The sequence below is a fragment of the Cellvibrio sp. BR genome (genome assembly GCF_000263355.1).
GTDB lineage: Bacteria > Pseudomonadota > Gammaproteobacteria > Pseudomonadales > Cellvibrionaceae > Cellvibrio.
This window is the reverse complement of sequence record NZ_JH668204.1, coordinates 173015-230685: the sequence shown is the minus strand read 5'-3', so window position 1 is coordinate 230685 and position 57671 is coordinate 173015. Positions and strand designations below refer to the sequence as shown.

Below are 57671 nucleotides of genomic sequence, written 5' to 3'. Positions count from 1 at the left end.
ATTAGCGGGCCTGACCGCACGCGAAGCCAAAGTACTGCGTATGCGTTTTGGTATCGACATGCACACCGACCACACCTTGGAAGAAGTGGGCAAACAATTTGATGTAACGCGCGAGCGTATCCGTCAAATCGAAGCCAAAGCGCTACGCAAACTGCGCCACCCTTCACGTTCCGACCACCTGCGCAGCTTCCTGGACGATTAATTGTCTAAATGCTGCACAAAATAAAACCCGCCTCGGCGGGTTTTATTTTTTAGGCAATACAATAAGTTACGAACTATAGCCACACGCAAAACTTGTCTCTATAATGCGCTTCCCTGCCGTCTGGCAGTTATGCAATTCCTCTTTGGGGCCTATAGCTCAGTTGGTTAGAGCATCCGACTCATAATCGGCAGGTCGCTGGTTCAAGTCCAGCTGGGCCCACCATTTCTGGTGAGCATCTATATGTTGATGCTCTTGCCACGTTAAATCTGGTAATCAGTTAGATACCTTGCCAGAGGCTCGCTAGCCAAATTGGCAGCGCCTAAATCAACTCAACTCTCCCACACACTCTACTCACCTCAATACCCCCAAACTTAACCCGACTCGGCCTCCATTTAAAAAAACGCTTCCGAAGTGCTGTGCACAGGCTCCCGATTCGCGCACCTATGCACGACTCCTTGCTCTGAGCACGCCACTAAATCGCAACCAGCTTTTCCCGAGGTCACGACTATACTGAGACCAAAGAAAGGAGATATAGCGAATGTCAGTGCCGGGTAGCCTTCCATTAATTCTGGGTGAAGTGATTTTTTTGCTGCTGGTGTGCTGCACTTTTTTAATCTTTATAACAATAAGACTAAAAAAAGAACGCGACACTCTTGAAGAGGAATATAAAGAGTTACGCAAAAGAACACGACATATCCTTAGCGAACTTAATTTTGCTGATAACAACACTATTCCAGAAAAATTGCATGGCGATACTGTAGGTATTTTCCTGCATAGCATCGCGCAATATTCTATTGAGCGATTCAAAAAAATAGTTCCTGGCGGCATACCTACCTTGTCGCCTGACACCCCATTTAGCGCCAAAATTGCAGCACTGCGCTACTTGGTGGCGATGGCCGAGGCGGAAAATCGCACCAAACAAAATAGCCCGGAAAACTGGTTGGTCCTGGAAAAAAAACTGGCAGACATAGTGCGCTGGGTGCGCAACATGCCAAAACAGCAAAACCTCAGTGGCGGCCGCATTAAACAACTGCAGGAAAAAATTGATAGTTTAAAAAAACAAGAGGTAGAAAACTCCCGCCTGAAACGCCAATTGACACTGGCGCGACAAAAAAGTGAATCGCTAACCGAGCAAAATAAAAACCAGCGCGATAGCATTCGCAAGCTACAAACCATGATCAATGCGTTTCAGCGTGCATTCCCTACTAGCAGTATCGCGGCCACATTGGATTCCGATGAGAAAGAAAGCTCTGCCTATCAGCGCCACGAACGGGCAACACACGCCTACGAAGGAAGTATTTTTCAAATAGCAAACATCAACGATATCAGCCAAAGAAAGCAGGGATTACTGAATCAACTAACAGACAATCTGAATAATTCGTTTACTCACATGGAGAGAGGAGAAAAAGAAAAATTTGAGGAAAAAGTTAAAGCCCTCGAAATTGACATACTCAAATCTGATCACCACATCACTAATTTACAAAAAGAACTGAAAAGTGCGCGCGACAACATCCAACAGTTCAAACAAATGGAACAAGATGCAGCCCTTTACCCCACTACCCATAAGGAAATAACCGATCATTCCAGCCCTGATCAACCCGGCGCTGAACTATCCAGCACTGAAACAGGCAGTGAAGATGAGGTGCTCTCTTGGGTAGAGGATGGTGGGCCGCAGCGCTCCCTAGAGGAAATTGAAAAACTGCGCAGCAATAATCAAAATCAACGCAAGTTAATTCTGGAACTCAATTCAGAAATTAGTTTGCTGCGTGAGTCCATGCTGAACACAGAGGATGAAACCTTAAAAGCCGAGAAAGGGCAGGAAATTGTAAAACTGGAACGACTGGTCAAAGAGTGTGAGTACTGCATAGAAACACTTGAGAGTGAAGTGGAATTATTGCGCGACCAGATGACCGATGAGCATGAAAAACTGCAGCACCCGGATATTGAACGACTCAATCGCGATATTGAGCACATGTCGTCCCAACTGCATCAAACCATCGAGCAATATTCACAGGCCAGCATAGTGAATAAATTTGCCACCCAATTGCTGGACTGCAACAACATCGAATCCATCGCGCAATTATTGGCCTCAACATTAAAATCCATGAATATTGCTTATGGTTTCTATTTGGATAGTGAACTGGACAAAATCGAACACTACTCGGATGGAAAAACCTCGCCGCAAGAACAAAAGTCTTTAAAGATCCAGGATAGCAATAGCGCGATTGGCTACACCAATGAAGGCATACTGTTTTTTCGCCCGCATGTCCGCGTGATTATCCGCAACCCACCGGATGAAGATGAAGCACAAGCCTTGATGGAGACAACACTGGATACGCTAGTGCAGTTACTCAACTCAACGATTGGTCATTTGGATTCGCAGATAAAATTATCCAGACACGATTCTGCAATGAGTTCTGCGCTACACAAAATCAGTTCTACCCTTGCGCAGATCAAGGTCAGGCATCACGCTCAATCCAACGATGCCAAAGGCATTATTATTGATTTTACGCGCGAAGTAGAAGCCTCGGTTAAACTCATGAATCCATCGCCTGCGGTCAAATCCGTATTTGATAATGCCATCAGCGAGTGTTATCAACGCATGGATTTAATGCTGAGCGAAAGCAAAACAATTGATAAATACACCCAGGATATTATTGCGTTGCTGGAGAAAAAATAATTGCGCCATTGAGAAAGTTCGATAGCTATGAGGACTTCAAACTCTGCAGCAGGCGATCTACGATTAGTTGATGCTCGCGTTCAAGCATTTTATGTTCGTGAATATCCACCGTGCCGCCGTACCATTTGGTGATAATACCCTGCTCGTTGCGCACAGGCTGGGCGCGGGTTAAATGCCAGCGATATTCGCCATCCTTCCGGCGAATTCTAAATTCAATAACATAATCCATACCGGTATCAACCGACTCACTCCAGTAAGCCTCGGCGCGATCATAATCATCCGGATGCAAAATACTTAACCAGCGACCGGGCTGTACTAACTCCTCTACGGCAAGCCCACTGTAATCACTGAGCGCTCGGTTGACATAATCCACCACCCCATTGGCTTGCGCACTCCACACAGCAATTGGCATAGCATCGGCGAGGTTGGAAAATTTTTCATGGCTGAGCTTAATTAAATTTTCTACTTGTTTGCGCTGGCTAATATCCTGAATAGCGCCTTGTATACGAATAACTTTATCTTGCTGATCGCGCAGTGCCGTTCCCATAATTCGTACCCATAACACCTCGTTGTCACTGGTTAGTAGCTGCACCTCATCATCAAATGCGATGCCTTGCTCCATGCAATCGCGCACCAATTTGCGCACATGTTCGCGATAATCCGGATGATAAAAATTAAGTGCTTCTTCAACGCTGGGATGATAGCCGGGCGGCAGGTGATGCATGTTCGCCACTTCATCTGTCCAGCTCACCTGCTCCTCAGGCACAGTGACTGTCCAGCCACCCAAGTGACCAACTTGGCTCGCGATTCGCAATAAATGGTGCTGCTCTGACAAGCGCTGCTGGGTAGCCATTAATTTTTCTGTCGCGCTATTCAAACGCTGCACATTAATTAGCAACCACAGCGATAACCCGGTGGTAAATACAATTAATAAAATCGATAACACGCGATTGGCAAATACAGTGTTTATTGTCGGGATATCTGGCGCGTCGGGCGACATTAGCATCCCGATCAAGGTGAATAAAATTGCACATAAAGCAACACCCAACACGAGTGCCCTGCTACCGCTAACCAGCGCCAATAAAATAAGCGGGCTGTACAACATGCCGTGGCCAAACCCCAAAGGCGTAAACCAATCGGTAATAAAAACAGCGACCAAACCCACAACACTTGCCCAGCCACACAAGGTGCGCGACACAAATGGGAATGGTGAAAATGGGTCTGTCATAGTGAACCTCGCACACGCGCTTAATCCATCATTGCCGCAGGATAAAACCAACCCGCTGGCACCAGGCTCGCAATTGTCTCGTCAATTATCAAGGCTGAGCTAAACTCCTACTTTATGCTAGCTATTTATTGCGCATCTAACGAAAAAAATTGCAAGGCAAGTAACCTATGGGCGAACTCAAGTACTCCCCTCCCGGATCGACTCACTCCCGCCTGTGGGTGTGGGTATTGTCCTCCAGCTCCTTGTTTTTATGCATGCTACTTGCTGCATTTCACGTCTATCACAGGCAGCAAATTAAACTGTCACACAAGTTTTCAAACACTGCACCTATGCCCGGCGATAGCGATTTATCCTTTTATATGGCGCTGATTGTGGTATTTGCCTTGTTGGTTATCATTTTTGTCATGACATGGCTGTTTGAATTATCGCGTGTGCGCAATGGAAGGTCACTCGCAGAGCGCGAAACATATTTCAGGGAATTAGCTGAAACGATTAGTGAAGTGTTTTGGTTAACCGATGTAGAGAAAAACAAAATGCTCTACATTTCTCCCGGCTATGAACGTATTTGGGGGCGCCCATGCGATTCACTGTACGACAACCCGGCGACATGGCTGGACCCCATTCACCCTGAAGATAGAGCAGGATTATTACAGGCACTGTCCGATCAAGCGCGCGGAAATTATCACCGCGAATATCGCATTATTCGCCCTGATGGCAATATTCGCTGGATAGAAGACCGGGCTTTTCCCATTCGCGATGAACAAGGCAAGGTCTATCGCATCGCCGGCCTCGCCACAGATATTACCCACCGCAAACACATTGAGCAGCGCTTGCGCCAACAAGAAAGCCAACTGCGCCAGGCTGCACGCATTGCCCGCCTTGGCAGCTGGTCTTTGGATGTTCGCACCAATAAAGTTAGTTTGGATGATGAGGTGTGTAAAATTTTGGAGCTGCCACCCCACTCCACCATGCCGCTCCTGAAAGGTCTGGACATGTACCCGCCGCGCTGGCGTAAAGTGATTGTAGAGGCAATCAATCGCTGCCTTGATGCTGGTATTCCTTACGATGAAGAATTGCAAATTATCACTGCTGGTGGGCGCTATTTATGGATACGCACTCAGGGCGAAGCCATGCGCGATCAGCAGGGAAAAATAATTCGTCTTGAAGGATCCTTTCAAGATATCACCGAACAAAAACATGCCGCCACCTTGCTCGCCCAAGGCGGTCAGCGCTTACAACAACTTGCCAATGCACTGCCTATTATTATTTGGTCGGCAACATCCGACGGTACGATTGATTATGTTAACAATCGCTTCAGCGAATACACCGGAGTTGATCAGGCGCGTATAACCAATCAGAGTGACTGGCTGCAAGTCGTTCATCATGACGATCAATTACTCGCGGGCAATGCATGGCAAAACGCCACCCGGCATAATGATCTCTATCTCACGGAGTTCAGGTTGCGCCAGGCAGATGGAATATATCGCTGGCACCTTGCCAGAGCGGTTCCTGTGTTTAATGCACAGCATGAAGTGGTGCGCTGGTACGGCAGCGCCATTGACATTCACGACACCAAAACCAATGAAGAAAGAGCACAGACGCTTGCTGACCGACTGTCGGTCACGCTGGAAAGTATTACCGACGCATTTATCACTATGGATACCGACTGGAATTTTACTTATATCAATCAGGAAGCTGAGCAGCTTTTGCACCGCACTCGCTCAGAGCTGTTGGGCAAAACTATGTGGCGAGAATTTCCACAAACACTCAATAGTGATTTTGAATTTCACTATAAAAAAGCCGTAGCCACGGGCGAGAAAACTACCTTTGAAGCATTTTATGCGCCGCTCGGGCGATGGTTCATTGTAAATGCCTACCCCTCCTCCGAAGGGCTTGCTGTCTATTTTCAGGATATAACCTCGCGGCGCGAAAACGAACAGCAATTGCGCCTGATGGAAGCCTGTATCGCGCACATGAACGACATGGTCATTATTACCAATGCCGCGCAAAATGAAAAAGCAGGGCCAGAAATTTTATTTGTAAACCCGGCATTCGAAAAATTAATGGGCTATAGCCTAAATGAAGTGATGCACAAAAACCCACGCTTTCTGCGCGGCAATAACGCCCAGCAAAGTGAATTGGATAAAGTCCGCCATGCGTTAAAAAATTATCACGCGGTGCGCGCCGAATTAACAAACAGCACCAAGTCCGGCGTGCAAGTAGAAGTTGAAATGGACTTGGTACCCATTGCCGATAGCCAGGGCACCTTCACCCATTGGATTGCGGTTGAGCGCAATATTACCGAGCGCAAACGTATTGCTGAACTGGAACAAGCCCACCAATTGGCGGAACTGGCCAGCAAAGCAAAATCCAATTTCCTGGCCACCATGAGCCATGAGATACGCACGCCCATAAATGGTGTTATCGGCATGGTCGATGTTTTACAACAAACCCAGCTGCGCGCTTATCAAACCGAAATGGTGGATATTATTCGCGACTCCGCTATGTCGCTGCTCAATATCATTGAAGACATTCTGGATTTTTCCAAAATAGAAGCTGGCCGTCTTGAATTGGAATCACTGCCCTTTTCACCCGGCACCACAATCAAAAAAATAGTGCAGCTCATGGAGCCAGCCGCCGCTTATTCCAACGTAAAACTCAGTATTAATACCGACAATAATTTACCCGAGCTACTGCGCGGTGATGAACAGCGTCTCAGGCAAATTCTGCTCAACTTAATTAGCAATGCGATTAAATTTTCCAGCAAACGAAAACCACAAGGTATGGTTAACATCAGCATCCAACTTATTGAAAAAACACTAACTGACGCAGAATTTGAAATAGCAGTAAAAGATAATGGGATTGGATTAAACAAAGAAAGCCAGGCGCGATTATTTAAACCTTTTGTGCAGGCAGATGCCTCTACGAATCGCCATTTTGGGGGTACGGGCCTTGGCCTGAGCATTACTCACGGTTTGATCCAACTAATGCACGGCAGTGTACGCCTGCTAAGCGAGCCGGATCAGGGCGCTGAATTTATTGTACGTTTGCGCTTGCCCATAGAAAATAATGCGCAGGCGGCGCTATCGCTTAAAACACCCGAGACAATACCAGAACAAGGAGTTGCCCCGCGCGATAAAACAAATCCGATACTGGTAGTGGAGGACAACTCTACCAATCAAAAAGTTATTGTCTATCAACTGGAATTACTTGGCTACCACACAGACATAGCGTCCAATGGCGCAGAAGCATTAGAAAAATGGCGCACCAAAGCTTACGCATTAATTTTGACGGATCTGCATATGCCTGAACTGGATGGCTATGAATTAGTAACCAAAATTCGCGCTGAAGAAGCCCTACAAAATAACCGCATTCCAATTATTGCACTAACCGCGAATGCCCTGCGCGGCGAAGCGGAACGTTGCCTTGCACAGGGCATGGATGACTACCTGACCAAACCCATTACCCTCAATGCGCTTTCCAGGAGCTTGGCAAAATGCCTGCATAGCGACACGCAAGTTTTAGATGTGGGCACTAATACAGAAAGCCAACAACCGGCGGATGGGATTATAAACCTGCAAATTCTGGCAAACTTAATTGGTGATGACCCAACAATACTCAACGAATTCCTGCGAGACTTTTTAACCAGCGCAACGCAACTCGCGCAGAAGATCAATGCCGCTTACGCACAACAAAACTGGCTACAGCTCAGCACCCATGCCCACACCTTAAAATCATCCGCGCGCACCGTAGGTGCATTAACCCTGGGCGATATTTGCAACACGATTGAACATCACGCAAAACAACAAACAGGAGATTCACTCGCACAAGCATTTGAATTATTTACCCCTGAGTTTGAGGCGGTGGTTGCGTTTTTAACGCAACACCTGGCTGCGAATAACAACGCTCAAGCTGCTGATTAATTTTTTGTGGATACCTGCGTTCGCAGGTATGACGGAGAGAGTATTTACCGCGGGCGTGACGGAATGAGTATTTACTGCGGACATAACAAGCAGGACATTTTTTGCTGCTATGAAGAACAAGCGCGACTTAAACGCGCTGAGCATCTGCCTCTTTTAATGAGGCAGGACAGACGACACTTTAGCGACCAGCGTTTTGCGATCAAAGGGTTTTGCGATAAAACCCGAGGCGCCGGTTTTCATACTCTGCACAACTATGTCTTTCTGATTGGAACCAGACAACATAATTACCGGGGTATTTTTAAAAACTGCAGTAGAGCGTAAACGCTTGAGAATTTCCAAACCACTCATCCCGGGCAATTCGATATCAATTAAAATTAATGCGGGACGCAAGGTTCTTAATAGCGACAAAGCTTCCGCACTGGTTGCGGCAGTCACGACTGAAAACCCCTCCTCCATTAGTATTTTGCTTTGAATACGCCGCTGAAAATCATGGTCTTCAATAACTAATACCGTGCCCTGTTTGCTGGCTTTTACCGTCAGGGTTGCCGCATTGGCCTCGGGCAATAACTCGCGCCGCACCCGCTCTCCCCACAGTGTTAACCACTTGGGCAGCGCATCACCCGCCATGGGTTTGGAAATAAAATAACCCTGGGCATAATCACATTGCGCCGAGCGCACAAATTCCCAATCTTTTTCTGATTCAATGCCTTCAGCAACTACTTTCATCGACAGCCGTTTGGCGAGGTTCAAACTGGTTTCAAACATCACCCGAATCCTTTGGTCAGCCCAGGCACCGGTGACAAAACTTTTATCAATTTTAAATTCATCAAACGGAATATCGCGCAGCTGCGCCAGTGATGAATGGCCGGTGCCAAAATCATCAATCGATAATACAAACCGTTTCAAACGCAAACGCGCGAGGGTATCCAACGTAATCATCGGGTCTTTCATCGCGCGGCTTTCAGTGATCTCCAGAGTGATATCTTTGGTGAGTAAACCGGCATCGGCCATAATTTTTGAAAAATTATCGGCAAACTCCAGTGACGCCAAATTTTCCATAGACACATTGATCGCCATAGGAATGTGCAGTGACAGCGCCTGCCATTTTTTATGCTGCGCTAACGCCTCGGTCAACACTACGCTGGCCAACTGATCGATAAGGTTATTGTCCTCTGCGACGGGAATAAATTGATCCGGCCCCACCAAACCATCGGTGGGGTGATTCCAGCGCACCAGCACTTCCACGCAGCTCACCTTGCCGGTTTTTAGCGACACTATAGGCTGATAGGTATTAAACAACTGGCCACCATTAATTGCAGCCGCCAGGGATTCCGCCGAGTAGTTTTTTAAGCTTGAGGGTATAAATGTAGTTTGCGCACCTAATTGTTTTAACAGCGGTATTATGGCCTCCTGGGTTACGGGTTTTTGCAGATGCCCAAGAATACCAATGTGTCGGGCGGCAATTAATTTTTCTGCACTGATTAGCATTCGTTCATCCTCACCGCTAATCAGAATAATACTGCCTTTAAACGATTCAGAATCCAACTGGCGAACAAATTGAATACCATCCATCTCCGGCATATTTAAATCGAGTAATATCAAATCGATTGGCATTGGTGTTTGTCTCAGCGCATCAAGCCCGCCTTGGGCAGTATCACAACAGGTGACATTGGCAATACCGTTGACATGCAGGATGCGCTGCATAATTTTCAGCATGAATGCATCATCATCAATCACCAGGGTGTTGATATTGGCGAGATCTACCACACTAGCTTCTTGGTTCATTTTGTTTTGGATGCACTGCACCCACTCCATTCGTCCACAAATATTCTATTGATTAACATCAGCACCTGCTCAAATTCCTGCTCAAAGGCAGCATAGGCAGTGGCCAACTCGATGAACTGTTGTTGATTACATTTGTGCTCAATACATTCGCAAATTTTGCCCAGCTGTAATGCACCCACCGCGCGCGACGAGGATTTAAATTTATGTGCACTACTGGCCAGTGCACTGATATCGGAGATGCGAAAACTGGTGGCCATTTCTCCTCGCAGCTGTATGGCCGTTTTTAAATAATCCGCTAAAAACTCCATCACCACCTGCTCATCTGCACCAATTAATTCACGCAACACATTAATATCCAAATGTATATCCTTAACAGCCGGAGAAGCGGAGCTGAGCTGCGCATCTGCAGCGGTGGAAATAGCAACATTTGGTTCAGCAGAAAAATAGCGGTCGAGCATATTTTTTAAATCGTGCAGCAGCGCCGGTTTCACCAAATATTCATTGGCACCAAGCTGTTTGCATTTATCCACCTCTTCCCGCAGGGCATTGGCACTCAAGGCGATAATGGGAATTTTATTGAAGGCGCGATTTGCTGCGCGCACCTTGGCAATCAAGCGGTAACCGTCCATGACCGGCATATGTATATCGGTTATCAAGAGTGCATAGCGCTCAGCAGTGAGCCGATCAAAAGCCTCTTCGCCATTGCTCACCACATCCACCGCGTAGCCGAGCAAGGCCAATTGCCGGGTAATCACTTTTTGATTGGTTTCATTGTCTTCCGCCAAGAGTAATAAACGGTTCTGCGCAAGTGCATCGCTGCGGGCGGGTGGCATAAAATCCTGTTCGTGATAACCGCGTGTCAGGGGCTTAGCAATTGTGATATGGCCCAAGGCGATATTGATTGCCTCAAAAAAACGGCTGCGCCCAAGACAATTGCCATCGATAAAACAATTGCCTTGTTCGTCGCTGCGCAGTTCGCGTCGCTGTCCGCGCCCAATCACCAAACAATGCACACGCGGATTGGCAGGGTGTTTATTAATCGCCGCCAGTGCCGGTGAATACTCAGGAACTTCACCGCACTCATCAATTAATACCAGCCACTCATACTGCGCGTAGTGATGGCGCAACTCGTGCCATTCAATCAGTTCCACCGCGGCCACCGGTATAACCACCGCACCGGATGCGGATAAATATTGCCCCCATATAGCAGACAAGCCGGATAGATCACCTACCACAATGCACAGCAACAAACTAAAATTCGGATTGTTCGCGGGTGTTACACCGGTTGCTGCATTCATTAAAAAAGGAATGCGCACTCTGAATACAGAACCTATGTTCAAGCGGCTTTCCACCACAATTTCGCCCTGCATTAACTCAACCAGGTGGCGCGTAATTGTCAGCCCTAAACCAGTGCCACCGTAATGGCGGGTAGTGGATGCATCGGCCTGCATAAAGGGGCTAAATAATCGCCCCAGTGTTTGCTCCGACATACCAATACCGTTATCGCTAATTGCAAATTCAATAACCATCTCGCCCGCATTTTTTGCGTGCACACTTACACTTAACCTCACTTTGCCAAAAGGTTCCGCGCCGGAAGAAAACTTGATTGCGTTATTCACCAAATTAATCAGTATTTGGCGCAACCGCAATTCGTCGCCCACCAGCGTTTCTGGTAGGTTGGAATCAATAAAAAGCGATAGCTCGACATTTTTATCCAGCGCCATGCGATCCAGTAGCGAGCACACTTTTTCAATACTGTGCTCCAATGAAAAGGGCACCGCTTCCAGTTCTAAACGGCCGGATTCTATTTTGGAAAAATCCAGAATGTCATCAATAATGCTCAATAGTGAATTCGCAGAATCGCGAATAATATCCACCATTTCAATTTGATAACCTTTCAAACTGGTTTGATGTAAAACATCCACCATGCCGATTACGCCGCTGATGGGCGTGCGAATTTCATGGCTCATGGTCGCTAAAAAACTGGACTTGGCTTGATTGGCTAATTCCGCTACTTGTTGTGCGTGTTTAATAGCATCTAATTGTTTTAACTCTTGCTCTGCTTGTTTTGCCTGGGTAATGTCATCCACCACCCCGACAAAAGCCAGCGGTTGTTCCTGCGCATCGCGCAACATGGACACCTGCGCTCTAATCCAAATAACACCGCGTGATTTGGTGAGGCTGCGACACTCCAAGGTAAAGCGCGACACTTCATTTTTATAGAGCGCTTTCAGCCTGGCCTGCATAGCAGGATAATCCTCAGGCAATACAATATCCGCCAAGGTAGTGCGCGACATTTCCGCTGGGGCATAACCAAACAGATTGCAATAGTAAGGATTGGAAAGTAAATATTTTCCATCCAGCGTTGACACCGCAATACCGGTGGCGGCTGCAGAAATAATATCTTTTACCCGATTATGCGCCGCCTGTTCAGAGGCCAATCGCTCGCGCCGCGCATTTAAATTATGCATTGCCTGATGTGCCAACAGACATAGCGCCTTAACGGTTTCTTCAGCGAGTGTACGCGGCACCTGATCGATAACCGCAAGAGTGCCAATTGCAAAACCTTCGGGTGAAATCAGCGGAATGCCCAGATAAAATCGTATGCGCGGATCATTTATCACCAGCGGGTTGCTGGCAAAGCGCGAATCTTTCGCTGCATCTTCCACCACAAAAGGCGTGACGTATTGAATTGCGTGGTTACAAAATGCAATTTCGCGCGGTGTTTCACGCACATCCAAACCATAAATCGATTTAAACCATTGCCGGGTTTCATCCACCAGCGTGAGCACGGCAATTGGCGTTTTACAGATGTGTGCAGCCAACCAGGTCAGCTGATCAAAATCAGCTTCGGGAACCGTATCGAGAATGTCATAAGAATGCAGGCTTCGGAGGCGATGAAATTCATCCATTAGTGGCAACTCTTAATAAAGCCAAGTGAACTGATACTAGCACAGGCCAGTGAGATAGCTTTGCTTAGGCCGAAATATCAAGAGCTATGCAATTTATATAACCGCTAATTTAAAAAATACGAATCGAATGCAGGAAATTATTAATTGATGCGCCAAATAGTGCGCTCAGTTGCCCAGCTTCATTCCTCACCTATACTGAGAAAAATAAAAGTTGCAGCTAGCTGCCGGGAAAAGTTGATGGATAATATTGCCGATAGAGTCAGTGAAAATATCATCACCGCCATTAAATGTGATCAACTGGTGTTACCTACACTGCCGGAAGTGGCGCTGCGCGTGCGCGAAGTGGCCGATGACCCCACGGCGGATATTGAGAGTTTGGCGAATGTGATTAGCTGCGATCCGGCGCTGAGTGCGCGCTTGATTCGGGTTGCCAACAGCCCCTTACTGCGCGCCGGGCGACCAGTCGATAATTTAAATAATGCACTGATGCGCTTGGGCATTGAATACGCGTGCAATATTGCCACCAGCCTCGCGATGGAACAGATGTTCCAATCCACCTCGGACATTATTGATATGCGCATGCGCGATGTGTGGTTTAGCTCCAGCGAAGTGGCGGCTGTCAGTCACGTACTGTGCAAACACTACACCAAGCTGCGTCCGGATCAAGCGACACTGGCCGGCATTATCCATAAAATTGGTGTGCTGCCCATTCTCAGTTATGCAGAAGAAAATCCAACGCTGTTAAATGACAGCATCACGCTGGATAAGGTGATAGAAAAAATTCACGGGCCGATTGGTAGCCTGATTTTAAAAACCTGGGGCTTTAATAAAAACCTGGCGAGCATTCCAGAAGATCACTTGAAATTTTATGCGCAGAAATCGCAACCCGACTACGCCGATTTAGTGACGGTAGCCGTATTGCAGTGCGATTTTTTTAGAGACAACAGAATTTCTGCGTTGGATTTTTCCAGCATTCCCGCGTTTGATCGTTTGGGGTTGGACCCGAATATTGATATTGGCGAATCCAAAGTCCTCGCCGCTGAATTGGAAGCGGCGGTGGATCTGTTGCGCACTTAATTCAGAAAAGAGTTGAAGCAACGCGCACCACAATCAGTGCGCGCTTTTTCCATCCACCAAACGGGTTAATTGCAGCGGATTATTGTCTTGCAGTTCCGGGGGCAACAACGCCGCTGGCAAATCCTGATAACACACCGGGCGTAAAAAACGCTCCAGTGCCGCAGAACCTACGGAGGTGGCGCGCACATCCGTAGTGGCAGGCCAGGGGCCGCCGTGTACCATCGCATGACAGACTTCCACACCCGTCGGCCAACCATTGGCGAGAATACGCCCGGCTTTGCGCTCAAGCAGCGGCAAGAGTTTACGCGCGAAAGGTAAATCGGCGTCTGCCAACTGCAGGGTCGCGGTTAACTGCCCATCCAAATGACTCAATACACTAATCAGTTCTTGTTCATCGCGACAGCGCACCAACAGCGAGGCCGCGCCAAACATTTCTTCATGCAAATTGGCGTTGGTTAAAAAAATCTCCGCACGGGTTGCATAAAGCGCCGCACGGCAAGTATTGGGGGCAGAAGAGCTTTGGCCCCGTGCCAAGGTTTGCACTTGTTTGCTGCCGGCGATGCAGGCAGTGCTGTGCTCGTAGGCATTGTGAATGCCGGGGCTGAGCATAGTCTGGGCAACAGAGTCTTGCAGTGCCGCACTCGCAGCGGCAATAAAACTGTCCAATGCAGGGCTATCTAGCGCCAACAATAAACCGGGGTTAGTGCAAAATTGCCCCGCGCCCATGGTGAGTGATGCGACAAACTGGCGCCCCAATTCATCGCCCCTTTCACTCAGAGCGCCCGGCAATAACACCACGGGATTGAGTGCACTTAATTCACCGTAAAACGGAATGGGCTGCGGCCGCGACTGGGCGATACGCATCAGCGCAATACCACCCGCGCGCGACCCGGTAAAACCGACGGCCTGAACCAGTGGATGTGCCACCAGCGCAGCGCCCACTTCGGCACCGGCACCAAAAATGAGCGAGAACACACCCTCGGGCAAATCGCATTCAGCGACAGCTTTTTGAATCGCATGCCCTACTAATTCTGAAGTACCCGGGTGCGCCGAATGGCCTTTTACAATCACCGGGCAACCCGCTGCCAAAGCGGAAGCGGTATCGCCACCGGCCACTGAAAACGCCAATGGAAAATTACTTGCACCAAATACCGCAACAGGCCCGAGCGGAATACGACGCTGGCGCAAATCGGCACGCGGTAGCGGTTTACGCTCCGGCTGGCGCGGGTCGATACGCGGCTGATTTTGTTCACCCGCTTGAATGGTCGCGGCAAACAAACGCAATTGATTACAAGTGCGCCCGCGCTCCCCTTCCAAACGCGCTTTGGGCAAACCCGTCTCGGCCATGGCGCGCTCAATTAACTGATCACCAATCGCTTCGATATTGCGCGCAATAGTTTCCAGAAAATTCGCGCGTACCGTTGGCAGGGTAGCGCGATAGCTATCAAACGCCTGCTCGGCCAACTGACAGGCACGCGCCACATCATCCGCACTACCTAAATGATAAGCCGGCTGGAGCTGCTCACCGGTTGTGGGGTTAATGGCGTACAAGGTGCCTTTGCTACCCGCCACTTGTTGCGCGCCGATTAACAAATTTCCTGTTAACAATTGTCCGCTTGATTTCATAACAGTAACCTTTATTGAATACGCGCAATCAGCGTTTTTAATTCCGCCATTTCTGCATCGGTTAAATCCGTGAGCGGTGTGCGCACCGGGCCAGCGTCGCGCCCGACTAATTTCATGCCCGCTTTCACAATCGATACCGCGTAACCCTGTTTGCGATTGCGAATATTAATGTAGGGCAATACAAATTCATTCAGCGCCGCATAGACTTTGGTGTAATCGCGCGCGCGCACTGATTTATAAAAATCCAACGCAAATTCAGGCGCAAAATTAAAAATCGCCGAGGAATAAGTAGTCACACCCATTTCCAGGTAAGGCAACGCAAAGGTTTCGGCCGTGGGCAACCCGCCGATGTAGGTGAGGCGATCACCGAGGCGTGCGTAAATGCGAGTCATTAATTCGATATCGCCGATGCCGTCTTTATAGCCGACTAAATTGGGGCAGCGCTCAGCCAAACGCTCCAGCTCTACTTCATCCAAACGCTGGTTAGCGCGGTTATAAACAATCACACCCAGCTTGGTGGATTTACAAATTGCCTCTACATGCGCCGCTACACCGTCTTTGGCCGCTTCGGTCAAATAGGGTGGCAGCAATAAAATACCATCAGCACCGGCGGCTTCCGCTGCTTGGCAATATTCAATCGAGACGGCGGTGCCGCCACCAGCGGGCGCAATTACCGGAATATGTTTGGTTTCTTCCACCGCGGCGCGCACCACACGGTCCACTTCTTTTTGCGTCAACGAAAAAAATTCACCGGTGCCGCCAGCGGCAAACATCGCCGCTGCATCGTGTTTAAACAGCCAGTTCAAATTGGCGCGATAGGCGTCTTCATCAAAAGACAAATCGCTCGCTTTAAAATGGGTGACGGGAAAAGAAAGCAAACCGCTGCCAACTATTTGGGCAAATTCTTTAGGTGAATAACGAGTCACGATGTATCGCTCCGGTAGTGGATAGTAGAAGCAAATTTTCACACCGCAACCCATACCGGTAAAGATTAATTGCTGACTGGGTTAATACGGTTTTTGTATTGATACAAGGTAGGAAAAATAAAATATCAAGTCACAGGCGCAGGGTTAAATAACACCAGCGAATTGTGCAATTTCCACTGCTCCGCCCAGGTTTTTTTGCCACTGGCCACATCGAGCATTAACTGAAAAACTTCCCAACCCATTTCTTCAATAGTTTTTTCACCGTCGGCAATGCGACCGGCGTTTACATCCATCAAATCGTGCCAGCGCCGTGCCAAATCAGTGCGGGTTGCGACTTTAATCACCGGGCATTCTGCCAAACCGTAAGGTGTACCGCGTCCGGTAGTAAAAATATGCAAATTCATGCCGGCCGCTAATTGCAATGTGCCGCAAATAAAATCACTCGCTGGTGTGGAGTTGTACACCAAACCATGGGGAATTTTTTTATCGCGCAAACGTTCGCCGGGCGAGAGCACACCCACAATTGGCGACGAGCCGGATTTAACAATCGAACCCATGGCTTTTTCCACAATATTGGAGAGGCCACCTTTTTTATTGCCGGGGGTAGTATTCGCACTGCGATCCACCATGCCTGCAGCGAGATAATCGTCGTACCACTGCATTTCATTAATAATGCCTTGCGCAACTTCCGCAGTGGCAGCGCGTGAGGTTAATTGATCGATGCCATCGCGCACTTCGGTATTTTCCGAAAACATTACCGTCGCACCAGCGCGCACTAATAAATCCGCGGCAAAACCTAATGCCGGGTTAGCGGTAATGCCAGAGAAAGCATCGCTGCCACCACACTGCATGCCCACTACCAATTCCGACGCCGGACAAGTTTCGCGCTGGCGTTTGTTCAAGCGCATTAAATGCGTTTCGGCCTGACGCATAATCGATTCGATCATGCTCATAAAACCCACGTGCTGTTCGTCTTGCAGGCAGACCACTTGCGGGCCATCAACCAGCGTGGCGGGGATGGTTTCCGGTGGCATTAAGCGTGCGGGCTGCATTTTTTCGCAGCCGAGGCTGACAATCATTACCTCTCCACCAAAGTTGGGGTTGAGTGCAATATTGCGCAGGGTGCGAATAGGAATCGGCGCGTTGGGTGCGTCAATCGCCACGCCGCAACCATAGCTGTGTGCCAAACCCACCACACCATCCACGTTGGGATATTTTGGCAATAATTCTTCACGAATGCGTTTCACCGCAAACTCAACCACCCCGGCAACACATTGCACAGTTTGACTAATGGCTAAAATATTACGCGTGCCTACGCTGCCATCGGCATTGCGATAACCTTCAAAAGTAAAACCACTGAGCGGTTCCCCCACTTCACCTGCGCGAGTAGCGATGGGTAAATTTTCCAGCCCCAACGCAGCGGGCATTTCCAACAAATTTTCATTGACCCAAGCGCCCGCATTAATCGTTTCTTTGGCGCGACCAATCACTACGTTGTAGCGAATAACCGCATCACCTTTGGCGATGTCGCACAGCGCTACTTTGTGCCCCTGCGGAATATATTCGCTAAGCGATAACCCTGTTGCCACTTCAGTTCCCGCAGGCAAACCACCGGCAGTCACCACTACCGCAACGTTATCGGCCGGATGTATTTTGATAAGCAGTTGGGACATGACAAAACCTCGTAAAAAATCGGCACCGAAAATTAATTAACCGGCTCACTAGCAATAGATTTACTCAGGGTGATGCGTTTTATTTCGCCCACCACAAACAGGTAACTAATAATAACTATCGCCGCATGGGCGCCCACATAAGCCAGCGCACCAGCAAAGGAGCCGGTGCTATGCACTATGTAACCAATCACAATCGGCGTAACAATGCCCGCCGAATTGCCAAAAGTATTAAACAAGCCACCGGAGAGCCCGCCCGCTTCCTTGGGTGAGGTATCTGCCACCACTGCCCAGCCCAAAGCGCCAACGCCTTTGCCAAAAAAGGCGAGCGACATAATCGCAATAATTAGTACATCGGTATCCACATAATTACAGGCAATCATGGAGGTGGACATCAACATGCCGAGCACAATGGGCAGCTTGCGCGCCACCGTTAATGAGTAACCTTTTTTCAGGAGACGATCCGAAAACCAACCGCCGGATATGCCACCCAAAAAACCGGCAATCGCCGGTAGCGATGCTAAAAAACCGGCCTGCAAAATATTCATGCCGCGCTCCTGTACCAAATACAGCGGGAACCAGGTTAAAAAGAAATAGGTGAGCGCGTTAATACAATACTGACCAATGTACACACCGAGCAGCATGCGCGAACTTAATAATTCTTTGATGCAGGCAAAGGTATTAACGCTCGCTGTTTGCTGATTGCTGCGGCCACTGTCCAAGTCAACCAACGCGCCGCCCTGTGATATGTAATCCAACTCACTCGCACTCAGTGCCGGATGCTCTTTGGGGCTATAAATCACCTTGCGCCACACAAGCGCCAGCACAATACCCAGCACACCCATAAAAAAGAAAATACTTTGCCAGCCGAAGGAGTAGACCATCCACCCCATTAAGGGAGCAAAAGCGACAGTGGCAAAATATTGTGCAGAATTAAAAATAGATGCGGCTAAACCGCGCTCGTGAGTGGGAAACCAAGCGGAGGTAATACGGCTATTACCCGGGAAGGCAGGTGCCTCAGCGGCGCCCACCAATAAGCGCAAGACAATTAACAGCAACAGCGCCGCACCACCGCTAACAAAACCGACAAACCCCTGCAGCAGCGTAAACAGCGACCAGAGAAAAATACTGAAAAAATAGGTGGTTTTGGAACCGAATTTATCCAGCAGCCAACCCCCAGGTAATTGCGCCAATACATAGGACCAGGCGAAGGCAGAAAATACATAACCCATTTGCAGCGAGGTGAGACCAAGGTCTTTGGCAACATCCGGCCCCGCAATCGCAATGGTTGCGCGATCGGCGTAATTAATGGTGGTAACAATAAACAGCATCGCCAGAATGCCCCAGCGGGTACGCGATGCCGCCGCAATCTTGCTGGTGGAACTAAGCACTGGTGCGCTGCCCATGACTTCTACCTCTCAACGTCTTGGTTTTTTATTGTTAATGTCTTTTTGGTCAAGCGACAAATTCGCACAGTCAATTCTGCGAGCTTATTATTTCCAAATCAAACCAATAGATAAATAAATTGATCCACTTTGAGTATTGATAAATGCCATTAACGAGTTGCTATATCAAATCACCGTGCGGTCACAGGTAGATTCACTACCTCAATCCATGCCGGATTTTTCCCGGTTTGATGAGTGGATGCGAGCTGCAATTCACCGCTATGCGGGTTAATCGCATACACACTTATGCGCTGCGACAACTGCCCCACCACCAACAGAAAACGGCCATCGGGGGTAATCCGGAATGCCCGCGGTTGCTGCTCAGTCGCCCAACGACTAACTGGACTGAGACGACCCGTGTTGCGATTAACCTTGAATCCGGAAATAGTGCTGCTTGTGCGCTCAGAGGCATACAAAAAATTTCCATTGGGTGTGAGATGAATATCCGCCGCCCAGGGCTTTACCCCTTCCGCCAGCACATGGCTTTCCAACAGTGTGGCAGAACCCTTGCTAGCGTTGCGCTGGTACACCTGCACTGTACCGCCCAACTCATTTACCAGATACAAAAAAAGCCCCTGCGCGGAAAACACAAAATGACGCGGCCCCGCGCCTGAAGCGGTATGTAATGCGGGTGTATTCATTGGTACCAGTGGAGCAGATTTAAGTGTGTGATTCACACGAAAATAATCCATACGATCCTCACCCAAGAGCGACACGTAAACAAATTGGTGCTGTGGGTCGGTAGTGATTTGATGTGGATGATTCCCCGCGGGCAAAACCTGCACTGGGGATGAAGGAATTCCCTGCGTATTCAGCGGATAGCTACTAATCGTATTACCGGCATAAGAGACTGCAAATAAATAGCGCCCTGCTGGATCGACAGAAATATTCGCCATGCTATCCGCGACGGGCAGCTTGGCGCGCAACGATAATCCTCCACTGACACCATCAATTCCCAATACGATTAATTGATAAGGTGTAGAGCGAATGGCGGCATAAAGTAGCTGCCGGTCGGGCGACAGCGCCAAGGGCATCACGGCGCCATCAACCGCAAGCGTCTGCTGCAGGTATAATTGACCGCTAGTTTCATTCAGCGCAAATACGGAAATAGTGTGTGAATCAGTGCTAGCAACATAGACAACTGAGGCGGCATAACAAAAAAATCCTGCCGTACTCAACCAGAGCAACAGCAGGCTTTTGATTAACCCGTGTAAATGCAAAGCGCTATTCACCGCTAAATACCGCGCAAAACAAAAACACTCTTTACATAAAACACACTACTCAAAATGTGCCGACATTTTTTGGCCATTAACTTCCACATCAGAGAAAGTAACATTTTTTAAACCGGTAAACTCCATAAACTCACCCGAGGATTTCACCTTGATGTTTTTAAACAATACATCTTGCAGCGGCTGCACTTCCGGAGCGTGGCTAATAAAAAAGGTATCCACTTTATCGACAGTGATATTTTCAAACACTATGTCTTGATAGCGCGAGGGAAAGTTTCCGCCCAAATAACCAGCCACGTAACTCAGATCGAACCAGAACAAATATTTGGCGCTGCCAATCTTCATATTGCGGATGCGCACATGCTCTACACTGCCGCCGCGATCCAGATTGGCTTTTAAACGAAACGCGGAGGTGCCTTTCAAGTAATCATTATCGGTGAAATACACATTTTTAATGCCGCCCGACATTTCGCTGCCTAAACCAACACCATCTTCACCGTCAAAAAGGTTATTTCTAACCACAATATTTTCACTGGGGCGGCCAATGGTACGTCCGTCCAAATCGCGACCGGATTTAATCGCGATTGAATCATCGCCGGTGCGGAAGTGGTTATTCTCAACCAGAATCCAGCGACCGGAATCTATATCCAAACCATCATTGTTGGCGAACATACTATCTACTTTTACACCGCGCACTTGCGCGTGATCGGTATACACCAAATGATTAACCCAGAACGGTGAGTTAAGCGCCGTGTAATCCTGCAACAGCACACGCTCAGCATTGAGAATTTGAATCAGCGATGGACGCAAAAAATGCCCCTCGCCAAATTGCCTTTTTTCCAACGGCACACCATCAAAACCCATTTGACGCAACTTGGCTATATCCGCCGCCTGGTGTTTTGCCCAGCCGAGAAATTCACTTTGTGCATTACCATCAATAGTGCCTTTACCGGTGATAGCCACATCTGTCACTTTGTTAGCGTAAATCAGCGGCGAATAACCGTAAATTTCAGTGCCCTCCCAGCGTGTAAATACCGCTGGTAAATAATGTTTGGTTTGGGCACTGAACAAGAGTGTTGCGCCCTCTTCCAAATGTAAATTAATGCGGCTCTGCAATTCTACCGGCCCATTGGACAACCACTTTCCTGCCGGGATAACAACACGCCCGCCACCGGCTTTGGCGGCGGCATTAATCGCACGCATAATTGCCGGCCGTGCATCGGCCTGCGCATCCGCACTGGCACCAAACGCGGTGATCACATAATCGGTTTGCGGAATTTTAGGGGATTCTATTTTTTTCAGAATCACATCCATTTGTTTCCAGTCAGACTGTTTATAAAAATCTGTTTTGGCCTGCGCCACTGAAACCAACGTACACTGCAGTAACAGCAGCAAAATGGCGGCCTTAATTAATATCATTTTATTCGTCATCATTACCCTTACCTCTTATCAATCACTTAAATGCGGCAATTTCAACACCAGCCAAAATAAATGGCCCCAGCCCGTGAGGGTCATCGGTGCGAATGGCTTCACTGACATAGTACTCAAAGGTGCCGGTGCGATAAGGTTCATTGCCCAGCCCGGCGCTGCCACAGGTATTTTTTAAGTGCATGCGGCCCAGTTCATCAATCTCGGTGTGCCCCTGCACTATGCCATTAAAAATATCCGTCGCAATTTTTTGGTATTTTTGCGGCAAATATTTTTTGTTATAACCCTTGGCAAAGGCGTAGGCAAACATAGCACTGCCCGAGGTTTCCAAATAATTGCCGTAGCGATCACCTTGGTCGGTTACTTGATACCAAAGGTGACTCGGATGCTGAACTTTTAACAATGCCTCCGCCAATTGATTTAACAAACGAATTAACTCCTTACGTTTGGGGTGGTTTTGCGGAAAATAATCCAGGGTATCCACTAGCGCCATAACATACCAACCCATGGAGCGCGACCAAAAATGCGGCGACAAACCGGTTTCTTTATTAGCCCATTCTTGCAAGTGACTTTCGTCCCACGCGTGATAGAGCAATCCGGTTTTTGCATCGCGGGTTTTACTTTCAATCAATAAAAATTGATGGGCGATATCATCAAAGGATTTAACGGGTTCGTTAAATTGTTGCGCGTATTGGGCGTAATAAGGCGCGCCCATGTACAGACCGTCCAACCACATTTGCCAGGGGTAAATATTTTTGTGCCAGAAGCCACCTGCAGTAGTGCGCGGCTGCCATTGCAACTGGGTGCGCAATGTTTGCATGGCGGTTAAATAACGCTGGTCCTGATATTTTTCATGCAGTAAAAATAAAAGTTTTCCAGGATTAATCGAATCGATATTAAATTCGGTAATCGCATAACCTTTTATGTTTCCCTGCGCGTCGATTAACTGATCCACAAAGGTTTTGGCATACGCCAGGTAAACTTCGTTACCGGTTTTTAAATAAAGTTTTTGAAATCCGTACAGCACTAGCGAATAAGGGTAACCCCATTCCGGCTCTTTGAGCTGTTTGAATTCGCGCATAGTCCAGGCTTCCGGGTGGCGCTGCATAATGGACTTGGCCATCAGTTCCGCAGTAGCCAGCGCGCTGTTGTCGGCAGAGGTTTGTGCGTGAACAGAAAGGCAGAGGCTAAACATAGCACCAGCTATTAATAGCTGCGCAGAGGAGAGAAATTTTTTCATGGCGATTGATCCAGGAAATAAAATTTGCAGGAGAACACCGAACCATCGGCAATTGCCAATGGTTCGGTGGATTAATGCAGGAAAATAACGACTAACAAACCTTAGAAGGTCGCACGAAGGCCCAAGCTAATTTCACGACCGGTATTGTTGATCTCGCGCACCAAATTCAGATCGCCACCAGAACTGAGTGGGCCGGTTGTGTAAAGACGTTCGTCCTCTTCCGTCAGGTTAATGACTTCAAGGCTAACTTTGATATTGTCGGTAATATTGTAAAACGCCGACATATCAACACGGGTTGGACCGGTAGTGTTTTCTGAATAGTTTCTGTCGCTGCCTGGAATAGCAGTTACGTAATCGTCGCGACCATTCACCACCACGCGCGCACCAAACTGCTCACGCTCAAAATAAATACCGTAGTTGTAGCTGTTTTCAGACAACCCGGTTAGTGTGCCTTTGATATCACCTGGATACGTGATTTCGGAATCAACATAGGTGTAGTTAGCAAATACACCGAAACCTTCAAGCGCTGCCGGCAAGAAACTAAAAGGCTGTTGATAGGAAATTTCATAGCCATCCAATTTAGCGCCTTCACCATTGATGGGCGTGGAAATATTCCACTCATCATTCATGCTGACACCATTTGGATCAAACGACGGAGAAGCAGGATTGGTTTGTGGATAGGCCGTGCCAATAATAGCTTTCAAGTCAGCTGGCAATAAACCAGACACGGTACTGTTAAGAATAAAACTGTCGATATCTTTGTGGAAGAAAGTAATCCCTAATACTGACTCTTCGGCAAAATACCATTCAAAGCCCAAATCCACCGCATCAGCAATAATAGGATCGAGACCAGGATTGCCCACAGAAATATTGCCATTGATAGGCGTCGCATTTACGGTCGCCGTCATGCTGGACAAATTAGGACGAGATAAATTGCGGTTGGCGCTAAAGCGAATCAGGAAATCCTCCACCACTTCCAACGTGGCGTTAAGTGATGGCAACCACTCGGCATAATCACTGCTGCGCTTGGAGGCAACTCCACCTGCAACACCCAATGATTCCACTTCAGTTTCCACGTAACGCAAGCCAGTGTTCACCATTAATGGCATGCCTGCCAATTCCATACTGCGAGTGTATTCGGCATAAATACCGGCGGTATTTTCGGTCACATCAAAGGTTGACGGATCATTCGGGTTCAAGGTGAATGAACCTGCACCATAAGCTGCTTTGGTAGCCGCAAAATCGTTAATCACAAAATCAGTAGGAAATCCTGCGGGTGGATCAATTGCATCGCCGTAACCCTTGGTCACTGCCGACAAGGTAGTGACTAAATTAGTGCTTGCTGAGGTAATAGGCATAATCGTGCTGGTACCGGAGCCCGTGCTTACCCGTGCAACCGGATCAGTCAAAGACCCCTCAGTTGGGTCGTGGCGCTCAGAGGTGATATTGCGCTCGTTCCAAATCACACCGGTCTTGATGCTTGATTCATCCAAATCCCAGGTCAGATCTGAACGGAAAGTATCGTTCTCGCGCTCTACAATATCTTTACGAATGGTGGGCGCCGTGAAATGGTAGTTGAGTGGATTATTAATATCGAAACCGTAAGTCATTTCTGCGATATCACTGTTCTCGCGGAAATCATAAGAGAAATAAGTCGGGTTCAGACCATTAATCGCTTGGCGACGCGGTGCGTCCGCATTGGCATAAGTGGGGTTGAGCGCATCAAGGTTAAAACGATACTGCTCTTCGTCATGCACCACTGCCGCATTACCAAACATCACATCCAATTTTAAATTGTCGGTTAAGTCAAATTTACCAGAGAGCACCACCTGCTCAAATTCGGTATCACTGAATTGGCCGCGACTTTCTACGCGCGGTGTCACACCGGTAAATTCGCCCGCAACGGCGACACGGCCCGCCTCATCCAATACAATACTGGTGGGCGTAATCGAACCAAAAGTATTACGGAATTGCGCAAAGAAATTGTAGGAAGAAACTTCAGTTTTCAGATCAGACTTTAAATAGTCCAATGTGAATTCCATGCGATCAGTTGGGCGGAACTGAAATGAACCTGTTACGCCTGTGCGTTTTTGATCGGTATTAAACGAGTCCATACGCGGCAAGCGCGGGAACAACATGTAATCCAATGATTCGCTTGTTACTTTAGTGTCTGCAGGGTTCAACTCTGGATAGTTAGCCAATGGATCGGGGGTACCGGTAATCGCCACCGTCGAATCATCACCCACAAAACTTCTATTGGAGTTATCAAACGCCGAGGTATAACGCACAGTACCAAAACCTTCCTGACGAATGTTGCGCTCGGACTGGGCAAAACTGACCAATACACCAAATTTATCATCAGCAAAAGTATTGCTCGCCATTGCAACAATACGCGGGTCATCTTCACCGGTTAAATTATCCACCGCCATGGAACCGCCAATTACCGCGTGCGGACCAGGGTTATCAAATGGCTTGGCGGAATACAATTCTACGGTTGATGCCAAACCGCCCTCTTCCAATGAACCCTTGGAGGATTTATTCAAAATAATTTTGTTAAATAATTCTGATGCAAACACATTAAAGTCAAATGAACGACCGCGATTTACACCGCCGGAAGAATCCAACCCACCAGTACTGGAAGGCACTTCCATACCATTTAATGTGGTAGCAGAGAAACTTGGGCCAAGGCCGCGCACGGTAATATTTCTACCTTCGCCACCTTCGCGGGTAATAGCTACACCGGGCACACGCTGCAAAGATTCAGCGAGATTCAGGTCGGGCATTTTGCCCATGTCTTCTGCCACAATGGCATCGACATTATTTGCGGATGTTCGCTTGGTATTCAGTGCATTAGCCAAGCTGGCGCGAAAGCTGCCAGTAACTACGACTTCTTCCAGTTGATCGTTAGATGCATCCTGCGCAAAACTGGTTGCAGGCAATACACTGGCAGCCATCGCCAGCACGAGCGGATTTAGGGTAAACTTTCTCATAGAAACTCCTCGCTGTTTTTTTAATTTGGATAATGTATTAATTTTATTCCTATTATCCATTGCCGCTTCTTCGATCTTATTTTTATAACCGCGTAACACTTGAACTTCCGCCACTGACGATAAATTCAAAAATTTGTAGCTGGATATTTTTATGGTGAGCTAAATAGCTCAAAAAAGATTAGTTGATAAAAATACAATTAGAAAAATTATTTTTTACTGCTATCGCACTGAATAAAAAGCCCACGCCTCTTTACAGAAGCGCAGGAAGTTCGCTATGAGCGAAGATAGTCGGATAATACTGGCGCCGGATTGTGGTTGAACATATCCACCTCTCATGGGTTGAGCTGGGCAAGGCCAATTATTGCGGCATGATTTGATAAGAGAGTCGCGTAATTTATTGCTATTAACGTCGCTTCAAACCACCCGCTGATGTGACTGATTCTGAGCGCATGTTATTCACGAATCAAATCAATCACTAGATAAAACGATTTAATTCATGTATCAATCGTGGCGCGCGAGGCAACAGCTGAATCAGCTTTTGAATTCTGGTAACACCTCCTGCAGAAAAGTCTCCAGTGCTGGGTTGTTGTTGTCTTTGCGGTAGCTGTAAACCATCTCCACCGGCTTGGGCGGCGTAGTGATCACCTGGCGCAGCAGTATTCCCTCAAAATGCAAACTGGAAGCCGACTTGGGAATCAGCGCCACACCAATGCCCGACTGCACTAGCGCCAACATGGTATGCATTTGCGCCACATACTCTACGATTTGGGGCAGCACGTCCTCGCGCTGAAAGCAGCTGGACAGCAGGTTGTGAAAATAGCGCGCCTCATAGGGTGAATACATTAGGAAGGGTTTTGACTGAAGGCACGTCAGGTCAGGCTCGGTTGGCCAGAGGTCAGCGTCCTGCTTGGGGATTGCCAGGTAAAGCTCCTCTCCGGCAAGAAACACGGTTTCCAATTCACCATCATGACTGTGCGGGCGCACCAAACCAACATCCAGCACCCCAGCATGCAGCGCCTCCAACTGGGCGCCGGTCACTAACTCCTTGAGCGTGAGGGAGACGTCGGGCGCCAGTTCACGCAAGCGCCGCACCATGGCCGGCAGCAAGTGATAACCAAAGGAGGCGGTAAAACCAATAGAGAGCGAACCTTTCTCGCCTTTTGCATTTCTGCGCGCCGTTGCCGCTGCCTCCTCGGCCAACCGCAGAATACGCGCTGCGTCCGGAAAAAAAGCTTTGCCTGCCGCCGTTAACCGCACCGTGCGACTGGTACGCTCCAGCAACTGCGCACCGACATGATGTTCCAATAGGCGAATCTGCCGGCTCAAGGGAGGCTGGGTCATATTCAGTCGCTCTGCCGCCCGACTAAAGTGCAATTCTTCGGCTACCGCCACAAAACACCGCAACTGACTGATTTCAAACATCGATTCATCTTCCGCATTAATAAATACAAACTAATGCCATGTTTAGATGGGATGAGACCAAAATGCAAGTTACCACCTGACGACAAACAAACACACCTATCCCGAAAGAGTGGCGCCCGTGACCTCACCACTAGCCGCAAGTTTCTATTTTGTTACCCTTTACCCACCGACGAATCTGCACACAAATTTTCACCCGCAAACCATAAATTCATGCTTGAAAAAAATAACTACTGGAAAATTAATTAGCAAAAAGTTTTTAACTTTTTTAGAAAAAAAATTTTTAGTAAATCACCTGATCAAATCTGAAAAACAGCAAAAAATAAAAATTGATTTACGCGCCAAAATAAAATTTTTAGCGACAAAATAATTTTTTCGTGAATTACTGCACCGGAATTACTCACATTTTAGTGGACTAGCGCACAATTTTTTGTATGATTTGCAAGCAACATGCGCTTCGCATACAAGTACCCTTCTCCACTAGTTCAAATAATTTTGGAATGCGGGTACGAACAACAAAAAATCATTAGTAAAAAAATATAATTAAAAAGTTTGACCGAGCTGTGAGAGCCAACGCGTTTATCGCGCGCAATGCCCCGTAAAACGATTTTGTTCTGTCGCTTTACAACCCTCATCGACCAACCACGATCGTTTTTGTGCCTGCACAGAGCGCAGTGGTTTCTATTGCCTTAAAAAAACCGTTTTGCTTTTAGCTGCGAATTTTTATTTTTCGCTTTTTGAACAAATCAAAACGTTAGCGCAATCATTTCACCCGCAGTGATAGTGATTGATTCAAAAACAACAATAGAACAGCGGATTGGCCCATGAAAACCCTAATTATTTATGTTCATTTAATTGCTGCCTGTGTGGCGGTGGGCATTTTATTGATACAGGATTTAGCGTTGGCAAAAACCCGTGGCCGCGCTTTACCAAGCCAAGCGATTGACGAATTGCAACGCGCGGCAAAAATAATTTCGCTCGCCTTGGTTGTGCTGTGGATTTCTGGATTAATGCTGGTGGTAATTGGCTATATAGACAATCCGCAAGAGTATTTATTAAATCAAAAACTCTGGGCCAAGTTCACCGTGATAGGAATTCTTACACTCAATGGTATAGCGTTACATCACTTCAGTTTTCCGCGCGTGGTATCCAGCCGTGGCATTTTGGGGTTGGGCAATATTGAAAAAACATTAGTCATTTTTACTGGGGTTGTCTCCAGCGTTTCCTGGTTGTTCGCTTGTTACTTGGGTATTGCACGCCCATGGAATTACACCGTTGATTACAGCTTTGTGATGTTGGTGTATTTCTTTTTGCTCGCCCCAGCGTGCATTGTCGGGCAGACATTTATTCATTCATTACCACCGTCGAAAGGAGGCGGAAATAATAATCGCCCGGAGCCGCCGCTACTTACCGACTCAATTCAGCTCACTAAACGAATTTCAAAAACCTGATGAGCCTACCGTTTTTTTTAACAGTTCAAACAGCGAGTGCAACAACTGTTTGGGCGCTATTTACCCGTCGATTAATTGGCAGTTGCGTGGGGTTTCAGCAGCTGCCGGTTATTGAAGGCCCCTTGCCGGGTTCGCCCGACATTCACTTAAGAGGAAAACACCATGAGTAGTTTTACCGCCTCTGCGATCACCCCGCGCCCACGGGGCAGGGTTACCCGATCGCTCTGCCTGCTGGGGTTCAGCCTGGCAACTGTTGTACTGTCAGCCAAGGTGTATGCTGGCTGTCAGTATGTAGTCACCAACCAGTGGAATAACGGGTTCACTGCCGCCATTAGAATAACCAACAGTGGCACTAGTACGATCAATGGCTGGAATGTGAGCTGGCAATACAGCGGTGACAATCGCCTGACCAGCAGCTGGAATGCCAACTACAGCGGCACCAACCCCTACTCCGCCTCCAATTTGAGTTGGAATGGCAGTATTCAGCCAAACCAAACAGTAGAGATAGGCTTTCAGGGCAGCAAAGGCAGTGCAGCGCCTGAAGTACCGCAGGTAACTGGTGCCGCATGTGGTGCCGCTGCGTCGTCAGCAAGTAGCTCTTCCGCAGCATCTGTCAGCTCCAGCCCAACGCCGGTTTCTTCCAGTTCTTCGTCGCTGTCGAGCAGTATGACAACCAGCTCGTCTTCATCGGCGGTAAATCAGGCAGCGTGGGATCTCAATAGCAGCGCCTCCTATCTGAATTTTGTCACCACTAAAAATACCCACAACGTGGAAGTTCACACCTTCACAACCTTGACCGGTGTCATTGGCAGCGATGGCTTGGCAACCGTGACGATCGACCTGAACAGCGTCAGCACCGGTGTTGCCCTGCGCGACCAACGAGTGCGCGATTTGCTGTTTGAAACCGCCAGCTTCCCCACCGCCACCATTTCTGTCGCCGTACCGGGCACACTGCTCAGCACATTAGCTTTGGGGCAAACCACCCAGACCGATGTGAGCGCCAATATCAACTTGCATGGCGTGAGCTTTCCGGTGACTACCCGGGTATCGGTACAGCGCCTGTCCAATTCGCGCATTTTGGTGCAGAGCATGGCCCCGGTGTTAACTCGTGCGGGTGATTTCAACCTGACTGCCGGCGTGGAAGCCCTGCGTGCGATTGTCAACTTGACATCGATCAGTGCGGCAGTGCCTGTGGACTTCGCGCTTGTTTTTGACGCGCGCTAATTGGAGGCTAAAGAGAAACCATTATGAAAAACTTACGTAAACTCTCCGCGCTCTCCCCATTCGGTTTAGCCCTTGCACTGGCAGTGCCAGCAACAGCGCAAAACCTATGCGATGTTTCCTACACAACAACCAATAGCTGGGGCAGTGGTGCGCAAATTGCCGTCGCCGTCAAAAATAACGGTGCCGCAGTGACTAGCTGGCAGCTGTGCTGGACATTCAATGGCAGTGAAACTATTGCCAACCTGTGGGATGGAACCTTCACCGCCACCGGCAAAAATGTGTGTGTCAACAACGCCGCCTACAACGGCAACCTGGCAACTAATGCCAGTGCACAGTTTGGTTTTGTGGTGAATAACCCCAGCACCCAAGTGCCCACCGCCTTTACACTCAACGGCGCAAGCTGTAATGGCAGCACTCCGGTAAGCAGCAGTTCAAGCAGCATTGCACCCAGTAGCTCCAGCAGCTCAAGTAGCAGTGTTGCGCCATCGGTAGCGGCGCGCTGGCTGTTGGATGCCACCAAGTCCAGCTTCCACTTTGTTGCGGTTAAAAACACCAACACAGCGGAAACCTTTACCTTTACCCAACTGCAAGGCACGGTGGCGACAAGCGGTAACGCAACGCTGACCATTCCTCTGGCGAGCATTTCAACCGGGTTTGATATTCGCAATACGCGCATGCAAAACCTGTTGTTTGAATCCAGCTACCTGCCCAGCCTGCACTTTACAACGCAGCTGGATATGAGTGCGTTGGATGCCATGGCCGTAGGTGCTATGCAGGTACAAACCTTGACCGGTAATTTGATTCTGCATGCGGTAAATAAACCGATCAGTTTCGATGCCACCATCATCAAACACAGCAGCACCAGCATCAGTGTGTCACCGCGTCGCCCTATAGTGGTCAATAGCGTTGATTTTGAACTGAATGCCGGTGTTGAAGCGCTGCGTGTGGTTGCCAATTTGAGTGCAATCGGCGAGAAAACACCGGTGTACTTCAAGATGTTCCTCACCCGTGACAACCCCACCAACATTGCCGCGATCACGCTGCCAACGGCACCTGCCGCACCGGCCAGCTTGATGGGTAACCTGAGCCAGGTTACCGGCGAAGCGACGCTGACCTGGGCGGATGTGAGCAACAACGAAACCGGCTTCCTGATTCGCCGCAAAGGCACCGATGGCCGCTGGACAACCCAAAGCAATCTGACCGCCAATAGCGCAAGCTTCATGGAGAACCTGCTCTCTGCTTACGGCAGTTACGATTACAAGGTAATTAGCTACCGCGACAGTGTGCCTTCAGTGGCTAGCAACGCCATCAATCTGGTCTACTCCAACGGCCAAAGTTCTTCCAGCAGCTCCAGCGCTACCAGCACTAGCTCACTCAGCTCCGCCAGCAGCTTGTCCAGCAGTTCGAGCTCCAGCAGCTCAAGTGGGAGCGGTGAAATTATTGGCGACGCCAGCCGCGGATCAACCCTGTGGAATACCCAAAGCTGTGTAGCCTGTCACGGGGTAGATGGAGAGAAAAATGCCAACGGTACGCCAGCAGCAGCACCGCTGAACCCGAACCGCTCGGTCTATCGCCACAGTCAGGACAATCAGGATCGCAGCCTGCGCGACTTTATTGCCATGTGGATGCCACAGACCGACCCAGGCAGCTGTACCGGCCAATGCGCAGCGGATTTGGAAGCCTATATCTGGACCTGGCGCAGACCGTCTGACGGCATTCCGGACAATCCGGTATCCAACTTCAGCTGCCCAAACACCGGCCCAACCTACGGCCAACGCACCCTGCGCTTACTGACCAAAAACGAGTATCAACGCTCGGTACGCGACTTGGTGGGTTACACTCAGGATGTCATTTCACGTTTGCCCGACGACTTTATCGCCGGCTCATTCATGAACAACAACACCCTGATCGTGGATAAAAACCGCTACACCAGCTACATCTCTACCGCCGAACGTATTGCTACCGATGTAGCAAGCCGCTGGAACGCAGTATTGGCCTGTAGCCCAAGCACCACTTGCGCCGACAAGCTGGTGAACGAACTGGCACCGCGCATTTTCCGCCGCCCATTAACAGCCGATGAGCAAACCGCATACCGCGGCGTTGCACGCGGCACCACCGGTGGCCGTACAGTAACCGAAGGAATGGAAATCGCACTGGCCGCGATGTTGTCGTCACCACAATTCCTGTACCGCTCTGAGTTGGGCACCGCCAGTGGCGGCGCTTACAAGCTGGACGGCTATGAGATGGCGACCTTCATGAGCTACACCTTTACCGGCACCACCCCCAGTGCAGATTTGCTGGCGGCTGCTGGCCGTGGCGATTTGAATACAGTGGCTGGCGTGCGCCAACAGGCGGCACTGCTGCTGAACTCGGCCAATACCCGTGTATTGCTGGGCGACTTTGTGAACCGCTGGTTGGGTACCGAACAGTTGGAGATCAAAGAGAAGAGCGGTGTAACCGACTTTGCCACTCTGGCCAACGACATGAAGCTGGAATTGGGTAAAAACTTTGCCCAGGCCATGTTGGGCAGCGGCTCCAGTTTCGCCTCGCTGTACAACCCCAGCTACACCCACGTGAACCAGCGCCTGGCCAACCTTTATGGCTTGCCCTACAACGCCAACGGCGCCGATAGCGATGGCTTCGTCAGCACCGCAACCAGCGACCGCGGCGGGATCTTGATCTCTGGCGCCTTCCTGTCACGTTACGCCAGTGCGACCGATGCCAACATGGTCACCCGTGCCGTTGCCCTGCGTCGCCGGATGATGTGTCAGGACATTCCAGAACCACCATCAGGTGTGAGCCTGGACCGAGAAGCATTGGCTGCGCGTGATAAAGAGTTCTTTGAGAACCCGCACACCACCCAGCGCATGATCTTTGACCGCATCACCTCTGGCACCAGCTGCTCCAACTGCCATGGCGAGATCATCAACCCACTCGGCGGCGGCATGGAGAACTACGACAGCCTCGGTCGCGTGCGTTCAGTTGACCTGAAAGGTAATGCGATTAACGCGGCAGGCACCTTCTTCTCGCCCTACCCGCAATTGCAGTTCCTCAACGACCCGGATCGCGTGATTTACTCGCCAGCCATTCAATTTAATGGCGGTAAGGATCTCGCGCGCACAGTGGTAGAAGACCCCATGGTATCGAGCCTTGCGCAAAGCTGTCTGGCAACCCAGTTTGTCAGCTACAGCACCGGTATCCATTCGATCTTCCTGATTGATTCAACAAGGGATGTTGGCTATTCGCGCATCAGTAAAGCGGAAGAAGACGCTTATCGCTGCGACATTGCCGACCTGACCAATGTACTGAGCACCAGTGGCCCAAGGGCAATGCTTGAAGAAATTCCCGCATTGGATTCTGTGATGTACCGGCAGGAGTGGGCGCGCTAATGCGCGCCCCTCACACTCATCGCCTTGTTAACGAATTGGAGTAAATAACATGAGATACAAAGACTGCTTCGACAAAGAACGCAGAGACTTCCTGAAAGTCGTCAAACATGCCGGTATCGCTGCGGGATTAATTCAAGCCTCCAGCATTCTGGCAGGCGTTATGTTGGCGCGCACCGCAGAAGCCCAATCCGGCACTCCCACCAAGCACTGCCTGGTGTTTTCCGGCGGCGGTTGCCACCCGGATAAGTGGTTCCCGTCAGGGAGCACCCTGCCCGTTCAGTCAGCGCCACTGCAAACTCACTACAACCGTATCGCAATGTTTAAAAGCGCCTCGCTCAGCGGCGCAGGTCACGGGGTAATGTTTCACCGCTTCAACAACGGCAGTTGGTCTGAGGACAGTTTTGATGTGAACCTCGGCCGTACCATTGGCGCCAATTACCCGGTGAAATACCTGAATGTGGGTACCACGGCGGAATCGGCACTCAGCCGCGAGGGTTATACCGGTAGACCGCTGATCACCAGCCCGCAAGCTGCGCTTGACGTGCTCTTTTCCGGTGGTGGCAGTGGTGGTGGCAACGGTTCAGGCACAGCGCCACGCCAGTCGGTGGTGGACTTGCACTATGCAGCGATCAGCAGTTTGCAAAACAAACTGGGGCAACACGAGAAAGAGAAGCTGGATAGCCACTTCACCGCGATTCGCGAGATTGAAACCGCCATCGATACCGGCGGCAGCAATCCTGGCGGCTCCTGTCCACAGCTCTCCAACACCACCGCCAGTGGGTTTGATGCAACCGCCAAGTTGCACGCTGACATTGTGGCCTTGGCGCTGAGCTGTAATTTGACCGCTTCTGCGTCCATCGCCTTTGGTACCGATGCGCATACCCATTTCTTTGATGTACTCGGGCGTGAGTCGCACCAATCGCACCACAATCAGGGCAACGTGCCTTTGGCCTACACCGAAGATATTGTCTACATGCAGGGCTTAACCCGCTACCTGCTGGATAAGATCAACGAGCGTGGGCTGTTTAGCTCAACGATTGTGACCCAGGTTTCTGACATGGGTGACGCAGACTCCCACGGCAACAACAACGTACCGATGATAGTAGCGGGCGCCGGTATTACTGGTGGCCGTGTGATCGATATTGGCGGCAAAACCCAATCCGAGATTTATCAAACCCTCGGCTTGAAATTGCGTGCGGATCAAAGCCCTAACGGTGCGCTGTACCGCACCTGGGCTAACTCCACTATCGCCGGGCTTTAAACACCCGCCGATTGGTAAGGATGCGCCGTTTTTGTAATAGGGATTGTTAATCAGCAAGCTCCGGAGCAGATGTATCACACATCCACTCCGGAGCTTTTTTTATGCCTCTGCTTTTCCTGTTTGGGTACAATTTTTGTAGCGCAATAACGCTATTTTTTTTCGCCCATAAAAAACCATTTCAGAAAAATAATTTCCCTCATCAAAACCTATTCACGCATAAAAAAGTGACGCAATTTTTAGCAAATTTATTCAACCTTTAAAAAAATATTTACACGTAAATTCAGCCAAAAAAATCTAAAAAAAACCAATATAGTTTATTTGACAATATGCTTATTGTTTTATTGACAAGAACATTGGTGCAGCGCTATAAATTTCACATCAAAACGTCACGCCGTTTTAACAATAACAGCATGTCGTATGGCGTTTGATAAACATCTGCCCGCAATAGGCAGGTAAACCTTCAACAGTCCCTCCTCCTCTATGGGTGGTATTGGTTGAGCGGCTCACAAGAGAAACTAATAATGAAATTCACAACAGGCAAAATGTTTTTTAGTGGTTTAATCGGTGCTGCTGCACTTTGCGCTTCAATGGTTAGCGCACAAACCCTTAGCTCCAATTCCACCGGCACCAACAACGGTTTTTATTACACCTTTTGGAAAGATTCCGGCAGCGCGACCATGACCCTGCAAGCCGGAGGACGTTACACCTCGCAATGGAATAGCGGCACCAACAACTGGGTGGGCGGTAAAGGTTGGAACCCTGGCAGCAGCTCGCGTGTGATCAGCTACTCCGGCAGCTACAACGTAAACGATTCACAAAACTCCTACCTCGCACTTTATGGCTGGACCCGCAGCCCGCTGATTGAATACTACGTGATTGAAAGCTACGGCTCTTACAACCCTTCCAGTTGCGCCGGTGGTACTGACTACGGCAGCTTCCAAAGTGACGGTGCTACCTACAACGTTCGTCGCTGCCTGCGCACGCAACAGCCGTCTATCGATGGCACCCAAACTTTTTATCAATACTTCAGCGTGCGCACACCGAAAAAAGGTTTTGGCAACATTTCTGGCACCATCACCTTTGCTAACCACGCTAACTTCTGGGCCAGCAAAGGCTTGAATTTGGGTGCGCATAATTATCAAGTTCTGGCGACCGAAGGCTATCAAAGCACCGGCAGTTCAGACATTACAGTCAGCGAAGGTAGCAGCGGTGGCGGCAGCTCCAGCTCTGCGCCATCGGGCAACAAAACCATTGTGGTACGCGCGCGTGGCACTGTCGGTGGTGAACAAATTCGCCTGAAAGTGAATAACACCACCGTGCAAACCTGGACACTCTCTACCACTATGTCCAACTACACTGTGTCTACCAGCTTATCCGGTGGTTCATTGGTGGAATACTTTAACGATTCGGGCAATCGTGATGTGCAGGTGGATTACATCAGCGTCAACGGCAGCACTCGTCAATCTGAAGCACAAACCTACAACACCGGCGTTTATCAAAATGGCGCCTGCGGTGGTGGCAATGGTGGCAGCGAGTGGATGCACTGCAACGGCGCAATTGGTTACGGCAACTTGTAATCCTTAACTCGCCGTTATTGTACGACATAAAAAAGGGGCGGATTTTCTGCCCCTTTTTTATCTATTTTTTACCATCATAAAAAATATTTTAATAATAACGAGGCAACGCCATGAACACTGTCACAGGTTTACACAAACATTTTTTGTTACCCGCACTCGCGGGTGCAGCGATTTGTTATAGCGTCATGATGCTGAGCAATGATGACAGCCAGCAGCTTAATAAAATTACCGAGCTGGAAAATAAAATTCTTGATTTGCAATTTTTACTCGCGCAACAAGAACAGGCATTAACAACCGCGCAACAATATGCCCCAGACACCCGCATACACAACACCACTCAAATATCCACCGCCAATAATGGCGAAAAAACAGCAACTATTTCTGCAAGCAAAAGCCCCGCCGATGCGGAACTCGACGCGGCTGCGGTGACAGCCAACAGCAATCAACAACTAAAAGAACTGGGCACCCTGTCTGATCGCGATGCCCGTAGCTTCTCCGAAAAGTTAACCGATTTTTTAGCGCAGAACCCGGGGCGCGACAATCTAGCCATCGCCAGCAAAAGTATTGTGGATCTGGCGAACAATCACAGCATCCTGCCCGATTACGCGCTGGAGTCGCTCTATCAGCAACAGAGCAACGAGGAAATAAAACGAGTGGCAGCGCAGGTAATGTCGCTGCGTGGCGATAACCGTTTGCTGGAGCAGCACATCGCGAAGCTGCAAACCAAACTGGAGAGCGACACTCCGCAAGAGCGTCAACAAGCATTGGTGGCATTGGCAAAAACCGGTTACGCCAACGCGGCCACCGCCATTGCCCCGCTACTGCAAGACAGCGATACCGGCGTAAAACTGGATGCCCTACTCGCCCTGCGCGCCACCGGCAACCAGAGCCATATTCGCATGGCGGAAAATTTGCGCAATGATCCCGACCCAGCCGTGAGCTGGCTCGCCAACGACGTGATTAGTCAATTGCAAAATTTAAGTGAACAGGCGCGCACCAAAGTCGCGAGCAATGATATAGCAGCCAATTTATTGCCAATTGCACAGTAATAGTGATGCGAAAAAAATCAGTGTAAAACAGACCAATAAATATCAAAAAAACCTCCAAAAAATATCCAAAAAAAATGCCGCTGGCGCAAACCAGCGGCATTTTTTACATCAAAGACCAAATCTTGGTTTTCTTGGTGCGGCGTATTAAACCTTAGTCCCTAAGGGCAAACGCGTGCGCGGTGTACCGGTGGCGGCGAGTAAAGCATTGGCGACTGCACCAGCGACGGGAGGCAAACCAGGTTCACCTACACCTGACGGCATTTCCGCGGAGGGAACAATATGCACTTCTACCTTGGGCATAGCGTCGATGCGCAGCAGCGGGTAGCCGTGATAATTGGTTTGCTCGACCACACCGTTTTTCAGCGTAATCGCTTCACCCAGTGCGGCGCTCAAGCCCATGCCGATACCGCCTTCCATTTGCGCGCGAATCACATCGGGGTTTACCGCCACCCCACAATCCACGGCGCACACCACTCGTTCGACTTTAAAACTGTTATCGCTATTCACTCGCACTTCGGCCACTTGCGCCACCCAGGTGCCGAAGGATTTATGCACCGCAATACCGCGGCTGACACCTTCCGGTAATTTTTTACTCCAATCACTTTTTTGCGCAGCCAAATTTAATACGCCGAGTGCACGCGGTTCGCTGGCGAGCAATTCGCGGCGAAAAATAACCGGGTCTTTTTTCGCTGCTTTGGCGAGTTGGTCAATAAACGTTTCCACCACAAACGCATTGCCCGAATGGCCCACCGAACGCCACCAGAGTGTGGAGACCTTAATAGGAATTTCTGTGGCCTGCACTTGCAGGTTGGGAATCGCGTAGTGCATATCGTCGATGCCTTCCGCAACCGTGCTATCCACCGGGCCTTGAATCATCGCTTCAAACGGCGTGCCGCGCAAAATTGCTTGCGCCACGGCATGATGCTGCCACGCGAGCGCTTTACCATCAGCCGATACCGCTCCGCGCAAGTGATGCACCGCCATAGGCCGGTAGCGACCATTGAGGATTTCATCTTCCCGCGTCCACACCATTTTTACTGCGCGCCCTGGAATTTGTTTGGCGATATTGGCAGCGTCCACCACATAATCACTGGGGCAAGCGCGGCGACCAAAACTACCACCCGCATAGAGCGTATGAATATTTACCTGCTCGGGTTTTACGCCCGTAGCAGCAGCAACCTGTTGCTGATCCACTGTCGGCATCTGGCAGGCATACCAGAGTTCGCAGCTATTTTTTTCGGCTTTTACCACACAGTTCAGCGGCTCAATCGCCGCGTGCGCGAGGTAGGGCAATTCATATTGCGCGCTGATCACACCGTCCGCTTTGGCAAGCGTCGCAGTGGCATCACCTGCGGTTTTTATTACCGCACCGGTTTTATTGGCGGCGTCGTGACAGGCTTTAAATAATTCATCGCTGCTACGAGTTTCACAGGCAGATAAATCCCACTCCACCTGCACTAATTTGCGCGCTTTTTGCGCCGCCCAAAAACTTTCGGCTACCACCGCCACGCCGCGCGGAAATTCCACCACAGCAACAACACCGGGCGCTGCTTTAGCTTTGGCGGCATCCACTTTTTTCACCTTGCCAAACAATTGCGGCGGGTAGACCACCAACGCGGTGAGCATGCCGGGCAATTGAATGTCTTGCGTGTAAATCGCGGTGCCGTTGGTTTTTTCAAAACTGTCTTTACGCGGAATTGTTTTGCCGATTAATTGAAAATCCTTCGGGTCTTTTACCACCGGTTTTTGCGGCACCGGCAACGCAGCCGCTTTTGCCGCGAGCGCACCAAAAGTGCTGGTGCGTTTGCCGTGAGAGATCACACCGTTTTTCACCTGAATTTCACTGGCCGGTACTTTCCATTCTGCGGCAGCGGCAGCGACCAACATTTCACGCGCGGCGGCGCCGGTTTGACGCAACTGCATCCAGGAGTTGGCAATGGATGATGAACCACCCGTGCCCTGCGCGGGGCCCCAGAATAAATTGTTGTAGCGGCTGGCATCCGCCGGTGCAAATTCCCAATCCATTTGCTCCCAACTTGCATCCAATTCTTCTGCCACCAGCGCCGTTAAACCGGTACTTACGCCCTGCCCCATATCCAAATGTTTTACCACTATGGTGACTTTGTTATCGGGCGATATTTTTACAAAGGCATTAAAAAACGGCACATCGCCGCTGGCATCGGCAGACGTTGTATCAGCAGCAAAAACCTGTGCGCTACCGGCGACAAAACCGCTGCCAATTAATAAACCACCACCCAGTCCCACTGCCTGCAAAAAATTACGGCGCGATAAAGCCGAAGGCTCATTATGTTGCTGGGCGTGAATTGTTTGTCGTTTGAGAAAGTTCATTAGGCTTTACCTCCTAACTTATCGGCCGCTTGGTGAATAGCGCCGCGAATCCGCTGATAGGTGGCACAGCGACAGAGGTTGCCACTCATAGCAGCATCGATTTGTGCATCGGTCGGTTTTTTATTACCTTGCAACAGGGCGGTGGCCGACATGATTTGTCCTGACTGGCAATAGCCGCACTGCACCACATCCAATTCGCGCCAGGCTTGTTGCACTGCTTGGAATGCAGGGGAATTAATGCCTTCGATGGTTTCAATTTTTGCACCCGCCGCGGCCGAGATGGGCAAACTGCAGGAGCGTATCGGGCTGCCATTCATATGCACCGTACAGGCGCCGCAAAGCGCCATGCCACAACCCAGCTTGGTGCCGGTCATATTTAATTCATCGCGCAGCGCCCACAACAGCGGCGTATCCGGGTCCACATCCAGCTCGTGGGTTTTACCATTAATCGTAAGCGAAATCATGGGTAACTCCTTGGCAAAATCAATTGACTAACAAAACGGTTAAATTGCTTTTTTAAATAACTTTTTTAAATAGCCTTTCTTAAATAATTAGAAAGATCGGCGGGTGTATCTACATCAAACTCCGCCGATGGCATAGCAACAGGAATCACGTGATTGCTGTAACGCAGCAGTAAACTTTTTGCGCCGCGATCACCGCGACACTCATACAAGCGCGCTTTAAATTGCGCGGGAAATAACGCCGGCACACCCAAGGTATTGGCAAAACTGGCGCTGGCGATTTTTTCCGGGTTCTGACACCAGTGGTGATATAAATTCTGTAAATCCTGCGCGCTAATCAAGGGTTGATCCGCCAACAATACCAATACCGGATTACTGTTTTGCAGGTATTTAACGGCGTGCGCCAATGAATGGCCCAGTCCCAAATTCCAGGCGGGAAATTCCAGTAATTCAACCGGCGTTTCCGTCTTGTTTTTTACCTGTGCATTGAGCGCAGGCAGCGCCTGTAATAATTGCGGATAAAAAGCACCACCCACCACCACAATACGCGCTGGTTTTAATTGGCGCGCAGCAGCAATACTCGCCGCAAGCAAGGGTTGCCCATGCCAATCGGCCAATTGTTTACAGCTGCCAAAACGGCTGGCAGAGCCCGCCGCTAAAATCAGGCAATCCAGATTTATCGTTTTATTATTCATGGGCGCACCTTTTATTGATTAATCAAAAACTGTTCATTAGTCAGAAACTATTTTTTAGTCAGAAACTCTTCGTTAGAAACAGCGCGATTAATAGCAGCGCCCGCGACCAAATTGAGCGCGGGTAGCGTATCGCCCAATGCACTCATTAGCCCCAGAGGTTGGGCGCTGCTGCCAAATATTTTTGCGTGACATTCCGCCAATACCGACAAGGCGATGCTCTCCGGTAAATCACCGCCCAAGGCTAAACCCATAGGCCCGGCAATGAGGCAATTCAATTGCGCCTCATCAAATCCGGCAGCGACCAGCACATCCGCTTTGCGTTTTGCAGGGCCAAGCAAACCGATGTAAGGATTGGCGAGCGTTCGCGCTTGCAAAGCCGCGACGGCAGCTGCATCCAAACGCAAATTGTGGTGGGCGATAATAATGCCATCCACGCTGTGCAATAATTCATCATCCAATTCGGCAACGGTTGTGTTCAACGCGCTAATTTGCGGCGGAAAATTTTCGCGTTTGTGGGGATTTAAGCGTTGATCCACCAGTGTGATGCGCCAACCTAAAATCAGCGCGAGCTGGCACAGGGGAATTAAATCCACGCCACTGCCCAGAACTAATAAATGGGGTAGCGGATTAATTAAGGTCGTGAGGATTTGTTTGCCGTTATCCGTGTCATCGGCGCGCTTCAAACTGCCATGCTGACGCTGGCTAAACGCACGCGAGCATGGTGTGAAGCTGGCAAAAGCATCCTCTATTTGCAACTCAAAACGACAGGCGTGCTGTTGCTGCAAACAGGAAAAAATTTCCGGCAGGCGCAAAAAATCATTGGTGGAATTACAGGGGTGCAACACAATTTCAGCTGCGCCACCGCAGCCTATGCCCAAGCGCCAGGCGATATTACTATCGTCGCTCGCGTCGTACACCACACGGCGGGATTTCCCCAACGCGATAACCTTACGCGCTTGCAACAACAAATCGGATTCAATGCAGCCACCACTCAGCATACCCAATTGATGGCCCGCATCACTCAGCAACATTAGCGCGCCAGTTTTGCGATACACCGAACCGCGCGTTTGAATAACCGCGCCCAGCACCCAGTTGGCGCTATCTTTGAGTGGCAGCCAGGAGGCGAGTAAATGATAAAACTGATTAGACATAGACAGGCATCCGCGTTATTACATTTATCATCGGAATTTCAGGCACTGCACTAACAAACCGTTCGATAATCCCACCTGAATGCCCATAAGGAAAGCAGGATTAACAAAACTAAACTGACTGATTTGCTTTAGCGAGCGTTGCGTTATTAAAACGACACGTTTAATCCCGATTAAAAATTTAGTTCGTCGCACGGCCAATTCGCGATCACCGTGACAACCAAACATGACAATCAACACCACAGATAAATGGAATTTAGTATTTATCAAATAGCCGATGATAAGTTTGCTCGATCCAAGCGGATTATTGCCTGATCCTGCAAACAGAACCTTAAACCACTAGCCCCCACCCTTACTCGGGCGACCAGGCCGCTTGATTTCCCCCTGCAACGAATATACGATGCATATACGTTTCATATATTGAGGTATTTATGGGCATTGTCAAAATTAGCGATGAACTGCATGAGGAGATCCGTAAAGCGAGCTCAGCAATGGTGCGCTCTATCAATTCACAAGCGGAATTTTGGATAAAAATTGGCATGCTGGCTGAAACCAACCCCACTCTTACCTACAGCGAGATTTTGCGCGAACAATTACAACTTGCCGCCGTTGAAATAAATCAACCCATTCCCCTAGGCAAAAGAAATCATGGATAAGGTTTTTTTAAAAAACAGCGCTGAATTAAATGTGATGCGTGAATCAGGGCGGTTACTTGCCTCTGTTTTCGCCTACCTTGATCCGCTGGTAAAAGCTGGTATATCGACCATGGAAATTAATGATGTGGTAGAGCGTTTTATTACCAACGAACTCAATGCCCGTCCGGCAAGTAAGGGGCAATATGATTTTCCTTATTCATTAAACACCTCCGTTAACGATGTTGTCTGTCACGGAATGCCTTCTGCAACTCAATTTTTAAAAAGCGGCGATATTATTAATGTCGACATTACGCTGGAAAAAAATGGATTTATTGCTGATTCCAGCAAAATGTATATGATCGGCGAGGTGTCGCCGCTGGCAAAAAAATTAGTAGATAAAACCTACGAGGCCATGTGGCAAGGAATCCGCGCGGTAAAACCTGGTGCAACCCTCGGCGATATTGGTTTTGCAATTCAACAATTTGCCAGCGCTAATGGTTATTCAGTCGTGCGTGAATATTGCGGTCACGGTATAGGGCGCGCCATGCACGAAGGCCCACAAATACTCCACTATGGAAAACCGAATTCTGGTTTGGTATTGCGCGAGGGAATGACTTTTACTATTGAGCCAATGATCAACCAGGGCGAAGCAAAAGTGAAATTAAAACGCGACGGCTGGACCGTTGTCACACGCGATAAAAAATTGTCTGCGCAATGGGAACATACTATTGCTGTCACAGCAGATGGCTATGAAGTATTAACCTTGCGCACTGAAGAACGCACTTAAAAAACCCAGCATGTCTTTTGCATCACGCCTCCGTCATTAGCAACCTCTCACAATATGACTTACCCAAAAGATAGCCAACCCCACCAAACCTTGTTATAGTTATTTAAACCATAACAAGCCTAAAGTGTAAGTTTCACTGGGCAAACAACAATCAACCCATCGGCATGGTGTGCGGTCAGTGAGATTAACTGGCTTGGAACAATAACCATGAAACACATTACCCGTACCGCCACAGCCCTGTGCTTATCGCTTGGCTCCCTACTCGCTTGCGCGCAAAACCCGCTCAATTTTGGCAGCAATATTAAAACCGCTGATCCCTCTGGCCGCGTATGGGCCGACGGAAAAATGTATTTGTACACCTCGCATGATGAAGAGTGTCAGGAAGATTTTCACATGCAGGACTGGCATGCGTTTTCCTCTACCGATTTAGTCAACTGGACCGCACACGGCGCCATACTCTCACTCAAAGATCTCAGCTGGGCCGACAACTACGCCTGGGCGCCGGATGCGGTGTATAAAAACGGCAAATACTATTTAGTTATTCCGGCGGGCACTGGCTTCAAAGACCGGGTAAACCCGGAAAAAAGCACCAAGTGGATGGGCATAGGTATCGCCGAGAGCGACTCCCCCACCGGCCCTTTTAAAGACATGATTGGCGCGCCGCTGTGGAAAACACCCTATGCCAATGATCCGAGTATGTTTATTGATGACGACGGCAAAGCCTATTTATATTTTCACGGTGTGAATAGCGATTACCAGGTCGTGGAAATGGCCGATGACATGCGCAGTATTAAAGGCGATTTTTACAAAATGGATATGGGCGGTTATGAACCCAAAATGGAAGGCCCTTGGATATTTAAACGCAACGGCATTTATTACTTCACCATGCCGGAAAATAATCGGGTACTGAGTTATTACACCGCCAAATCCCCCAAAGGCCCGTGGAAATATCAAGGGGTGATTATGGATGAGGAAAACAATGCAAATAACCATCACTCGATTGTGGAATATAAAGGTCAATGGATTTTGTTTTATCACCGTTGGTTAAATGACAAAACATCAACCTGCCACAAAAAACAACGTCACACTGCTGCAGAATATTTGCATTTCAATGCAGATGGCACCATTCAAAAAGTGGAGCGCACAGAAAAAGGGCTGAGTGATTTTTCTGTACGCAGTAACACCAAAAAAGCCGGCGAAAAATAATATTCCGTTTCGCAACGGTTAAAGGAACACCAGCGGGTCAGTAATACTCTGTCGTCACTCTCGCGCAAGCGGGAGTTCAATTGTGGTAATAACAACCGCAGTTGTGGATACCCGCGTTCGCGGGTATGACGATAGTGAATATTTCAAAAAAAATCCCTGGAAACAGTAAAAGAGCACCAGCCGGTGCTCTTTTACTACCGCAAAAAACTTTATGCCTTAACCGCTTTTTCTACCATCGCTTTCCATGAAGTCGTCGGGCGACCAATTAATTGGCTGAGCTGATGACTGTCATCAAACAAACCGCCTTTGGATGCACCCACATCAGATTCGGATAATAGTGTTGCGAGCCATTCCGGCAAGCCTGCACCCAACAACGCTGTTTTAAAATCGGCCTCAGGCAAATTCTGATACGTAATATTTTTGCCGGAATGCAACGCAATTTCTGCTGCGAACTCAGCGAGCGAATAACTTTCATCGCCCGCCAATTCATAGACTTTCCCGCTATGATTTTCTTGCGTCAGCACCGCTACGGCGGCCTCGGCATAATCCACACAGGCTGCTGAGGCAATACGCCCGTCACCCGCGCTGCCAAACACTGCACCTAACTGCAACGCAGAACCTACGCTCGCCAGATAATTTTCGGTGTACCAACCATTGCGCAAAATCACAAACGGAATACCGGCCGTACGCAGCACCGCTTCGGTTTGTGCATGCTCAACACACAGTGGCAGGGGCGAGGTATCCGCACGCAACAAACTTGTATACACCAGCAGGCCAACACCCGCTTGTTTTGCCGCTGCAATGGCGGCGCTGTGCTGTTCAAAACGACGGCCAATTTCATTGGCGGAAATCAGCAACAATTTGTCGGCACCTTGAAACGCAGCGACCAGACTCTCGGGCTGATTGTAATCACCCTGCCGCACCTGCACCCCCAAGGCGGCAAGGTCGGCAACCTTTTCAGGCGAACGCACCACCACCGCTATTTCATTGGTAGGGACTTTTTTTAACAACGCACTCACAACCAAACGACCCAATTGGCCAGAGGCTCCGGTAACAACAATCATGATGAACTCCTTTATTTCAGTGGAAGAAGTTGTCACACTAGCAGCCTAACTAACTTTTAGTAAGTACGCACAAAAAGGTAAGTATGAAATGACAACCAAAAGCTTGAAAGAAGCCATGTTGCGCGGCGATGTAATGGCCGACAAATGCCCGTCGCGCGCGATACTCAATCATGTCACCAGCCGCTGGGGCGTATTGCTACTTATCGCCCTGCGCGGCGGCACCCACCGCTTTAGCGAATTGCGCCGCAAGGTAGGCGGCATTAGCGAAAAAATGCTGGCACAAACACTGCAAGCATTAGAGAGCGATGGTTTTGTCGAGCGCATTTCCTACCCGGTTGTGCCGCCCCATGTGGAATATTTGTTAACCCCCATGGGCGAACAAATCAGCGAAAAAGTGGAGACATTGGCAGATTGGATTGAATCAAACCTTGCGCACATTTTGAAAGCACAAGAACAGAAATCAGAAAAACGTTGAACCATTTTTTTCTGTGATACCCATCACCGCGGGTATCCATAAAAATCAACAGCGGCAAAATAACACCCGATTATTAGCCGCACATTTATTTGTATTTTTTACATGCCCGACAGCAAATCATGGAGGTTTTTTAATGTCTGACATCAACCAAATTTATGGCGATATGTGGCGCAATGCGGAAGAAAAAATTCGCGCAGGTGCCTACGAAATGGATCCCCTGATTGGTGCAAGCGATGACACGCGCAAAGGCACCACGGTGTTGTCCTACCTTAACAAGGCGGAGGGCAAGGTGAGCCGCAAGATTATGGAATTTCTCGATGCGCTAGCGGTGCAGGAGCCTGAGCAATATTACTATCCGGAAAATGAATTGCATTTGACGGTGTTATCGGTGGTTAGTTGTGTGCGTGGGTTTATGTTGGAGGATGTTGATCAAGCGACTTACCAGGCCGTATTTAACGACGCCGTAAAATCCATTGGCCCACTGGAAATTCAGTATCGCGGTATCACCGCGTCGCCGGGGTGTGTTTTGGTTCAGGGCTTTCCGCTGAACGAACAACTACACCAACTGCGCGAAAATTTGCGCCGCGTTTTTCGCGATTCACCACTGCATTCCACCATCGATAGCCGCTACAAAATTGCCACCGCACATTCCACCATTGCGCGCTTTCAGGCCCCCCTGCGCAACCATTCCGAATTACTGAAACTACTTGAGCAATATCGCACTTATGATTTTGGTGTAAGCCGCATTCATCACCTGGATTTGGTATTCAACAACTGGTATCAGCAACTGTCGCATACCCACCCCATCGCGCAATATTCATTGGCGGAAGCAGGGTAAATTCACTGTCGCAAAACTGTCGTATTGATTCGCTAAGCTGGCGCCGTTTTATTTCCTTACAACGGTGTTTTTATGTTCCCCCGCTACTTGCTGATAAGCCAGTTGAGTTTACTCTGGCTGCTGTTGTCCGCTGTTACCCAGGCATCCCCACAACTCAGTGGAATTGCGACCCACAGCGAATTAGGGCAGGAGCAATTTCTGGCAGCGCTGTACAGCGAAACGCTCAGCAAAGATGCCGACCTGCTGCTCAATACGCAGGATGCCAAACGCATGGAATTAAAAATTCTGGCCCGCGAGGGCATTGCACCCCGGCGTTTTACCCGTATGTGGATTGAGGGTGCCGCGATTAATATGCCCGCAGGCGCGATGAATTCTCACGCTGAAAACATGTTGGCGTTCGACCAATTATTTCGCGGCCGCCTGGAAATGAATGATCACCTGATCTTTGATTTTTCGCCGCAACAGGGCACGGTTATTCACCTCAATAGCGTGCACCTGGGCACCATTGAAAACCCGTCTTTTTTTGACGTGTTACTGCGCACTTGGATCGGCAATGTACCGCTGTCGTCCGGCTACCGCGAGGCGTTATTAATGGAGGGAAATATTGACGCGGCACTGCTGCAGCGCTTCACACATATGGAGCCGCGCTTGAGCAGAATTGCGGTAGTAAAAAATTGGAATGAGACCATTCTTGCCGCCGCGAGTGCAGCCAGTAGTGCCAACTCCAGTAGTGACAACCGTGGCAATATTTCCGACAACAACAGCAAAAAAATCGCAGCTGTTAGCAGTGTTAAATCGAGCGCGCGGCAATCTGGAATTGCCTTGACCAATCAATCGTCATTACCTGGAGCCACGCAAGTTGCTGGCGCAACCGCATCAATAACTGAATCAACAAACGCATCGACAATTGCACCCGATGCACCAGCAGTGAATAACACGGGCGATAACGCCGATGACGCACTATCGCAACTGACTGCACAGTCACTGGTTGCACAGCAGTATTACATCTCCGATGCGATGCGGCGGATTTACGCCCAGCTGATTTATCCGCGGCGGGCGCGTGAACTGCAGCAAACCGGCTCGATTAAAATTCGCATCGCCGTGGATGCCGCTGGCAACATCACCGCATTGCAGCCGCTGGAAACCTCGGAGCATCGCCTGCTCAATCAAGCCGTTGAATCCGCCATCAAAGCCTCAGCTCCCTTCCCTCCCTTACCGCCAGAAATCACCGCGCAACAGCTGGAATTTGCGGTGCCCATTACCTTTACGCTCGGGCAGTCATAAGCCCCGTTTTATCCCATCACCATTCGCCCAGCGGTTTCAGTCAACAGCACTCAGCCGCTTTTTTTTGGTTTTTTCCCGCCAACAATCCTTCGTTAACCCGAAGGATTAATGACACCCAATTCGGCCGAAAAAGCTATATCCGATACATCATATAATAACAAATAAATCTTGTATACTAGAGCACTAGAATGTTGACACCACCAAATAGTCTATGTGACCATCATTTGGTAGCGGCACTAAACCTGCCGGTATTGCTTCGATAATTTTCTAATAATCAACCGCAAAGGTGTCTTTCCGGTGTGTCGTTCAGACACCAGCGCGAAACATCAACAAGGAGACGCTGCCCGGCGTGGCGGCTTGAGACAATAATGAAAAAAAACACCTGTTACAGCACCAACCAAACCACCACAGGCAGTGCCCGGGTCTTTCGGCGTTCACTGTTAGCGGCGGCAATTATGGTCTGCTCGCCCGCACTCTTGGCGCAGACGACCCAGGCACAAAACACCACTAAAACCAAAGCCAGTGACGATGCACCGATCGAGGAAACTATTGTTACCGGTCAGCGCCAATCACTGGAAAGTGCGATGGAGTTAAAGCGCGCCTCGGATACTGTCGCTGACTCCATTGTGCTGGATGAAGCGGGCAAAGTGCCCAGTACCTCCCTGCTGGAAATTCTGGAGCGCGCGCCCGGCGTTACCATGAACCGTGTCCGCGCGGGCAGCGAAGGTTCACCGGACGGCTTTGCGTTTGAGGGTTCGGGAGTTCAAATCCGTGGTTTAAACAAGACCAAAACACTGATCAATGGGCGGGAAGTTTTCTCTGCCAATGGCGGCTCCGGCCTCAGCTGGGCGGATGTGGGGCCTGAGTTGCTGAAAGCGGTCACCGTCTACAAAGCGAGCCGTGCCGACCTGATTGAAGGCGGCGTTTCCGGTACCGTCGACCTGCAGACCCGCATGCCGTTTGATTTCAATGGCTTTAAGGCCAATGCGGCGATTTCCGGTAGCTATGGCGACTACTCCGAGGAAATCACTCCGGCAGGTTCCGCCATGATATCGAACCGTTTTGATACCGATTTTGGTGAGTTCGGGGTGCTGCTCGATCTGGCTTATTCGAAGATCGAATCCCATGACAGCAACATCATCGTTCCGCCCTACTACGCCACGCAATACGAGGGCGAGCGGGTCTACGTACCGGGCGGCATACGCTACAGTCAGGATCAATTTGAACGCGTCCGCAATGGCTATTACGGCGCACTCCAGTGGGCGCCGAACGACAACCTTGAGCTGTTCCATACCACTTTTATTTCCGAGCGCGACAGCAACCGCGACAGCCAAATCCTGTCGGTGGAACCGGGCACCCCCGTTGGTGTATTTGACGGTGCAGTGTTTGACGATGGCGTATTCGTGAAAGGTGCAATCTCCAGCCCCAACCTAACCTCCGGCCTTAGCGTATCACCCAACTCCAGCTTCACACCGTCGTTCAGCCGCACGGCCGACCACAGCACCGGCTTCAAATACGACGCTGAAGGCTGGGACATGAGCGGTAGCTACCAGTACGTGAAAGCCGAATCGAGTTCCGGTAAATACAGCCTTGGCAGCACCGTGATTCCGACAATCGGGCAAATCAATATGGATATGTCGGGCAAGCGGCCGGTGGTGAGTTTTGAAACCCCGCTCTCAACCGACCCGGCACAAGCCGGGCTTTCCCGCATCAACTGGTTGGACACCGCCAATGAAGGCGAAGCCCATGCCATTCAACTGGACGCCAATATTGAAATCGGCGATGGCTTCTTCAAAAAACTGGCTATCGGCGGTCGTGCAGCAGCGCGTGAGGAGTCTGATAGTTTTGTCGGAACCTGGTGGTCGGCAACTGGCCGCGGCTGGAATGGCGTGACGCGCCCCTTCGTCAGTACCGCCCCGGAAGGCGATTTTGAACTGGAAGAATTCTCGGATTTCTTTAAAGGGGATATCCCGTCACTCGGTGGTGTTTGGGTGGGGACCCGTCAGGTTAACTCCTACGACCAGTTCGAGCGTGTATACGATACCTACCTGGCCTGCGGCCCCACGCTTCAACATCAGTGCAGCAACCCAACGGCCACCACCTACCTCTACAGCACCGACGGCACACTGCGTAACCGCAACTTTGACCAGCGCCCATCCTTTTATGAGACGGAACACGACACCCAGTCCGCCTATGCGATGGTGGGTTTTGCGAATGATAGCGACGCCTGGTTCCTGAATTTCAGCGGTAATTTTGGGGTGCGCTGGGTGAATTACGACATTAGCAGTCAGGGCAATTTCAACTTTAGTGGTGGCGCGCGTTACTACGCGAGCCTGGCCGATGCCCAGGCGTCAGTCGAAGCCATGGGTGGTCTGGAAAACGTAGCTGCCTGGCAAGAGGCTAACGAAGGCGTGCAGCCGCCATTGACGCGTGAGAGTGTGGGCTATGAAAAAGACCGCATGGGCAGCTTCTCCAAGGATTATTTCCTGCCGTCATTCAATATCAAATTAGAACCGGCGGAAGGCTGGGTAATGCGCTACGCCCTGACCCAAACCCTCACGCCACCGCGCTACCCCGATATCCGCGCGCAGGGTATTGCCAGCGTGCAGACCACCGAAAACCCTATCAACGACGAGTTGGCTGCGCTCAATCCGGGTGATGATGTATCCATCCCGGCGATTTTCTCCGGCTATACCAATACCACCGGCAACCCCTTCCTGGAGCCGGAAATCGCCTTGAACCACGACCTCTCCTTCGAGTGGTACCCGAAAAAAGGCACCTCGATGAACCTGGCGCTGTTCCATAAAACCATCGACAACTACATCACCTTCAACAACTTCTCGGCGCCGGCAAGCGGCTTCTTCTCCGAAGGGGATTACCCGCAATCGGCACTGGCGGATGGCAGTGGCAGCAACTTCCTTGATGGCTCAGTCACCAGCCGGACCAACTTCAATGCCGAGGGTGACACCATCATCCGCGGTTTTGAATTGGGCGGGCGCACCTATTTCGATGCACTGCCCGGCTGGATGAGTGGCTTTGGTATCGAAATGAACGTCACCTACATCGACAACAAAGCGCCGGATGCCTTTGCCCAGGACATCAATGGCGATGAACTCAAGGTGCCGGTGATCGGACTGTCGGAGTGGGCCTACTCCACCACCCTGCTGTACGATTGGGATAGATTCAGCGCACGTTTGGCCTGGAACTGGCGTGATCGTTATTTAACGACCACCAACGACTCGGGCACGACCAATGTCTATAACGATCCGTTTAACGGGCAGCAAATCCAGTTCGGTATGCCGGTCTACGCGGCGGCTTCCGGTCGGCTGGATGGCAGCATCTCCTACCGTTTGACCGATAACGTCAATATCAAACTGGATGTGCAAAACATCACCGACGAAGACCAGCGCACCGAGATGGAGATCCTGTCCGGACGCTTTGTTGATCGCGCGGTGTTTGTGACTGACCGTCGCATTGGCTTGCACCTAGGCGTTAACTTTTAACTGAGCATCAATTGTTAACTGAGCATTAGGGTTAACTGAGCACGGCAGGACGCTCTTGAGCAAACTTGACCACATAATAAGAGGCACATAAATGAGCAAGAGCGTTCTGATTGTTGGCGGAGGAACCGCCGGTTGGATCTGCGCCGCCTATATGGCGCGGATGCTGGCGGCGGACACTCCCGGCGGCGTAACGATTACGCTGGTCGAGTCTGACGAAATAGGTATCCTCGGCGTTGGCGAGGGTACCTTCCCGATTATCCGCAAGACCATGAGCCGCATCGGCCTCGATGAAAGCACGCTGATTCGGGAAGCCGATGCCACCTTCAAGCAAGGCATCAGGTTTAATAACTGGAAGAAAAATCCAGCTGATGATCCCCATGACACCTATTTCCATCCCTTCCAGGTCGCATCACAACATACCGACATGGACCTTCTGCCCTATTGGCTGCTCGGTGTGGCCGGGGATGTTCCCTGGGCCGAGGCCTGTACGGTGCAAGAGCGGGTGGTGGATGCCAAACTGGCACCCAAGCTGATTACCCACCCCAATTACAATGCGCCACTGAACTACGCCTATCACTTTGATGCGGGAAAACTGGCGCAAGTGGTATGCCGTCAGGCCATGGCGATGGGCGTGAAGCGGCTGATCGATACCATCGACGATGTGAAGGTTGATGAAAACGGCATCGCCTCAGTACAGGGGCGTGTCCATGGCGAACTCAAGGCCGATTTGTACATCGATTGCACCGGGTTCCGCGCGCGGCTGATCGGCGAGGCGCTGGGCTCGGAATTTACTTCTTATAAAGATCAATTGTTCTGTAACCGCGCGGTGGCCATGCAGGTGCCCTATGATCGGCCCGATGCGCCCATTCCCTCCTGCACCTATACCAGCGCGCAAGACGCGGGCTGGATTTGGGATATCGGCCTGCATAATCGTCGCGGTGTCGGCTATGTCTATGCGTCCGATTACTGCAGTGACGATGAAGCACTGGCCACCTTGAAACGCTATATAGGCCCTGCCGCCAATAATCTTCAGCACCGGAAACTGGCCTTTGAAGCCGGGTTTCGCAAAACCCAGTGGCACAAGAACTGTATCGGCGTAGGGCTATCGGTGGGTTTTATCGAGCCACTGGAAGCCACCGGCATCAGTTTTGCCGAGGTTGCCGCACTTATGCTGTGCAATCTGTTTCCCTGGTCGGGCGATTACGAGCGCTCGGCCCAACAGTTCAACCAAGCCATGACCAAACGGTTTGAACACGTGATCGACTTTATCAAGCTGCATTACTATTTGAGCGAGCGCACGGACACCGCGTTTTGGCGCGACAATCGTGCGCCCGCGTCGGCCTCCGATTATCTGAAGGGCAAGCTGGAGCAATGGCGCCACCGGCCGCCATCCTTTCTCGACATTGATGCCAGCCATGACATTTTTGATGAAAACAGTTGGCAGTACATCCTTTACGGTATGGGGTTCAAGACCGACATCAGCGCCCGCGCTGGCGCGTTGCGGTTTTATGACGACGCCAAGCGGGAGTTCGAGAGCATTCGCCAGCAGAGCAACAAGGCAATGACTGCAGTGCCAAGCCACCGCGACCTAATCAATGAAGTGGTGGCAAGAGGGTTCCGTAACGCATCCGGCGGGCAGCGATGAAGCCGGTGAACAATGTCGTCATTGTGGGCGGCGGCACCTCCGGCTGGATGTGCGCCGCCGCCATTGCGCGTATGGCGCCGCCCAATGCGTCCATTACGCTGGTTGAATCCGAGGCGATAGGGGTGATCGGCGTTGGCGAAGCGACCATCCCGCCATTACTGGAATTCAACCAATTTCTCGGGCTGGACGAGCACGAGGTGCTGCGCGAATGTCAGGGCACCTACAAACTCGGCATCGAATTCGTTGACTGGCTTGACCTTGGCAAACGCTATTTCCACCCCTTCGGCTTTTACGGGCGCGATACCCCGGAGTTTGCTTTTCACCAGTTGTGGCTTCGTTTGCGAGCACTCTCAGAAACAGGTAAAGCACCGGCCGAGCTGGCGGGGGATATCAACGACTACAACCTCTGTGCCATGGCCGCCCGCCTTGGGCGCTTCGCCCAACCGCAGGGCGGCAGCGATGCGATTTTGTCCACCCTGCGTCACGCCTATCATTTTGACTCCATGCGCTACGGTCAGCTGCTGCGCCGCTACGCCGAGCAACGCGGGGTTCGTCGGGTGGAGGGTTTGGTAGATAGCGTCCAACAGCATCCGGATCACGGCATGATCGAGTCGGTGACACTGAGTGACGGCCAGGTGCTGGCCGGTGAATTGTTTATCGACTGCAGTGGTTTTAAGTCCCTGCTGATTGAAGGTGCGATGAACAGCGAGTTTATCGACTGGAGCCGCTACTTGCCCTGCGACCGGGCGCTCGCCCTTTCCACGACCGGAACAGGCGCGCCAGATCCATTCACTCGCGCCACAGCAGACAATGCCGGCTGGCGCTGGCGCATTCCCCTGCAAACCCGCATGGGCAATGGTTATGTCTATTCAAGTGCATTTGCCGATGAAGATGATGTACACCGGGCACTGCTTGCCGGTGCCGAAGGCGAAGCCTTGGGCAACCCGCGACCACTGCGTTTCCGCACCGGCCACCGCCGCCTCTTCTGGGAGAAAAACTGCGTTGCCATAGGTCTCGCCGGCGGTTTTATCGAACCACTGGAGTCCACCAGTATTCATCTGGCACAAATTGGCATTCAACGGCTAATTAATCTGTGGCCGGGGCGAGGCATCAATGCAGCGGAGATTGCGCACTACAACCGGATAATGACCGCCGATTACGAGCGGCTCAGGGATTTTATCGTGCTGCACTACAGCGCCACCCAGCGCCGGGACACCGAATTTTGGCGCTACGTTGGCCATATGAAAATTCCGGATACCCTGGCATCCAAGCTGGAGATTTTTCGTGGCAGCGGCCGGGTTATTGCCGCGCCAGACGATTTATTCACTCCCCACAGCTGGCTGGCAGTCATGCTCGGGCAAGGCATCAACCCCACGCATTACGATGCACTGGTGGATCGCGTGCCCGAGACTGCGCTTATTCAAAACATGCGGCATTTGAAAGATGCCATCGGCAAAACAGCGGCCGCATTGCCGAGTCATGAGGCTTACCTCAAGCGCTATTGCGCCGCATAACACAAACAAAGCGCACACTAAGCGGTGGTTTATACCACTACAGCTCATCCAGTTTTTTAACCGCTTCATTTCACCGGCGCTTTTCAGCGCCGGTTTTTTTAATGTACGGCTTGCTGCTGCAATGCATCTTCCGCAAATAATTGATTCATCCAAATATCGCGCTGCTGGCTGTTGGCATGCACTAAATTAATGATTGGTTTTAACAGCTGTTGTGTCAGGGTGGTAGTTGCATAACACTCCAGCGTTTGCCGTGCTATATCCAGCACCCCCAACAACACTTCGGAGTGGTGGGTTTGACACAAACTGTAGCCATATTCAAATAGTGTGCGCACATAATTTTTAATCGCACAATTTTTACAATCTGCAATATGAATTAATAATTCGGCCTGACAATAGGCCTGTTGATAAGCATCGACAGCGGCATTCCAATCCTGCCGATGAAGTTCACTGCGTGCGTTGTCCAGCAAATAACGCCAGCGGTAAATCGCCTGTGCCAACATATGTTGGTGGTTGGTTTTAACACTAGCCTCTATCGTTTCTGTAGCAGTATGTATGGTTCCCATATACCTCTCCTAGGATGCCAAGGCACAGCATTCATATTCACTGACTATTTGATTTACCCAGGTGGCTACACGCCTATCGGTTAATTCAAATTGTTGGTCTTCATCTATCGCCAAACCACAAAATTCCGTTTTACTTTCATTTAATGCCAGCGATGCCGCCACCTTATATCCCTCTGCTGGCCAATGGCCGATGACCTGTGCGCCCGTTGCTAATACACGCTCGTATAGCCAGCCCATAGCATCGACAAAATAATCACCGTAACCACGCTGATCGCCTAAACCATAAAGCGCTACCACCGCTTGGGATAAATCAGTGAGTTGTAAATCTCCTTCAAAATCTTCCCAGTCTTCTTGAATACCACCAAAATCCCATGTGGGAATTCCCATCACCAAAAAGCGATACTGTTGCAGCACCACCGAGGTAACGTCGCACACGTTCATCATGTCCACGCTGTAACCATAACTGCGCAATGCCTGTGCGATTTTTTCTCCAACCTCTTGTGTGTTACCCGTGTCTGTGCCAAACACCAAGGCTATATTTGCTTGCGGCGCCATAGATAATTTCCTCTTTCTTTGCGTACAACTCCCTGCGCGATGCAACTATCGCGCAGGGAATCTCTACTTCCCTAAAATAAATAGATAAATTAATAGATAAATTAATGCGTTTTATTAAAACGCGTAGGTCAGGCTTGCTTTGAAATTGCGCCCCGGTTCTGCATAGCGATTAATGCCAGCGCCGCTTACCCCACCGCGTGCACCACCAGCGCCTTCGGTGACAAATTGCACGCGCTGCCAGCGCCAATATTGTTCGTCGGTAATGTTGTACAACCCCATGGTGATTTTTAACGCGGGCGTAACCTGATAGCGCCCCTGCAAATCAAACAAGGTAAATGCATCGGTTAAAAATGCCGCGCCTTGACTTTGTGTGCCATTAACAGCAGTGACCACTACATCATCCGCATTTTTACTGCCCGAGCGAGTCATGCTAAAACTCGCCGCCCAACGACGATCATCGGGTTGGTACTCAATACCAACAACACCCGAGTGCGGCACAATACTTAACAGCGGGTCGCCATTTTTCTTTTCGCCTTCGTTGTAGGAGTAGGCAAAACGCAGCGCAATATTGCGATCCAAATTCCACTGCCCATCAATTTCAAAACCTTTCACTACCACTTCACCACTATTAACCGGCATGGTGTAGCTGTCACCCTTGGTTGTGGTGCAGACGCCGCGCGTGCAGCTTTGGAAACTCACATCGTTCAAACGGCTGAGAGTTTGGGTTTCAATAAAATTGCTGTAGTCGTCGTGAAAAATAGCGGCGTTAATTTGCACACGATGATTGGCAAAACCATAACGCAATTCTTTATTCAAACTTTCTTCGGCTTTCAAATTGGGGTTGGCGACTGAATCCCATAACAGCACCTCCTGCCCTGTTGCCGCATCCGTTCCTACACTGGTGACGGTGGTGTAATAAAGGTTTTCAGTAGAGGGCGCACGAAAGCCAGTTCCCAGTTGCACAGCGAGGTGTTGTTGCGCCGTAAATTGATAATCCGCACCTAATTGCCAGGTCGCCTGCGTAAAGTTCACATCGCCAATAGTGGCCGATGCATCCTGATACTGCGCACTCAATTGCGGTGAATAGTCAAAACTGTCAACCCGCGCCCCCAGGTTAAATGTCCACGGGGAATTAACCGGCACCAGTTGATCGCGCACAAATCCATGCCAATGAGTCACTGCAGTTTCCGGTACAAAGTCCGGGTCAACTTCCACCAA

At 49.9% G+C, this 57671-nt stretch carries 40 protein-coding genes and 1 tRNA gene (2 of these 41 running past the window's edge); 21 read left to right on the top strand and 20 right to left on the bottom strand.

The window, feature by feature from the left end:
* The 3 genes from rpoD to O59_RS16835 form a co-directional block, all read left to right on the top strand.
* On the top strand, positions 1 to 202 hold the end of the coding sequence (rpoD, locus tag O59_RS16845) for an RNA polymerase sigma factor RpoD (RefSeq protein ID WP_007644756.1). It extends 1655 nt beyond the left edge of the window; only the last 202 of its 1857 coding nucleotides appear in the window; its start codon lies beyond the left edge, outside the window; its stop codon occupies positions 200 to 202.
* A gap of 145 nt (positions 203 to 347) precedes the next feature.
* Positions 348 to 424 (top strand) — tRNA-Ile (locus tag O59_RS16840).
* Positions 425 to 740: 316 nt separating this feature from the next.
* Complete coding sequence (locus tag O59_RS16835) at positions 741 to 2882, top strand: hypothetical protein (protein ID WP_007644755.1); 2142 nt, start codon at positions 741 to 743, stop codon at positions 2880 to 2882.
* Between the two features lie 25 nt (positions 2883 to 2907).
* Here the strand turns inward: O59_RS16835 and O59_RS16830 are convergent, their stop codons facing one another.
* Positions 2908 to 4110 carry a PAS domain-containing protein gene (locus tag O59_RS16830; protein ID WP_007644754.1) on the bottom strand — a complete coding sequence of 401 codons (1203 nt, stop codon included), beginning with the start codon at positions 4108 to 4110 and terminating at the stop codon, positions 2908 to 2910.
* Between the two features lie 167 nt (positions 4111 to 4277).
* On the opposite strand from O59_RS16830, the gene O59_RS16825 reads away from it, so the two are divergent.
* The gene (locus tag O59_RS16825; protein WP_040393217.1) at positions 4278 to 8033 is read left to right on the top strand and encodes a PAS domain S-box protein; all 3756 of its coding nucleotides are present in this window, start codon (positions 4278 to 4280) and stop codon (positions 8031 to 8033) included.
* A 153-nt stretch (positions 8034 to 8186) separates the two neighbouring features.
* Here O59_RS16825 and O59_RS16820 read toward each other — a convergent pair whose 3' ends face one another.
* Positions 8187 to 9818, bottom strand: coding sequence for an EAL domain-containing protein (locus O59_RS16820; RefSeq protein WP_157152615.1), 1632 nt, complete (start codon positions 9816 to 9818; stop codon positions 8187 to 8189).
* Entirely contained in the window at positions 9815 to 12730 is a 2916-nt protein-coding gene (locus tag O59_RS16815) for an ATP-binding protein (RefSeq protein ID WP_007644747.1), read from the bottom strand. The genes O59_RS16820 and O59_RS16815 overlap by 4 nt, the downstream gene beginning before the upstream one ends.
* A 237-nt stretch (positions 12731 to 12967) precedes the next feature.
* On the opposite strand from O59_RS16815, the gene O59_RS16810 reads away from it, so the two are divergent.
* Positions 12968 to 13807, top strand: a complete 840-nt coding sequence (locus O59_RS16810; RefSeq protein WP_007644745.1) for an HDOD domain-containing protein — start codon at positions 12968 to 12970, stop codon at positions 13805 to 13807.
* Between the two features lie 33 nt (positions 13808 to 13840).
* Here the strand turns inward: O59_RS16810 and O59_RS16805 are convergent, their stop codons facing one another.
* The 9 genes from O59_RS16805 to O59_RS16765 all read right to left on the bottom strand — a co-directional run bounded on the left by O59_RS16805 (position 13841) and on the right by O59_RS16765 (position 27783).
* Positions 13841 to 15433 (bottom strand): aldehyde dehydrogenase (NADP(+)), encoded by a 1593-nt coding sequence (locus O59_RS16805; RefSeq protein WP_007644743.1) that lies wholly within the window; start codon positions 15431 to 15433, stop codon positions 13841 to 13843.
* An 11-nt stretch (positions 15434 to 15444) separates the two neighbouring features.
* Positions 15445 to 16359, bottom strand: a complete 915-nt coding sequence (gene kdgD / locus O59_RS16800; RefSeq protein ID WP_007644741.1) for a 5-dehydro-4-deoxyglucarate dehydratase — start codon at positions 16357 to 16359, stop codon at positions 15445 to 15447.
* Between the two features lie 125 nt (positions 16360 to 16484).
* Positions 16485 to 18032, bottom strand: a complete 1548-nt coding sequence (gene garD / locus O59_RS16795; RefSeq protein WP_007644740.1) for a galactarate dehydratase — start codon at positions 18030 to 18032, stop codon at positions 16485 to 16487.
* A 32-nt stretch (positions 18033 to 18064) separates the two neighbouring features.
* Positions 18065 to 19435 carry an MFS transporter gene (locus tag O59_RS16790; RefSeq protein WP_007644739.1) on the bottom strand — a complete coding sequence of 457 codons (1371 nt, stop codon included), beginning with the start codon at positions 19433 to 19435 and terminating at the stop codon, positions 18065 to 18067.
* Between the two features lie 170 nt (positions 19436 to 19605).
* Complete coding sequence (locus O59_RS16785; RefSeq protein WP_007644737.1) at positions 19606 to 20706, bottom strand: beta-propeller fold lactonase family protein; 1101 nt, start codon at positions 20704 to 20706, stop codon at positions 19606 to 19608.
* A gap of 45 nt (positions 20707 to 20751) precedes the next feature.
* Positions 20752 to 22137, bottom strand: coding sequence for a glycoside hydrolase family 28 protein (locus tag O59_RS16780; protein ID WP_007644736.1), 1386 nt, complete (start codon positions 22135 to 22137; stop codon positions 20752 to 20754).
* A gap of 19 nt (positions 22138 to 22156) precedes the next feature.
* Positions 22157 to 23371 carry a glycoside hydrolase family 105 protein gene (locus tag O59_RS16775; protein ID WP_007644735.1) on the bottom strand — a complete coding sequence of 405 codons (1215 nt, stop codon included), beginning with the start codon at positions 23369 to 23371 and terminating at the stop codon, positions 22157 to 22159.
* Positions 23372 to 23472: 101 nt separating this feature from the next.
* On the bottom strand, positions 23473 to 26361 hold the full coding sequence (locus O59_RS16770) for a TonB-dependent receptor (protein WP_040393265.1): 2889 nt from the start codon (positions 26359 to 26361) through the stop codon (positions 23473 to 23475).
* Between the two features lie 531 nt (positions 26362 to 26892).
* Positions 26893 to 27783, bottom strand: a complete 891-nt coding sequence (locus tag O59_RS16765; RefSeq protein WP_007644733.1) for a LysR substrate-binding domain-containing protein — start codon at positions 27781 to 27783, stop codon at positions 26893 to 26895.
* 118 nt (positions 27784 to 27901) lie between these two features.
* Between O59_RS16765 and O59_RS16760 the strand changes: the two genes are divergently transcribed.
* From O59_RS16760 to O59_RS16730, 7 genes are all read left to right on the top strand, one after another.
* Entirely contained in the window at positions 27902 to 28150 is a 249-nt protein-coding gene (locus O59_RS16760; protein WP_040393215.1) for a hypothetical protein, read from the top strand.
* 454 nt (positions 28151 to 28604) lie between these two features.
* Positions 28605 to 29231 (top strand): DUF2214 family protein, encoded by a 627-nt coding sequence (locus O59_RS16755; RefSeq protein WP_007644731.1) that lies wholly within the window; start codon positions 28605 to 28607, stop codon positions 29229 to 29231.
* 162 nt (positions 29232 to 29393) lie between these two features.
* Complete coding sequence (locus tag O59_RS16750) at positions 29394 to 30455, top strand: cellulose binding domain-containing protein (protein ID WP_007644729.1); 1062 nt, start codon at positions 29394 to 29396, stop codon at positions 30453 to 30455.
* A 23-nt stretch (positions 30456 to 30478) separates the two neighbouring features.
* Positions 30479 to 33844, top strand: coding sequence for a DUF1592 domain-containing protein (locus tag O59_RS16745; RefSeq protein WP_007644728.1), 3366 nt, complete (start codon positions 30479 to 30481; stop codon positions 33842 to 33844).
* 49 nt (positions 33845 to 33893) lie between these two features.
* Positions 33894 to 35105, top strand: a complete 1212-nt coding sequence (locus tag O59_RS16740) for a DUF1552 domain-containing protein (RefSeq protein WP_007644727.1) — start codon at positions 33894 to 33896, stop codon at positions 35103 to 35105.
* A 521-nt stretch (positions 35106 to 35626) separates the two neighbouring features.
* Positions 35627 to 36682: a glycoside hydrolase family 11 protein gene (locus O59_RS16735; RefSeq protein WP_040393213.1), complete on the top strand. Its 1056-nt coding sequence runs from the start codon at positions 35627 to 35629 to the stop codon at positions 36680 to 36682.
* Positions 36683 to 36792: 110 nt separating this feature from the next.
* The gene (locus O59_RS16730) at positions 36793 to 37731 is read left to right on the top strand and encodes a HEAT repeat domain-containing protein (RefSeq protein ID WP_007644722.1); all 939 of its coding nucleotides are present in this window, start codon (positions 36793 to 36795) and stop codon (positions 37729 to 37731) included.
* A 144-nt stretch (positions 37732 to 37875) separates the two neighbouring features.
* Here the strand turns inward: O59_RS16730 and O59_RS16725 are convergent, their stop codons facing one another.
* The 4 genes from O59_RS16725 to O59_RS16710 form a co-directional block, all read right to left on the bottom strand.
* Positions 37876 to 40080 carry a xanthine dehydrogenase family protein molybdopterin-binding subunit gene (locus O59_RS16725; protein WP_007644718.1) on the bottom strand — a complete coding sequence of 735 codons (2205 nt, stop codon included), beginning with the start codon at positions 40078 to 40080 and terminating at the stop codon, positions 37876 to 37878.
* Positions 40080 to 40544 carry a (2Fe-2S)-binding protein gene (locus O59_RS16720; protein WP_007644715.1) on the bottom strand — a complete coding sequence of 155 codons (465 nt, stop codon included), beginning with the start codon at positions 40542 to 40544 and terminating at the stop codon, positions 40080 to 40082. The genes O59_RS16725 and O59_RS16720 overlap by 1 nt, the downstream gene beginning before the upstream one ends.
* Positions 40545 to 40609: 65 nt before the next feature.
* Positions 40610 to 41236, bottom strand: coding sequence for an NTP transferase domain-containing protein (locus O59_RS16715; RefSeq protein WP_007644713.1), 627 nt, complete (start codon positions 41234 to 41236; stop codon positions 40610 to 40612).
* Positions 41237 to 41283: 47 nt separating this feature from the next.
* Positions 41284 to 42387 carry an XdhC family protein gene (locus O59_RS16710; RefSeq protein ID WP_007644711.1) on the bottom strand — a complete coding sequence of 368 codons (1104 nt, stop codon included), beginning with the start codon at positions 42385 to 42387 and terminating at the stop codon, positions 41284 to 41286.
* Between the two features lie 428 nt (positions 42388 to 42815).
* Here O59_RS16710 and O59_RS16705 point away from each other — a divergent pair, with 428 nt between their 5' ends.
* From O59_RS16705 to O59_RS16695, 3 genes are all read left to right on the top strand, one after another.
* The gene (locus tag O59_RS16705; RefSeq protein WP_007644709.1) at positions 42816 to 43040 is read left to right on the top strand and encodes a ParD-like family protein; all 225 of its coding nucleotides are present in this window, start codon (positions 42816 to 42818) and stop codon (positions 43038 to 43040) included.
* Complete coding sequence (gene map, locus O59_RS16700) at positions 43033 to 43806, top strand: type I methionyl aminopeptidase (RefSeq protein WP_007644708.1); 774 nt, start codon at positions 43033 to 43035, stop codon at positions 43804 to 43806. Before O59_RS16705 ends, map begins: the two co-directional genes overlap by 8 nt.
* 207 nt (positions 43807 to 44013) lie before the next feature.
* The gene (locus O59_RS16695) at positions 44014 to 45012 is read left to right on the top strand and encodes a family 43 glycosylhydrolase (RefSeq protein ID WP_007644707.1); all 999 of its coding nucleotides are present in this window, start codon (positions 44014 to 44016) and stop codon (positions 45010 to 45012) included.
* A 209-nt stretch (positions 45013 to 45221) separates the two neighbouring features.
* Here the strand turns inward: O59_RS16695 and O59_RS16690 are convergent, their stop codons facing one another.
* Entirely contained in the window at positions 45222 to 46076 is an 855-nt protein-coding gene (locus tag O59_RS16690) for an SDR family oxidoreductase (RefSeq protein WP_007644706.1), read from the bottom strand.
* Positions 46077 to 46164: 88 nt separating this feature from the next.
* Between O59_RS16690 and O59_RS16685 the strand changes: the two genes are divergently transcribed.
* The 6 genes from O59_RS16685 to O59_RS16660 all read left to right on the top strand — a co-directional run bounded on the left by O59_RS16685 (position 46165) and on the right by O59_RS16660 (position 55335).
* Entirely contained in the window at positions 46165 to 46551 is a 387-nt protein-coding gene (locus tag O59_RS16685) for a helix-turn-helix domain-containing protein (RefSeq protein ID WP_007644705.1), read from the top strand.
* 133 nt (positions 46552 to 46684) lie between these two features.
* Entirely contained in the window at positions 46685 to 47389 is a 705-nt protein-coding gene (locus tag O59_RS16680; RefSeq protein WP_040393211.1) for a 2'-5' RNA ligase family protein, read from the top strand.
* 72 nt (positions 47390 to 47461) lie between these two features.
* Positions 47462 to 48673, top strand: coding sequence for a TonB family protein (locus O59_RS16675; protein ID WP_007644703.1), 1212 nt, complete (start codon positions 47462 to 47464; stop codon positions 48671 to 48673).
* A 368-nt stretch (positions 48674 to 49041) separates the two neighbouring features.
* Positions 49042 to 52176: a TonB-dependent receptor gene (locus tag O59_RS16670; RefSeq protein ID WP_007644702.1), complete on the top strand. Its 3135-nt coding sequence runs from the start codon at positions 49042 to 49044 to the stop codon at positions 52174 to 52176.
* Positions 52177 to 52267: 91 nt separating this feature from the next.
* Positions 52268 to 53821, top strand: a complete 1554-nt coding sequence (locus O59_RS16665) for a tryptophan halogenase family protein (protein ID WP_007644701.1) — start codon at positions 52268 to 52270, stop codon at positions 53819 to 53821.
* A complete protein-coding gene (locus O59_RS16660; protein ID WP_007644700.1) occupies positions 53818 to 55335 on the top strand; it encodes a tryptophan halogenase family protein in 1518 nt (505 codons plus the stop codon). Before O59_RS16665 ends, O59_RS16660 begins: the two co-directional genes overlap by 4 nt.
* Before the next feature lie 98 nt (positions 55336 to 55433).
* Here O59_RS16660 and O59_RS16655 read toward each other — a convergent pair whose 3' ends face one another.
* The 3 genes from O59_RS16655 to O59_RS16645 all read right to left on the bottom strand — a co-directional run.
* On the bottom strand, positions 55434 to 55898 hold the full coding sequence (locus O59_RS16655; protein WP_040393208.1) for a hypothetical protein: 465 nt from the start codon (positions 55896 to 55898) through the stop codon (positions 55434 to 55436).
* 9 nt (positions 55899 to 55907) lie between these two features.
* Positions 55908 to 56453, bottom strand: coding sequence for a flavodoxin (locus O59_RS16650; protein WP_007644698.1), 546 nt, complete (start codon positions 56451 to 56453; stop codon positions 55908 to 55910).
* A 114-nt stretch (positions 56454 to 56567) separates the two neighbouring features.
* On the bottom strand, positions 56568 to 57671 hold the final stretch of the coding sequence (locus O59_RS16645) for a TonB-dependent hemoglobin/transferrin/lactoferrin family receptor (RefSeq protein WP_050977099.1). 1230 nt of this gene lie beyond the right edge of the window; 1104 of the gene's 2334 nt are visible here — the last part of the coding sequence; its start codon lies off the right edge, out of view; it ends in the stop codon at positions 56568 to 56570.

Bases quoted from the DNA above. Each gene is read 5' to 3' on its own strand.
- O59_RS16835 (WP_007644755.1), top strand. From the start codon at position 741: ATGTCAGTGCCGGGTAGCCTTCCATTAATTCTGGGTGAAGTGATTTTT.
- O59_RS16830 (WP_007644754.1), bottom strand. From the start codon at position 4,110: ATGACAGACCCATTTTCACCATTCCCATTTGTGTCGCGCACCTTGTGT.
- O59_RS16825 (WP_040393217.1), top strand. From the start codon at position 4,278: ATGGGCGAACTCAAGTACTCCCCTCCCGGATCGACTCACTCCCGCCTG.
- O59_RS16820 (WP_157152615.1), bottom strand. From the start codon at position 9,818: ATGAACCAAGAAGCTAGTGTGGTAGATCTCGCCAATATCAACACCCTG.
- O59_RS16815 (WP_007644747.1), bottom strand. From the start codon at position 12,730: ATGGATGAATTTCATCGCCTCCGAAGCCTGCATTCTTATGACATTCTC.
- O59_RS16810 (WP_007644745.1), top strand. From the start codon at position 12,968: ATGGATAATATTGCCGATAGAGTCAGTGAAAATATCATCACCGCCATT.
- O59_RS16805 (WP_007644743.1), bottom strand. From the start codon at position 15,433: ATGAAATCAAGCGGACAATTGTTAACAGGAAATTTGTTAATCGGCGCG.
- garD (WP_007644740.1), bottom strand. From the start codon at position 18,032: ATGTCCCAACTGCTTATCAAAATACATCCGGCCGATAACGTTGCGGTA.
- O59_RS16790 (WP_007644739.1), bottom strand. From the start codon at position 19,435: ATGGGCAGCGCACCAGTGCTTAGTTCCACCAGCAAGATTGCGGCGGCA.
- O59_RS16780 (WP_007644736.1), bottom strand. From the start codon at position 22,137: ATGATGACGAATAAAATGATATTAATTAAGGCCGCCATTTTGCTGCTG.
- O59_RS16775 (WP_007644735.1), bottom strand. From the start codon at position 23,371: ATGAAAAAATTTCTCTCCTCTGCGCAGCTATTAATAGCTGGTGCTATG.
- O59_RS16770 (WP_040393265.1), bottom strand. From the start codon at position 26,361: ATGAGAAAGTTTACCCTAAATCCGCTCGTGCTGGCGATGGCTGCCAGT.
- O59_RS16765 (WP_007644733.1), bottom strand. From the start codon at position 27,783: ATGTTTGAAATCAGTCAGTTGCGGTGTTTTGTGGCGGTAGCCGAAGAA.
- O59_RS16755 (WP_007644731.1), top strand. From the start codon at position 28,605: ATGAAAACCCTAATTATTTATGTTCATTTAATTGCTGCCTGTGTGGCG.
- O59_RS16750 (WP_007644729.1), top strand. From the start codon at position 29,394: ATGAGTAGTTTTACCGCCTCTGCGATCACCCCGCGCCCACGGGGCAGG.
- O59_RS16745 (WP_007644728.1), top strand. From the start codon at position 30,479: ATGAAAAACTTACGTAAACTCTCCGCGCTCTCCCCATTCGGTTTAGCC.
- O59_RS16740 (WP_007644727.1), top strand. From the start codon at position 33,894: ATGAGATACAAAGACTGCTTCGACAAAGAACGCAGAGACTTCCTGAAA.
- O59_RS16735 (WP_040393213.1), top strand. From the start codon at position 35,627: ATGAAATTCACAACAGGCAAAATGTTTTTTAGTGGTTTAATCGGTGCT.
- O59_RS16730 (WP_007644722.1), top strand. From the start codon at position 36,793: ATGAACACTGTCACAGGTTTACACAAACATTTTTTGTTACCCGCACTC.
- O59_RS16725 (WP_007644718.1), bottom strand. From the start codon at position 40,080: ATGAACTTTCTCAAACGACAAACAATTCACGCCCAGCAACATAATGAG.
- O59_RS16720 (WP_007644715.1), bottom strand. From the start codon at position 40,544: ATGATTTCGCTTACGATTAATGGTAAAACCCACGAGCTGGATGTGGAC.
- O59_RS16715 (WP_007644713.1), bottom strand. From the start codon at position 41,236: ATGAATAATAAAACGATAAATCTGGATTGCCTGATTTTAGCGGCGGGC.
- O59_RS16710 (WP_007644711.1), bottom strand. From the start codon at position 42,387: ATGTCTAATCAGTTTTATCATTTACTCGCCTCCTGGCTGCCACTCAAA.
- O59_RS16705 (WP_007644709.1), top strand. From the start codon at position 42,816: ATGGGCATTGTCAAAATTAGCGATGAACTGCATGAGGAGATCCGTAAA.
- map (WP_007644708.1), top strand. From the start codon at position 43,033: ATGGATAAGGTTTTTTTAAAAAACAGCGCTGAATTAAATGTGATGCGT.
- O59_RS16695 (WP_007644707.1), top strand. From the start codon at position 44,014: ATGAAACACATTACCCGTACCGCCACAGCCCTGTGCTTATCGCTTGGC.
- O59_RS16690 (WP_007644706.1), bottom strand. From the start codon at position 46,076: ATGATTGTTGTTACCGGAGCCTCTGGCCAATTGGGTCGTTTGGTTGTG.
- O59_RS16685 (WP_007644705.1), top strand. From the start codon at position 46,165: ATGACAACCAAAAGCTTGAAAGAAGCCATGTTGCGCGGCGATGTAATG.
- O59_RS16680 (WP_040393211.1), top strand. From the start codon at position 46,685: ATGTCTGACATCAACCAAATTTATGGCGATATGTGGCGCAATGCGGAA.
- O59_RS16675 (WP_007644703.1), top strand. From the start codon at position 47,462: ATGTTCCCCCGCTACTTGCTGATAAGCCAGTTGAGTTTACTCTGGCTG.
- O59_RS16670 (WP_007644702.1), top strand. From the start codon at position 49,042: ATGAAAAAAAACACCTGTTACAGCACCAACCAAACCACCACAGGCAGT.
- O59_RS16665 (WP_007644701.1), top strand. From the start codon at position 52,268: ATGAGCAAGAGCGTTCTGATTGTTGGCGGAGGAACCGCCGGTTGGATC.
- O59_RS16660 (WP_007644700.1), top strand. From the start codon at position 53,818: ATGAAGCCGGTGAACAATGTCGTCATTGTGGGCGGCGGCACCTCCGGC.
- O59_RS16655 (WP_040393208.1), bottom strand. From the start codon at position 55,898: ATGGGAACCATACATACTGCTACAGAAACGATAGAGGCTAGTGTTAAA.
- O59_RS16650 (WP_007644698.1), bottom strand. From the start codon at position 56,453: ATGGCGCCGCAAGCAAATATAGCCTTGGTGTTTGGCACAGACACGGGT.